The following is a 57,671-nucleotide window of genomic DNA, read 5'->3' as shown; positions in this document are numbered from 1 at the left end:
ATGACCAAAAACGACAGATGTGTATATTTAGATGCTTCGTAAGTGATAGAAATATATGAAGATATCTGTCGAGTGTGACTGCTCGAATCCCTCCCTCACCGCCATTTCTTATTTTGTAACTCTCTGATTTTCCTCAAGCTGATTCCTCTATTAAACATCTCTCGTCGTTTTTGTTGACAAAGAGTTGATGGCTGATCAATCCAACAGTCAGTCGTAAACTGGTATGGTCTGTATTCTTATCCCGCTTTTGAAAGTATTTTTACGTTTGATGATACAGGGGCATCTTGTTTATTTGTGTGCTGTAGTTCTTATATAAGAGCTATATATTAGAGGAAGGGCTATAGCCGCAGTGAGGGCTATTACTCCTGCGTTGTCATGTAGTTTAGAGAATAAACTAACTTGCAGAGGTATTGGCTCTACCTCATAGCCTTTTTCCCGTAGTAGATAAACCAGCCCATATTTACCATACAAATGCGCTGTACCGACAGCAAACAGAGTTTTTTTCTCCTTTGATTCAAGTAGCTTACCTATTTTAGGCAGCCAGTTTCTGCTGCGTACAGGCAGCATCTCGTTAGACCAAGCGTCATTATTATCATCAATCAGTATTTCATCGTCATTCAGATAAAACCGGGTTTGTGTCATCAAGTCACAGTCATCACCCATCAGATAGCAGGCTCGGGTATCCGAAAAATCTATATCTTCTTCGGATTCGATCACGTCAATCATAGATTTTCTCTGGGTTTCATGGCTCAAATTGTTAATAAGATCGTAGAATTCCTGAAATGGACTAAGTGCGTGTATCTGCTTATTGTTATTTTTTGCGTAATTAAACAGGTTATCATCCAGACTGAGCAGAAGGGCGGCATGTTTCTTAACACATTGGTTATGCTCCTGCCGATAAGGCTCAAGGTTAACTATATTAAGACCAATCTGGCTGCCCAGTAATAAGTATCTTTGTTTTATTAGCTCTAATTCTTTCTTTAGTGATTCTTCTACTGCCCTCTTACGTGAATTCCTTAGAGTGTAATACTCAAATTCATAATCAAATGGGTGCATGCATTCTATGTCACGAACCGATGCATCAGTTTGCAATGATTGTATTACATCGACTGCTTTGCGCAGTTCATGTTCGGTTAGAAGATGTTTGATACCTGTTTCGCAGTGCTTCTCAAAATCTGATACAGACTTTTTATGGGAGGGATTGATATCAGAATTGACAGCTCTTTCCTCCCATTCGAAGGCGATGTCTGTAACGTCGTTAAGAACACCACGGATAGCAGAAAATTTAAGTAACAAATCCTCTACGAGGATAGGGTAATGGATGGTTCCCATAAGATACCCCCTAACCTCGCCTTGTGAGGTGATTTTCCATAATCTGTGATTAAGGGGGATAGAGGGTTCTGCCGTGCTGGTTTCGATACTCATAAAGGTGATGACTAACACTAGAAAGAGGTGCTTCAACTGTTTCATAATTATGTATTTATATTTTTTAAATAAATGGGGTATCAGTGACAGGACAAAAGTTTGCGTCATACGTCTGAAAAAGTAGCAGAAGTCTGGTGAATATCCATTAAAAGCCAGAGGCTGGTTCCGAATCTGGCGCTTACAAACATGTAGGAAATGTATGAGTGAGGGGGAGTAATGAGTGATTTTCAGGCATAAAAAAACCGCTGACATTAATCAGCGGTTTTTATGTCCACGGATGGATTGTATCCCAGAATTGCAGGAGTAAATTCTGGGGCATGTCCAAGGATGGACGGTCTGGTGATAATGCAGAAGCAATCATCACCAGTAGAGCTAGACGCTCAGCATTAAAAAAGAATTACTTCTTCTTCTCAGCCTGACGAGCTTTCTCTTCTTCGATTACCTTGTCAGCTACGTTCTGTGGGCACTGAGCGTAGTGAGCAAATTCCATGGAGAACTGGCCACGACCGGAAGTCATGGTACGCAGGGATCCAATGTAACCGAACATTTCAGACAGAGGTACGTTAGCCTTGATGCGAACGCCGGAAGCACCAGCTTCCTGACCTTCGATCATGCCACGACGACGGTTCAGGTCACCGATAACGTCACCAACGTGATCGTCTGGAGTGAATACGTCAACCTTCATGATAGGCTCGAGCAGCTTAGGATCAGCCTTAGGAATGGAGCGACGGAACGCGCCACGTGCTGCCAGTTCGAACGCTACTGCAGAGGAGTCAACCGCGTGGAAACCACCGTCGAACAGCTCGATTTCAACGTCCAGAACAGGGAAGCCAGCGAGAACGCCGTTATCCATCATGCTCTTGAAGCCCTTCTCAATCGCCGGGAAGAATTCCTTAGGAACGTTACCGCCCACAACGGTTGATTTGAAGACCAGACCAGTGTTCTGCTCGCCTGGCTTGATGCGGTAGTCGATCTTACCAAACTGACCGGAACCACCGGACTGCTTCTTGTGTGTGTAAGAATCTTCGATTTCAGCCGTGATGGTCTCACGGTACGCAACCTGAGGCTCACCCACTTCCAGGTCAACGCCGTAGGTACGACGCAGGATGTCGACCTTGATGTCCAGGTGCAGTTCGCCCATACCACGCAGGATGGTCTGACCAGTTTCTTCGTCGGTGTGAACCAGGAAGGTAGGGTCTTCAGCAACCATCTTACCGATAGCGATACCCATTTTCTCGGAACCGCCTTTATCTTTAGGGGTAACGGAAATGGAGATTACTGGCTCTGGGAATACCATCGCTTCAAGAGTACATTCGTGCTTAGGATCACACAGGGTGTGACCGGTCTGAACGTTCTTCATGCCAACGATGGCCAGGATGTCACCTGCCTGAGCAGTGCTCAGTTCTTTACGGTCATCCGCTTCCATTTCACACATACGGCCGATACGCTCGGTCTTACCTGTGAAGGAGTTCAGGATTGTGTCGCCCTTGTTCAGGACACCTGAGTAGATACGGATAAAGGTCAGGGCGCCGAAACGGTCGTCCATGATCTTGAATGCCAGAGCACGGAAAGGCTCATCAACAGCTACTTTCGCAACTTCACCGGTAGGCTCACCGAGTTCGTCGGTCAGGTCCTGTGGGATAACTTCTGTTGGGGACGGCAGGTAATCAACAACAGCGTCCAGTACCAGCTGGATACCCTTGTTCTTGAATGCAGAACCACAGTAAGTCGGGAAGAAGGTCAGTTCGCGTGTACCCTTACGGATGCAGGACTTGATTTGGTCAATGGTAGGTTCTTCACCTTCCATGTAAGCCATCATGATGTCGTCATCAACTTCAACGGCTGTTTCGATCATCTGCTCGCGGTACATCTGCGCGTCGTCAACCATATCCGCAGGAATGTCCTGAACGGTGTAGTTTTCTGGCAGACCGGAGTCGTCCCAAACGTAAGCTTTCTGGGTCAGAATGTCGACCACACCCACGAAGTCATCTTCGGTGCCGATTGGCAGGGTCATGATCAGAGGGTTAGCGCCCAGTACGTTCTTAACCTGGTCAGTAACGCGGTAGAAGTCAGCACCCAGACGGTCCAGCTTGTTAACGAAGATGATACGGGATACACCGGATTCATCCGCATAACGCCAGTTGGTTTCGGACTGAGGCTCAACACCACCGGAACCACAGAATACGCCGATACCGCCATCCAGTACTTTCAGGGAACGATATACTTCAACGGTGAAGTCAACGTGTCCTGGAGTATCGATGATGTTCATGCGATGACCATCCCAGAAGGTGGTGATCGCAGCTGACTGGATAGTAATACCGCGCTCGGCTTCCTGTTCCATGAAGTCAGTGGTGGATTCACCATCGTGTACTTCACCGGTCTTGTGGATCTTACCGGTCAGCTTCAGGATACGTTCTGTAGTAGTGGTCTTACCGGCATCAACGTGTGCGAAGATACCAATATTTCTATATTTAGAGAGATCTGACATTAGATGCTCGATGTTTCAGGGGAAATTTTCGCCGCATAGTTTAATGGCTTTGAGCCGGATATAGAACCAAAAGTAAACAAAGAAATCCAGATTAGCCAAAAAAAATGTTGGGACTTATGGTTTGTTATCAAAGCAACCGCAATAGAACGGGGGTTCCAGCCATTTTGCGATGTAAAAACCACTAATGCCTTTTGGAAGATATATTGGTTGGTTTCTGAGCTTTCAGCTGATATCTCCCGAGTAAGTTATCGAATCCCTTTGCCATTATCAGCTATGGGTTCTTTATCGATGATATTTTATGTGATCACCCCATCGGTTTTATCTGCTGATGCCGTTCTGTTTTCTTACAGAATTTCCGCAAGTGCTTCTCAGTTTTCCTTGCCCTGCTTTAAATGCTCGATGAAAAGACGAAGTGGCACATAATCACGGTAAGCCCGAGGGAAATAAATGTTAATGCTGGGCATAGTCACCCGGTGTTCGCTCAACACTTCCTCAAGCTGACCTGTCTTCAAAGCTTCAGCGCAACAGGCATGGAATACATAGGTAATCCCTAGTCCTTGAGTTGCCATTTCAACGGTTACCGGCATGGAATTAGTGATAATACTGCCACTGGTCTGAACCGGATAAACACCACTCGGACCGTTGAACGTCCAGGGGGCCAGCTGGTTCGAGCTTGGGTAGCGGTATCTCAGACAGTTGTGGGCTAATAGGTCCGTGGGCTGCACAGGTCTGCCGTATTGTTTGAGATAACCAGGGGTAGCAACCACTGCCGTATTCAGTGCTCCGGTCAGACTGATTGCAACCATATCTTCTGAAACCAGTCCTCCCAGACGAAAACCTGCATGTAAGCCTTCCTGAAGAATGTCTGACAATGCATCGGTTAACGACAGCTCTATTTCGATCTCTGGATAACGTTCCTGAAAAGTGGATAGGTGCTGACGAAGCAGTAGGTGATAAGCAAGCTCGGGAAGTGCGAGTTTCAAGTTGCCACGTTCTGCATGACCTGCCGTTCGTGCGCTTGCCAGACCATCAGTCAGTTGTTCAAAGGCTGGCCCAGATGACCGAGCTAAAGCACGACCCGCTTCGGTTAAATTTATTGTGCGTGTTGTCCGTATGAATAGTGCTGTTCCCAGTTGATCTTCAAGAGCTTTCAGTTGATGACTCACCGTTGAACGCTTAATTCCTAACGCGTTAGCGGCAGCGCGCATACTGCCTTCTCGTACAATGGCATTGAACACTTCAAGGGTTGAGAGGGGTAATCGCATTGGTGTATCTCATGCACTATAGAGGTTGATCCAGGGGTGATTGTTGGAGTGAATGATCGAACATACACTGTTGTTAATGTCGAACACAACACAGCAGCTCTCCACTCATTAGGGTTTGGAATCTGCTTATTCATAGAGCAAAGGCGGAGGACTGACATATGTCACTGACCACTGAAGACAGAATGGACATTCAAAATCTAATGGGACGTTTTGCACTGGCCGCTGATGTCGATGAACCAGAAGCAATGCGTGATTTTTTTGTTGAGGAAGGGCGTTTTATCGTAGATGAAATGCAGATCAAACTGGAAGGCATTGATAACATCATCAGCTGGATAAAAAACAACGCCGATGCTTTTCCTCCAGGCCTTATTCACGTACAGAGTAATTTCGTTATTGATGGTGATGGCGATGAAGCACAGCTGAGCTGTGTGAGCCAGGCCATCCAGAGCTACAATGGCGAGATTAAACATTATGTGGTTGGTCGTTATTTTGAAAAACTGGTGAAAACCAGATCAGGCTGGCGCTTGAAAGAGCACAAACTTCAAATTAAAGCCTGAATTTTTCCAACGGCTCAAAGCATTCGTTTTAAACAGGGTTGTCAGTTTCAGGTATTGGCGAGAGTATGCGTGGTAACAGATTATTAATTTGCTGCGCATACTGAGGCTCAAGCATGAATGACGGGAAAGTATTAAAACGGTTTGTTACTTCTGGCGCGAACAGCGCCAAGGCGCTGGAAGCATTCTTTGCCTGCTGGCGTTTAGGCTGGGTTGAGCACGTCTCGCTGACTGAGCAAAATGTTTGCTCGGTACTGAGTGATCAGCAGCATCAGTTCATGCCACATATTTTTATTTGTGATGCTGATGTCGAATCCATTCATCTATTAAGAACTGCGTTAAGTAACAGGTCAGAAGGCTGCCAACCTATCATCATTCTCTTTGGTGAAAAGCCTGCATTAGAAATGGTGGATAACCAGATTGGTCAAATTGCGGGAATCCCATTAAACAAAATAACCACTGTTCAGGACGCTCAATCACTGGAAACAGTTGTTGAATGCTGTGCTCATATCTCTTGTGGCACATCGCTTGTCGATGTAGATTTTGCTGATATCAGTACATGGCTTGATGACGGTCGTGTGTTTGTATCCGCGGGTATGGATGATGTCAGTGAAGCGGAACTGCCTTATCGCCTGTATCAGCATTTGCCAATGCGACATACTATTGATGGCAAAGACTATGATACGAAAGCTGTCGTATTAGTCTTCACTGCTAACCCCGCTTTTACATTGAGTGTTTTTGATGCCTCGGTAAAAATGCTGCGGGGATGTTGCGGTGCAGAAATGCTGCAGATTGCTCATACCAACAACCATGAGTCTCAGCCAACGGGGTTCCGGTTATTTATGGCGTTGCAGGAATCCGAGGAGCAGACCAGTGCGATGTTTGGTGGCTTTTCGTCCATTGGTGAATATCTGGACTCGTTTTCGAAAGGCGCTAAGTCCAGGGATTGATTTTCCACCTCTACTGATCAAATCGCATTCTTAATTATATTTGCAGGAGCTATGCAGGACGCTTCACATCCAGCATGGTTCTTGTCTTTATCAATATTTCTTTTGTCCTAAAGAACATCTCTTCATTCCGGTAATTCTTATTTGCCGACTATTTGTTCAAACTGTGGTCTTTTGGATAGACGCTGCTGGATTATTAAAGCAGATCTTCAACTGTTTGGTGTCGTATTGGATGAATGTTAAATTATGGATACAGGCTGCACTGCTACTGTGTTTTTCATTAAACACAACAGCCTCGCAATCGAATCTAACGGAAGGGTTTACGGGCAGTCAGGCTTGTAAAAGCTGCCACGAAACTGAGTTTAAGCAATGGCAGTCCAGTCAGCATAAGACTTCATTGCAGAAAGCGACATCTGAAAGTGTGCTGGGTAACTTTAATAACAGCTCGTTTACCTATAATGGTGTCACCAGTCGTCTATTTCGTAAAAATAACCAATACATGGTCGAGACAGATGGCCCTGATGGCAAGCTGGCCACTTATAAAGTGAAGTACACCATTGGTGATTACCCGCTGCAGCAGTACTTTCTTGATGTTGGTAAAGGGCTTGATGTTGGTAAAGGGCGTTTGCAGTCTTTGGGCATCAGCTGGGATTCAAGGCCAGAGAGTGAAGGCGGACAACGCTGGTTCCATCAGCAGGAAGGCAATAAAGTCGATTTTACCAGCCCACTGCACTGGACCTCTGTGCAACAGAATGCCAATACCATGTGTATTGAGTGTCATACCACCGATTATAAAAAGAACTTTAACCCTGTTGATCTCGGTTATAACAGCCAGTGGCATGAAGCGGGTGTCGGCTGTGAGAGTTGCCATGGTGCCGGACAGAAACATATTCAATGGGCCAACATCGATGATGCAGGCAAAAATACTCTCAAGAGTGGTTTTGAAGCAGATATCGGTAACAAAAACTTCTGGGTATTCAAGGAAGGAAAGACAACGGCAACCGCTGTAAAAAAACATTATCAGCAACAGGTTGAAACCTGCAGCCGCTGTCATTCCCGCAGCCAGCAGATTCATGCAGAGACTGAACGAAACAAGCCGTTTACTGAAACCTATCAGCCGCAGCTGCTGGATGAAGCAATGTACTTTGATGATGGCCAGATCAAGGACGAAGTCTTTGTCTACGGTTCATTCAAGCAAAGTAAGATGAGTGAAGCCGGCGTTACCTGCAGCAATTGTCATAATGTTCATACCAATAAATTAAAGGCTGAGCCCAATCAAATATGTGCCCAGTGTCATCTGCCTTCTGAATTTGATACCGAGCAGCATACCCTTCATAAAACAGGCACGGCGGGTGCTCAGTGTGTTGACTGCCATATGCCCGAGCGTACGTATATGGGCGTTGACCCAAGGCGTGACCATGCGTTTAAAATTCCGCGCCCTGATCTGAGCCAGAAAACCAATGCGCCCAATGTCTGCACAGCCTGCCATACAGAAAAGAATGACCAGTGGGCCGCAGATACTCTGGATAAGAAACTGGGCACAGAGTGGAGAAGCAGGCCGGAGTTTGCCACGGCTTTTCATGCCGCCAGAATTCAATCTTCTGATGCCGTCTATCAGCTGACTCAGGTGATAGAAAATGACGACCTTGCGCCCATAGTGCGAGGGTCGGCTTTGAAGAAGCTGCAGCCTTATCTATCTGGCCAGACATTGCAGGTTATCGTCAAAGGGTTATCTGATTCGTCACCACTGGTGAAGCAGGGAGCATTGGAAGCCCTGACCAACCTGCCTGCGCAATATAAGGTGCAATTGTTACTGCCGTTGCTGGAAGATGATTCAAGGCTGGTGCGACAACTGACAGGTCGCCTGCTGGCTGATATCCCTTATGTTCAGATACCTGAAAATCTGAAACTGGCCAGTCAGTCAGCCATCAACGATTACATCAAAGCCCAGCGTTTAAGTCAGGATCGAGGCACTGCAAGAGTTAATCTTGGGCAGGTTTACACCATGATGAACCGTTATGCAGAAGCTGAACAGGAATATAAGGAAGCTATCAGGATCGAACCTTATCTGGCAACGGCCTATGTCAATCTGGCTGACCTGTATCGTCAACAGAACAGGAAGCAGGATGAACAGAGTATTCTGAGAAAAGGGCTGGATGAAGCGCTGGACAAGGCACTTCTGAATCATGTGCTGGGACTCTATTTTGTACGACAAAAAAAGTATGACGAAGCCCTGGTATTTCTTGCAGAGGCTGTTGAACTGGCACCAGACAATGCCCGTTATGTCTATGTTTATGCCATTGCCCTTAATTCCCGGGGGCATAAACAGCAGGCCGTTAATCTATTGAAGCAGGCGATCACTCGCTTTCCGGGAGACGCCAATATATCGAATGCTTTGAGGACTATGCAGTAGTTAGAAACAGAAAGTGTGCAGACACACGTAATCGAATATTAGATTGTCATTTCCCCGCCGTAGGCGGGGAAATGACATACAATTCAAATGTCCGAGTACTTAGCTATAAAGACACTCGCAATTGCGGGTGTCTAAATATTTCAAACATTTAAAAAAACAACCGATTTCCAGCAGATAATGTTGACTTAATCCTCTAAAATACAGCCGTTTGATAATGCCACCCAAGCATAGCTAACCAGCTACCCCCTTTACCATATAATGCGGTTACTGTATGGAAACGCCTTTAATACAAGCAGCCAAAAACATTTTTTCCTACTTCCAGGGTAAAGCGGATATCAACCAGGTTCGCCTGAGTATTGAATACCTTTATTTACTGGAAATGGCATCACATAAAAACTTAATCCTTCCAAAAGGAAAGTCACAACAAAAGCCCGTAAAATTTGATTTCGATGCTCTTTTTTCCTCCTTTAATGTCAGCAGTCTAATTCATAAATGGACACCTGTTTTCTCAAAACAGAACGATATTACTGGCAAAGAAGCTAATCAGTTTATAAGAGAACTGTTTAGTTCTATTGATCTGGATACGCCATTTTTCACCTATCAAAATATCATTCATTACACTTATCGCTACAAAGACCGCTGGACAGACTTTCATATAGTACGGCCAAAGCAAAAAGCAGGCTGGTGTCTGCATCTGACGGTTGATGGCTCTGGTCACTATAATTTTATCAGGAAGGATTTGAAGACCTCTCGCGGCGATATGGTTTTATTCAATCCTTCAGCCTATCTTGATGTTTGCCGCTCTGAAGACAGCGAAGACTGGACATACTATTCGCTCATGTTTCAGCCAACCGGTGACATGATGGAATTACTGTCCTGGCCAGAGGTTGCGGATGGAACCTATTATTTAAAAGAAAACAATGAAGACCAGTTATCAGTTTTATTATCAATACTGAAATCGGTTCATCAACAGGGCGCATCTCATCATCCAGTGGATATTTCAGCACGGGCAGCGGGTATCAAAATGTTTTTACTGTTGTGCAGTAAATCAGTGAATACCCGTCAGGCTTCCCTCATTGACTCAAGAGTTCAAAATGCCATCGCATTTATGGAGGAGAACCTTTTTAAACCACTAACGATTGAGCAAATCGCCGAAAAGGCATTTCTCTCTCCATCAGGTCTGGCTCAGCTGTTTAAAAAAAGTCAGGGGGTCAGTGTTATGCAGTGGCGGGAAGAAAAGCGATTGGCTGAAGCCTGCAAAAGACTGCTGACAACTTCAGACAGTATTGCTGTAATTTCAAATGATCTGGGCTATGTCAGTCAGGCGTACTTCTCACGCTGTTTCAATAAACATATGAAACGCTCACCCTCTGAATACAGAAAACTTTACTCCTTGTTTTAAAGCGAAGTCTTACGAAAAAGCCCCTTGGTTAAAAGGGGCTATGCATAGAAAGTGTTCAGAAAAATTTAGCGAACTTAGAAAGATTCACCTACACGGAAGTACAGTAGAGTACCTTCTTCTTCCTGATTACTCTGGGTCAGGTCAACACGCAGAGCCAGATTGGACTCCGGAACAAGCATGTATCTCAAGCCCAGTGTTCCGGCGTAGTACATACCGTCCTTATCACTGTCGTTGGCATCCAGTGCTTTCGCCAGTGACAGACCACCAACAACACCCCATTTGGAGTTAAACCAGTGGCGGTATTGGCCCTCAACAGCTACAGCTCCACGGCCCAGTACTTCCCGGGAAAAGCCCTGTGCAACACGAGAGAGGTTGGCTGCTGTATTGGGTGCTTCATCCGTGTTGTAAAGAACAGACAGTCGACTTGCGAACGTCGTCATTTCACTCAGCGGTTTATAATAACGGCCATCCAGCTTCACTGTTTCGTAACGGTATGTTTGATTAGGAGATTGAGCGGCTGGTAGAGGGAAACATGTGTCGGTATTAACACAGTATGAATCAGCACCACCCGTAGCCTCCCTTTTTACTTTCCAGAGGTTAGCTTCCAGGAACATGCCTTCCGTTGGCATCATCTTGTGGTTTCTGTCATCGTAATTCAGGTAAAAACCATAATTTGTTACGTCATTGTCAGGAAGGTTGTTAGCCAGTGCCTTGAAGTCGCCACCGCTTTTGCGCTGTATTTCGTTTTGGTTGATGTCCCAGGATACACCGGCATAAACATTGTCCAGAATCTGATAGGCAAAGCTACCGTTTGCAGACTTCATGACTGTGTCTACGTCCTGAAGGCCCTGCTTATAAAAATAGTCCTGTTCGGTAAAATTAATATCGGTGTAACCCAGGTAGTTTTTGAAATTAAACTTGTTTCCTCCGAAGTACCAGTCATTACCCAGGCCAATATTCTTGTTACCTGTTGAGCCATAAACCGCAGTAATTCGAGTCCAGGAGGTTGAAGAATCATCATCAAATTTGTTCAGGAGAGTCGGCAATGCAGTGATGGCAAAGTCAAAATCCGGGTCATACATTGGCCCTACAGGAAAAACTGTTTTTATTTCCCCTGCTGCCAGTTCTTTCTTTTCCTCGGCACTGACACCAGCGCACATTGTTGCGGAAACCGCAGCGGCCAAAGCCCCCATTACGAATGGACGAACAACCTTATGCATCCTACTGCTCCTATATTCAGGAATATAATTATTTGAAAATTGTTATGTGTATAAGTGTGTAGATACACGAAATAAAAAACATTTAAGTACCCAGACATACGAATTCATAAGCTGCTTGCCCGCCGCAGGCGGGCAAGCAGCCATTTAATATTCGATTACGTGTGTCTACACACTTAGTTGCTGTTTTCCCGCCTCAGGCGGGAAAACAGTTTATGAATTCGTATAACTGAGTATCTGGTTTGAAACTTCAGTGGAGTTTCATTTAATTAAGTTTGCTTAGAACGAAATCCATAAACTTCTCTGTATGAGAGAAATACATTTTGTAGGCGTCACACAGATAGTTTTTATTGCGCTGTCCATCGCTGGATATTAAAAAACGATGTTTGGGGCAGCCACCATTACAAATCGATAAAAACCGGCAATCATTACAATCAACAGAGCGATCTGATTTTTTATTCAACCCGAAGGTTTTCAGCTGTTGTGATTCAGCCAGTTCAGCCAGAGGCTCTGCCATTATGTTTCCCAGCTTGTGTTCCGGATAAACAAAATGATCGCAGCTGTAGACATCACCATTTGATTCCAGTGCTACTGCATTGCCACAGGTTTCAGCAGTGATACAGCTATTGCCTGGTAAACCGGCTTTCATGGTTAAAGTGGATTCAAAGTTATAAATAAAGATTTTGCCGAAATCTCTGGCTTTCCAGGCATCAAACAGGTCGCACAAAAACTGACCGTACTCTTTAGCACCCACAGACCATCTTGCTACATCAGCAGCAGCTGAATAGGCAGGGCTTACAAGAATCAAATTGTCGTCTGGAATCTCCCGTGCCTGTCGTTCTACCAGTGGGGTCAATTGAATGTGATGAATGCCATAGCTTTTCAAAGCGTTATAGACACCCAGTGGATCATGAACATTAGCCTGATGGACAACCACCATGGCATTGAATTCCACTTTATGCCTTTTCAACAGGTTGATTGCTTTCAGTACTCTCTCGTGAGTGCCTTTGCCTGTTCGTGTTTTACGATAAGTGTCGTGATGTTGCTGATTGCCATCAATGGACACCCCCACCAGAAACCGGTGTTTCGCCAGAAATTCAGCCCATTCAGTATTCAGCAAAATACCGTTGGTTTGCAGGGAGTTTACGCAGGGTGTTGAACCGGCAAGGTTTCGCTGCAGCTGCAATGCTTTTTTGAAGAAATCCAGCCCCAGTAGCGTTGGTTCTCCGCCCTGCCAGCTGAATTCGTAATGTTTCTTGCCTTTCTGCTGGCTGATGGTTTGACTGATATAGGCTTCCAGAACCTCATCAGACATACGAAAGTCACTGGCATCCGGATAGAGTTTTTCTTTTTCCAGATAAAAGCAGTACTCACAGTCTATGTTGCACTTTGAGGAAGATGGCTTGGCCATTACATGGATACTGGACATAGTGATTCTGCTTTTCTGGAATCTGCTTTCTGAAAAATGTCCCGCCTGAGCGGGACGGATTATTATGGCTGTATCAATTAATCATCAAAGTCGCACAGTGGCGCTGCTGGTGTGCCAATGGAAGCCAGATACTCTTCAGACAGCTTGACCATTTCTGCGTACTTTTCAGGTTCCTTCTCTGCCAGATTTACCTTTTCACCTTCGTCAGCAACCAGGTTATACATCTCCGGTTTGGTTCTCTTATTACCTGAACTAACAAGACCTACTCCGCCGAATACCAGTTTGTAGTCGCCTTTTCTGAAGCCGACCAGCTCACCACGCATGAACACCGGAACAAAATCACGTGGCGATTCTTCACCCTTGAGCAGGTTACCGGATTGGTCAAAGCCATCAGTAACAATAGAAGCAGGCATCTCTGCACCGGTCATGGAAGCCAGTGTTGGCATTAAATCCAGTGCGGAATACATGGCATTATTAGTACCCGGCTGGATCTTGCCGGACCAGCGAATAATGCCCGGAACCCGGCTGCCACCTTCATAAGGTGTAGACTTACCGGCACGATAAGGCAGAGCAGAACCTGCAGCACCACGGCTGGCGTAGCTCAACCAGGGGCCATTGTCAGAAGTGAAAACAACGATGGTGTTATCATCAATTCCGTTCTGCTTCAGTGCTCTCATGATTCGACCTACTGAATAGTCAGTCTCAACCATGACATCGCCGTAGGCTGTGTCAGTTACACCGTTGTACTCTGGTGACGTGAACATAGGTACATGGCTTTGTGGGTAAGCCACATACATAAAGAATGAGTCGTCTTTCTTGTTGTTAATATATTCCACTGCGCGAGAAGTCATATTGCGCATGAACGTATATTGATTCAGGAGGCCAATCTTGAAGTCTTTAAATTGACCTTCCTCTGTGGAAAACGAATGATAGAGAGGAACCAGAAAGTCGTCATTATCAGCGCGGCCATCTTCAGGTCGAGCCAGATTAAAGTCACGCTCACGTAACATGGCCATGGCTTCTTTGTTCTGGAAAATCGTTGGATCACGGAACATTTTACGGACAGGTTTCAGGCGAAACTCAGGATCGGATTCAAACATATCGTTTGAAGTGGGAATGCCATACCATTCCTGAAAACCATGGCGTGTAGGAATATGCTCTACACCGTCCTTACCCATGCCTAAATGCCATTTACCCAGCATATAAGTGTTGTAGCCTGAATCCCTGAACATTTCGGCCATGGTGTATTCAGACTTTGGCAGACCGTCTTTGTCGGTTTCATCAAATACAGCCATTTCACGGCCATATACGCCGGTTCTCAGGCTGACTCTGGATGTTAACAAGGCTGCTCGGGATGGGGTGCTGACAGGTGCTTCCATATAAAAGTCAGAAAAGTTCTGACCTTCTTCTGCCATCTTATCGATATGGGGTGTTGGGTACTTGCCTCCATTCACACCAATATCAGCATAACCGGCATCGTCCAGGAAAATGACCACCACATTAGGCTTTTGTTCCGGCGCACGATCTGCCCCGGTGCTCACCGTTGCAGCATTGACACTTGAGGAAGCAATCGCAGCTGATATGACACAGCTAAGAAGTGTTTTTCTCATTTTTCCGTCCTGAAAGCACAATAAAACCAACGTGGAATGAGCACCCGTATGATCGGCAATCATCAAATGTCGGCGTCAAAAGTTGACGTTATTTGATGTTATTTTTCAGAACATGGATATATTTGATACAGCTAGTCGGTTGTCTTATTCAGCAACAATGTAAACTGATTTGCACAATTTCACACATCAGCAGTACATCTTGATGCAAATCAATATTCCAGTTTGATAATTGTTGTTGGAATATGGTCAGGAAACATATATCAGAGAAGCTTCAACATTCGAAGATTTATCAGCCATTTAAAAAACGGGACAGTGTAGAGCCTTCGACTCCACACTGTCCCGATGGTTGCCAAGCCATGTAACTGAGACCTGGCAATTTTCTACTTTAATAAGCGCCTGTTAATTAACGCATTGGACGACGCTTAGGCTCAGGATGAGTTGCCAGAATCCTGGTCATCTCTGCAATGATGGCAGGGTTCTGATCAGCAACATTCACCTTTTCCAGTGGGTCATTTTCGTAGTCATAGAGCTCGGTGCCTACGGTCTTGCCATCAGCCGCTGTCCACTTCACAAAGCGGTATCTATCGGTACGAATCGCCTGACCCAGCTTATCCACCTGCAGCCATGCGTGGTAAGCATGGTCACGAATGCGGGTATCAGTGTCTTTCAGCACAGGCACAAGGCTGATGCCGTCAATCGGCTGAGCTGCATCCGGTTTGGCAATACCGGCCAGTTCAGACAGGGTTGGATACAGGTCAACAGTTTCAGTCAGCTGTTCAGTGCTGCCCGCAGCAACGCCCGGAGCAGAAATGATCAGAGGAATATTGGCTGCTTCTTCATAGTTGGAGTGCTTGGTCCAGGAACCGTGATCTCCCAGATGGAAGCCATTGTCGCCCCAAAGTACGACAACTGTATTCTTATCAAGACCGGTCTTTTTCAGCTCTTTCAGAACTTTGCCAACCTGAGCATCCATATAGCTGACACTGGCGTAGTAACCGTGAATCAGCTTACGGGATAATTCATCGTTTAGCAGACCATTGCTCTTTGCTGGAATATCTTTAAATGCCAGAATTTCACCACCGCGCTTAACAGCGTATTCCGGTGCGCCTTCAGGAGCCTCGGTGAACTCGGGCATTGGCAGCTGGGCCGGATCGTACATATCCCAGTACTTCTTTGGTGCAGAGAATGGCAGGTGAGGGCGGGCAAAGCCTACGGCCATAAAGAATGGCTGGTCCGGATTTTTTGCAGCATTACGCAAACGATAGATCGCCTGTTTTGCTACACGGCCATCGGCGTAAGCTTCATCCAGTACATCAGCACTTTCCCAGGCGGCACCACGAGGAAGGCTGAAAATTTTCATACCCAGTTCACGGTTGTAATACCAGGGAGTACCTTTTGGCAGCTTGCTGTTTTCAATAGCCGTCAACAGTTCGCCGTCGAGGTTGGTAAACAGACCTTCTTCACGGGTCATCTTGCCACCGGTGCTTTCCGGCAATATATAGTCGATGACTTTGTCTTTATAAGGAGGCAGGCTCCATGAAGCGGCATCGTCACTGTTACCATGCCCTACGTGAAAGACTTTACCGATACTCTCGGTGCGGTAGCCGGCTTCCATAAAGTGCTGTGGCAGGGTTTCTGCATCCAGATAGATATCCCTGAACTCAGAACCAAAGTTATACAGGCCAGTGGACGTAGAACGAGAACCCAGCAGCAGGTTGTAACGGGACGGCATGCAAACGGCCTGGTTAGCATAGGCCATATCGAAGCGAACGCCTTCATTGGCCAGCTGATCAATGCCCGGAGTAATAGCCGCACTATCACCATAAGTGCCAATGGTTGGTTTCAGGTCATCGACCATAATCAACAGCACGTTCTTTTTCGCAGAAGCTTCTGCGGTGCTTGAGGCGATAGCCTGACTGCTGGCGGTTATGGCCAGTGTACTCAGTGCAAGGGTTTTCAGTGCTGTCTGCACTTTATGAATCGGTTTTCTCATAGAGAACGGTTCCCGGTAGATTGCTGAGTTGGCAATGTGCCGAGTATAAGAAGATGTTCTTAATTGCTGATTATCCGATTCGTCATTCAGCATGTATTTTTCGGGAAACTTTGTTTTGATAGTTGTTAATAGAATGACAAAATAACGATCCATTTCAGTAAAGGTTCGGGCTGTGCTTTCAGATACTGGTGAAATAACATTGACGGATATTGCCAGAGATATCTTTTTTTATTTTGAAGGGAAAACCAGTAAGAAGCAGGTACAGCGAAGCTTAATAAAGCTGTTTACGGATGCGGGACAGCCGGAAAATGATCGACAGATAATAGGCACACCGCTGGATTCCGGTTTTGACCGATTACTGTCTGCCATGAACATCGAATCATTATTTGTTGAGTGGCGGCCTTTATTTCATTCAGCCAATGGTATCACTGGCCAGCAGGCTACCCGTTTTATACAACAACTGTTCAGTGCAGTGGAGTCGGATCAGCAGGTTTTTGATTACCTGAACGTGGCCACTTATGTCACTTTCAAAAGAAACAGCTGGTCGGATCACGTTACGCTTCGCCCCCATAAAAAAGCAGGCTGGACCTTACACCTGACTCTGGAAGGTAGCGGGCATTACAATTGTATTCGAACCCAGTTGAACACTCAGCCTGGCGATATCCTTTTGTTCAGCCCAACAGCGTACATCCATAAGCAACTTGCAGAGGACTGTGACGAGTGGAATTACAGTTTTGTGAAGTTTCAGGCCAATGATCGAATACTTGATTTACTGAACTGGCCGGAAATCGCTTCCGGTATTTTCCACATTAAAGCGGAAAGCAAGCAGGAGCTGGAGGCTGTTTCCTCAACCATTGGTTTCATTGCACAGCAGGGATGGTCCAGTGATGCGTCAGAGGTCAATATCAGAAGCAGGCTGGTGGAAGCCTTGTTGCTGCGTTGTAATCAGATTATTGAAAGTAATGGTTATCAGCGAACGGATTCCAGGTTATTGACAGCTGTCCGCTATATAGACGACCACTTTACTGAAGAGCTGACGGTAGAAAAGATTGCCAGAGCTGCCTGTCTGTCAGCTTCAGCCCTGAGCAAGCTGTTCAGGAAAAACTATGGAATCAGTGTTATGCAGTGGCGGGAGGAGAAACGGATTGCTGCTGCCTGTAACAAGCTGATTTACTCATCACTGCAGGTCAGCCAGATTGCTAGTCAGCTCGGGTATACCAACGCTATGTATTTTTCCCGATGTTTTCGTCGTCAGATGAAGATGTCACCTTCTGAATACAAAAGACTGCATCAACCAGGGAACGATTTTTAAGTTTCAACCTCAGGCTGCTTATGTGGCATTGACCTTTCGAATGATTAATCAATCAAAAGGTCAAAGTGCCAGGGGAAGCTAGGAATAGTTCCTTACAGCCAGCCGCGAGGGTTCTCTTCCATCTCTTTCTTTTTAGCTTCGAAGATCGCTTTCATTCGCTCGAACTCTTCAGGCTGATTCAGAGAGATGTCGTAGGACTCACTTTGATCAATACGGTAATCAAACAACCATGGCCCTTTCATCTGGTTGATTGAAAGCAGGTCACCCATGCCGTTTGAGAAAACACCTTTTTTGCCCATGTACTTATGGGTCGCATTGCGAACCGCATCAAGCTTCTTGCCCTGGAAGTAGGACATCAGACGATCATGGTTAGCTGCCTTGTCACCCTGCAGGGTTGCACTGATATCAATACCATCCAGCGTACGGTCGGTTGGTTTTGGAATATCCAGAATGGACATCAGGGTCGGCAGAATATCGACACCGTTAACCGCTGTTTCCATGGTTACGCCCTGAGGCACCTTGCCCGGCCAAACGGCAATAAAGGGAACACTTGATCCGCCATCCCAGGTCTGGAATTTACGGCCACGCTTACTGCCAGTATTGCCCTGGAACCAGGCATTGTTGTCACTGGTTAACAGAATCAGAGTGTTGTCCAGCTCACCTTTTTCGCGCAGCACCTTGATGATGTCACCGATACCACGGTCGACATCTTCCATTACATCGCCGTACAGACCCGCTTTGGATTTCCCGGATTGTTCATCGGTGGTGTAAAGAGGAACGTGTGGGAAGTTATGGGCAAAGTACAGGAAGAAGGGTTCGTTGGTTTCGGATTTTTTCTCGGTGGCACGATTGATAAAGTCAGTCGCTTCCTGAACATACAGATCGTTCAGTCTTGTTTGGTCAACCGGAGCGGGGACAGCAATCTCTTCATTTCTATAGAGATTAAAAGGCGTCATATCATTGCTGAAATGACTGCCGTAGTAATATTCAAAACCATAGTTATTTGGCAGGTTTGGGGCTACATCACCCAAATGCCATTTACCGATCATGGCGGTTTGGTAACCGGTAGCCTGCAGTACTTCCGGAATCATAATTTCATCACCCGGAATATGCTGGTTCAAACCAGCCAGCATACCAATCCAGTTAAGCTTGGAACCGTCCGGGTGTACCACGGCTTCAACACCGGCCCGTGGAGCATAACGCCCTGTCAGGAGTCCGGCTCGTGACGGTGTGCAGGTTGCGGAAGGAGCATAGTACTCGGTGAACTTCATGCCTTCTTCGGCCAGCTGATCAATGTTCGGGGTTTTAATCAGCTCATTACCGTAAGCACCCAGATCGCCGTAGCTCAGGTCATCCATTAACACCAGCAGGATATTTGGGCGGTCTTTGTCCTGATCGGCTTCCTGGGTATTCTTCAGCTTCTCAAGGTATTTGTTCTTTTCAGCAAGATGTTTTGGGTTATCTTCCTGAGAGTAAGTCGCAATCTTCAACACTGGAATCATCAGTGCGATCACTAATACGGCAAGCAGGGCTTTGCCCCAGTGCTTTAGCATTTTGAGCGGTCCTTTCTATTTAAAAAACGATAAATACAGCCCTGGACAAATAGGTCGCCCCGAGCAGATAAAAAGTAAAAATCCACCCTGATGTAAAAAGATTGTCATCGAATATGACAGATCAGAGTGGACTATTTTTTATAATCTAATCAGAAAGCCTCACCTACGCGGAAAAACAGCAGACTGTTTTCATCATCCTGATTGCTTTGTGTCACATCAATGCGCAAGGACAGGTTGGACTCAGGGATCAGTTTGTAGCGCAGACCCACCATGGCCACTTTGTAGATTCCGTCTTTCTTGGCTTCGTTAGTATCAAGGCCCTGGGCAACGGTCAATCCAGCAGACATACCCCATTTATCATTGAACCAGTGACGCACATTAATCTCACCGGTTACACCACCACGAGCCTGTACTTCACGGGTCAGACCATGAAAGTTACGTACAACATTCATAAGTGTTGTTGCTGTTTTAGGCGCATCGCTGGAGTTCATCAGCAGGCCACCGCGCAAGGCCAGAGTGGTCTGCTCTGCCAGAGGGTAGTAATAACGGGCATCCAGTTTCAGGGTATTGAAGTCAAAGTCACCGTTCTCAGTGGGGATAGCTGCTTTTTCTTTTTCAAGGCTGGTCTTTTGAAGATCCAGTTTCACGTAGCTGCCGGAAGTAGGGAAGAACTCACTGTTGCGGGTGTTGTAATTCAGGAACAGGCCGTAGGCGGTGGATGTTACATCCGGTCTGTACTTGGCCAGCATGGAGGATGGGTTGGTGCCGTCTCTGTCAAACTCGGTAATAGAGTAATTCCAGCTGACACCAGCATAAATATTATCAATCACTTCGTAGGACAGGTTACCCCAGTCGGATATCGTTGTTGTTGCCAGTTGCTGCAGCCCCATGCCAACAATATTCCGATTGAAGCTGGCATCGGTGTAACCAACGTAATTCAGAAAACGAACTTTATCGTTTATAAAAAAGTTGTCAGTTTCCAGCCCTACATTCCAGTTATCGTTAGAGCCATAAACCATAGTCAACTTAGTGAAAGAGTCGCGGGAGTTTTCGTCCAGCTTATAAGCTGCAGTCGGAATGGCCGCCAGAGCAAAGTCGAAATCCGGGTCATACATAGGGCCTGCTGGCAGCTTCCATTCAATGCCATCCATGCCTTTCTGCTCAGCTTTAACTGCATCATCAGCTAGAACACCCAGTGAAATGGCTGCAGCAAGAGCCCCCAGGGCAAAATTGCGAACACTACTACTCATCCGGACAACTCCGTCTAATTCTTAGACATTTATAATGCGACTACACGACAACTTGAATTGACCTGTTGCAGGGATCTCTCGGATACCGGTTCTGTCAATATCATGTAAGCTCGTGAAACGGGTTGCCAGTATATGTAATAACATGAGTAATCCGTTTGTCTTATTCGTCATTGGATTTGCAGTTCTGAGTACGCTTGTGAAGTTGAGCGAGATCAATGTTGTTTATTGGTTAAACAGGTGAAAATAAGGCGGCTACCTTAGCATTGTACTGTCATCCGCTTGAAGGAGATGCAGGGTAAAGACTTAGGCTAATGACTTTTTGAGGTAAACATTTGTCTGATACGTTACGAGAAGCACAGACGATCACTGCGGCTCAACATCTATTTTTATACTTTTCAGGAAAGCTCAGCAGCGAATCTCTGATCAGCAGTTTTACTCCTCTCTTTCAGGATGGTGGCAGTAAACAGCCCAGGCAGCACAAAAATGAGATGGATCTGTTCAACGGTGTTCTGTCAGCCATGCAGGCAGAGAGGCTGGTAAACGAATGGAGTCATGTTTTTTACTCTGCTGAGAAGGTCAGTGCTGAGCAGGCCAGCCAGTTTTTGAAGCAGTCTTTTGACAGTATAGAGTCGGATCGGGAGTTCCTAAGCTATCTGAATATTTCTGATCGAGCCATCTGCACCAAAGGTAGCTGGTCAGATTACACTGTACTGCGCCCCCATCAAAAAGCGGGCTGGACGTTGCATCTGACACTAGCAGGAAGCGGTCATTACAACTGTATACGAACAGAGCTGGAAACCGGTCCGGGAGATATCCTGCTGTTCAGTCCTACCGCTTATATCCATAAACACAGGGCAGAGCACTGTGATGAATGGTCATACAGTTACACCAAGTTTCAACCGTCAGAGCTGACTCTCGACTTACTGAACTGGCCTGAAATTGCCTCCGGAATTTATCTCATAAAGGCTGGTAATCGTCGGGAAATAGACAGTGTCGCGGGCATCATGGATTTAATAGCTGATCAGGGCTGGGCGCCTGGTGACGCTGAAGTAAAAGTACGAGCTTCTCTGGTTGAGGCTCTGTTGAATCGCTGCAATCAGATTATGGAATCCAACGGCTATCAGAAAACAGACTCACGAATAGTTGCCGCTGTTCGTTTTATTGAAGATAACCTATACAGTGACCTGAGCATCGATAAAATTGCTGAGGCAGCTTGTCTGTCGAGCTCAGCTCTGTCAAAACTGTTTAAAAAATACTACCAGGTCGGTGTAATGCAGTGGCGAGAAGAAAAACGTATTGCTGCAGCCTGCCATAAACTGACTAAAACCGATAAACAGGTCGCTCTGATTGCTGACAGACTTGGCTATAGCAACCAGATGTATTTTTCACGCTGTTTTAAAAAGCATATGAAATTATCACCTTCCGAATATAGAAAACGTTATTCAAATCAATAGTTGTCCACAGGATTGATGCATATCAATCCTGAACCGTTTTTTCGAAAGCTACCTACAGATTAAAGATATTTGCCTTAATAGACTGAGTGTCTTCCTTCAAAAAGCGGTTAGTAACAATGCGCCCTCCCTTTCACCTGATGGCTAAACCCACCAGCTACCAGTGCAATCTGGACTGTGATTACTGTTTTTACCTTGAGAAACAGCACTATTTTCAGAAAGGGCAGGAGCGACCGAAGAAAGACACCTTCAGCCATATGAGTGATGAAGTTCTGAAGGCCTATATCAAACAGTACATTCAGTCTCAGGATACGCCTGTAGTCGAGTTTGCCTGGCAGGGAGGTGAACCTACCACGGCAGGGCTGGATTTCTTCAAAAAAGCCATTCAATACCAGCGTCGTTTTGCTAACGGCAAGCAGATTAATAATTCACTGCAAACCAACGGTGTTCTGATCAACGACGACTGGTGCCGGTTTCTGAAACAGCACAACTTTCTGGTGGGCATTTCCATTGATGGCCCCAAAGAGTTTCACGACCACTACCGACTGTCACAGGGCGGCAAACCAACTTTCGATAAAGTAATGGCCGCTATTGAACGAATGAAGCAGCACAAGGTCGAGTTCAATACCTTGACCGTTCTTAACGACCTGAATATCGATCACCCACATAAGGTTTACCAGTTCCTGAAAGGAATCGGATCTACTTTCCTGCAATTTATTCCCATTGTTGAACAGCAGGAGATTAGAGCTGACAGCGACCGCGCCATGCTGATTTACCCTGAATCCACCACTGAGAAAAAGCTGATGCCTTTCTCGGCTGATGGCAAAAAATACGGTGACTTTATGGTGGCTGTGTTTGATGAATGGGTTCGCAAGGATGTAGGTAAGGTGTATGTGCAAATGTTCGACTGTGCACTCACTGCCTGGTATGGCCATGAGGCGCCTTTATGCATCTTCAGAAAAGAGTGCGGGAAGGGCATGGTGATTGAACGTAATGGCGACCTCTATAGCTGTGACCACTACGTTTATCCGGAATACTATCTGGGCAATATTCTTGAAGAGGATATGAGCCGACTGGCCAACCAGCCTGTGCAGAGTGCTTTTGGCAAAGCCAAGGCAGACGATCTGGGTATTGCCTGCAAATGCTGCGAATTCCGATTTGCCTGTAATGGCGGCTGCCCAAAACACCGAATACACGACAATGCAGATGGCTCAAGGCAAAACCATCTCTGTGCGGGTTACAAAAAATTCTTCAGGCATGTGAGTCCTTATATGGATTACATGGTTAAAGAACTACGCAGTAATCGTGCACCAGCCAGTATTATGTACGCAGCCGATAGAATTGCTCTGCAAGCTTCGGCATGATGGCTGACTCATAACTAAAATATGATTGAAAGCATGCAGCCCTCTATCAGACAAACTGCTGAACAGTTCTACAAGATTTTGACCGGTGAAATAGACTACAGCCCGGTTGTTATGCAGTTCTTTAAGTCTGCCGGTTCGGTTGCAGCTTATAAACATGATGACTCTGAACAAAAAAAGGTGCTTAACGCCATTCGGGCAATACCGGAAATACAAAAGCATTGTCAGCAATGGCTGACATTAACAGACCAGAAACACACTGATCCGGATCTGTTAGCTGAGCAGTTCATTGCCAATATTGTCAGTTCGGTCCAGGAAGATCGACTGATCAGTGAGTACAGAAACATCTGTGGTCAACACATCAGAACCGCCGGGCGCTGGAACGATTACCGCTTTTGTCGGCCCAACAAAAAAGTAGGCTGGACCCTGCAGATGACGGTCAAGGGTTCCGGTCGCTATAACTGCGTACGCAGTGTTATTGATACAGAACCGAGGGATATTCTGTTGTTTGCCCCTGACGCTTATCTCGATAATTACCGGCACCCTGATTGTGAGCAATGGCAAGTCACCTGGCTTTTATTCAGAGAAGACTACCGAGTTAATGATCTGCTGGACTGGCCAGAAGTGGCATCCGGTATTTACAGGCTGAAAGCAGGCACTGGTGACCAGCTATCTGCCCTGGAAAATATTGCCGCAGATCTGATGAAGGCAGATGTTGCTGATACCACCAAAGCCATTCGAATCCGTGCGACGATGGTTGAGCACTTTCTGCTTCGCTGCACAGACCTGATTCCGGAAACGTTCAGCAGTGAAAAGGATCACAGGGTGATCAAAGCTATGGCGTTTATGGAAGAAAATCTTAATTCCTCGTTCACTCTTGAACAGGTAGCTGCTGAAGCCTGTCTGTCGCCATCCCGTTTCAGTGCTTTGTTCAGGGAAAACTGCGGTACCGGCCCTATGCAGTGGCGGGAAGAAAAGCGGATTACCCGCGCCTGCCATAAACTGGCAAACAGTCACACCATGATTGCTGCCATAGCGGCTGAACTGGGCTATGCCGACCAGGTGACTTTTTCCCGAAACTTCAGGAAATATATGGAAATGACGCCCAGTCAGTACCGAAAGCGTTTCAACAAACGTTTCAACGAACAATAGGTTTAATCAAACATCACAGTATTTTTTGTCAAAAAATCACACACTTTTGCACTTACAATTCATTTACAATATGAATTAAGGCTGATGTCTGATTATGAAAAAAATACTGGCTTCTCTCTCTTTAACCTTATCGTTGAGTCCCTTCTCAGCGATTGCAGATAAGCTTCCAGACATGGTCGTCTTTATAACCGACGACCAAAGCTATATTGATACCCAGTTTCAGGGACACCCAGACGCTAATACGCCCAATATTGACCGACTGGCCGAAGGCGGTCTCTATTTCACCCAGGCCTATGTTGCATCTCCTAACTGTGCTCCCAGCCGTGCCGCTATGTTGACCGGTCTTATGCCGGCCCGTAACGGTTCTGAAGTGAACCAGACCAGCCCCCGGGAAGATGTAAAAAAATTACCCGCCTATTTTCAGGAAATTGGCTATGAAGTGGTTGCCTTCGGCAAGGTATCCCACGACGCCCCGGATGCTTATGGTTTTGATGAGCACGGCTCTGAAGGCCTGGTGTGGAAAGGTGGTATTAAGTACGCCGTTGATTACCTGAATGAACGTGAGTCAGAAAAACCTCTGTTGATGCTGGTCGGCACCAAAGACCCCCATAACCCCTGGCCTGAAAAAGAAGGTTACAACCCGGCTGACCTGACCATGCCTGAGAACATGGTCGATACGCCGGAAACCCGTGAGAATTTAGCTCGCTTCTTAACATCTGTTACCAGTGCTGACCGCCAATTGGGCACTCTGCATGCTCTCGCCAGAGAAAAACTGGATAACCCTCTGTTTATTTTTACCGCTGACCACGGCAGTAGCTGGCCTTTCTCCAAGTGGAACTTATACGACTACGGAATACATATTCCGTTCATCGCCAGCTGGCCTGGAAAAATCAAGCCAGGTCAGACCGATGCTATGATCAGCTGGATCGACATTATTCCTACCCTGATGGAAGTAGCTGGCAGTTCAGCACCAAAAGATATTGATGGCCAATCCTTTGCCAGGGTTCTGGATAACCCGGAGCTGGAACATCGTGAAAAAATCTACACCACCCATACCGGTGATGGCGGCAAAAACTTCAATGCCTACCCGATCCGTGCAGTTCAGGACAAACGCTGGAAGCTGATCTACAACCTGTACCCTGAACGCAGGCACACCACTCATATCAACCAGATAGAGAATGAAGCTTACTGGGATTCCTGGGAAGCAAAAGCGAAGACTGATCCTGACGCTAAAAAGCTGCTGGACCGCTATTTCACTCGCCCTGAAATCGAATTCTATGATCTGGAAAACGATCCTCACGAACAGAACAATCTGGCTGCCAATCCAGCTTATGCAGAAAAGATTGCCAGCATGAAAGCCGATCTTGAAAAGTGGATGGAAGATCAGGGCGACCAGCGTCTGTTGGCTCTCGAACCTATTGTATGGCCAATCAAGATTGCAAACTGGCTGCTGTTCTGATTGTGAGCAGTGTCTGGTTCATCTATTCCAGCAAAGAATTCTAATGATAAGCAGCCTCAATGCTCTGGTTAAATCAAGCCAGAGCTGAGGATTGTTCCGGTAATCGAAGTGTCTCAGGGAAATCTGGAGTCTGAATACCATGAAAACAACCAACATTTTTAAAAAGACCTTACTGGCTGGTGCACTGGCTACTCTTGCTGCGGGGTTTGTACAAGCCGAAGAACAGCCCGTTGAGCGAACAGAGCTGCAACCTGGCGATTATAAATTCTCCCTTCCAATCGGTCCTTTCTACGACCCTGATTTTGATGTTGCTCTGGCTGCAGTCCCCAACGCCGTCTACAAGTGGGATGAAAACTCCATCCAGTCTGATGCCCGTGTCAATCTGATATATGGTTCAAACAAAAACTGGAATATCTATCACGTAACCCGCAACTATTTTGCCAACAATAAGTGGTTCTTCGAAGGTCGAGCCTCTTATATGAACGGCAAAGATATGACTATGGCCAACTTCATCACCGGTAATGGTCTGGTCAGCCTTCAGAACATAAACTATATGGCCTGGGGCACACTGGGTTACAGCTTCTTCGATAACTCATATCTGGGACCTCTGGTCGAGTACATGCACAATGAGTTTGACCGTGACCCTATCAGCAAAAAACCGGGTCAGAGCTGGATGCAACCGGTTAACTATATAGCCGATACGGACAAAATGTCCTACGGACTGTCTTTTACCTTTAACACATTGGACGACCAGTCCTCTGCAACTGACGGTAGATTCATTCAGCTCAAAATGCTGAAAACCAACAAAGAGTCCGAAGCTCATCTGGCGCGTATTCCAGGCGGTGTAGAGTACAGCGATGGGACAGAAGTGACTTACAACAGTCTTGCTGTTGAATACATCGAGATGTTTCCTCTCTCTAAAAAAACCAGCCTGATGTGGAAAACCAAAGGCAGCTTTAATGGCAAGAAAGCAGGAAACCAGGCCGCTCCATTAGGGCGTCTGGGTGTCGGTTTCTCTCGGGAATCAACAGGCCGAAGCGCTCTGGCTACTACCTTTATGCTGCGCCACTGGCTGACAGACCGCTGGGGTGTTGCCGGAACCTTCTCCACTGGCCGACCGTTTGATGTGGCTGAAGGTAAGTCCGAACAGGTGATGTACGCCGCTGGTATAGGTTTGCGCTATCTGCTGGTACCAGAGCAGGGCGTTAATGTTCGCTTTGATATCACAGCCAGCAACCAGGATGACGAAGCAATTCTGGCTTACTTCAACCTGGGAGATATTTTCTAACAGCAATCACGGCTTAACCCTTTTGCTCCTTTTGCCAGAAGCACCTCGAATGCTTCTGGTATTTTTATATCTCTGGTAGAACCTCATAAGGGCACTTTTCAATAAGGGTAGTAAACAGCCGTTTACCTAGCTACACGACGAAGCTGCATTCATTAGTTATTCCCTTACAGGTGGCTGAGCATATCCTCCATAAAAGACACTCTTTTCAGTGATAGTATGCGCATAATAAGTCGATCGACTTACAGTGTGCTAAACGACAAGCTGAACAAAGAGATAATAATAATGCGCTTTGAAAATAAAGTTGTTCTGATCACAGGTGCAGGTGCAGGAATTGGCCGGGCAGCAGCCCTTAAATTTGCCAACGAAGGTGCCAGGGTAGCAGTCGCTGACCTGAATCTTGAAACAGCCCTTGAAACCGTAGAAATGATCAAGGTTGCCGGTGGCGAAGCCACTGCTATTGCCTGTGACGTTGCTGACCCTGCTGCTGTAGAAGCAATGGTTAAAACCACTGTCGACACCTATGGCACACTTCATCATGCCGTTAACAACGCATCAGGCCCAAGTGCACCGACGCCATTGAATGATACAACGACTGACGTCTTTGATTACGTTCTTTCCATCACCTTGCGTGGCGTATGGTTGAGCATGAAAGCGGAAATCCCGGTCATGCTGGAGCAGGGAGTTGGTACTATTGTAAACATTGCCTCTGTTGCTGCTTTAAGTGGTTCTCCACTTCTTGCTCCGTACGGAGCTGCCAAAGCCGGTGTTATTAACCTGACTGAAACTGCTGCAGCCGAGCTGGCTACTTCAGGTATTCGCGCTAACGTTATTGCACCGGGTGGTATTGCTACCGACGGCATCAAGCGTCTGTTTGAAATGCAGCCAGAGACAAAAAATACCATGAGTGCGATTCACGCCATGAACCGTATGGGGGAGCCGGAAGAAGTCGCGGATGCCATTCTGTATCTGAGCTCTGATGAATCCAGCTTTGTAACTGGTCACAATCTGGTCGTCGACGGTGGCTTGCTGGTTAAATCCGGTTTGATGTAACAACATTGATGTAACAACATTGATGTAACAACACGGTTTTATTTGTCATAAAAAAATCCCCCGGCCACAAACCGGGGGATTTTTTTATACAGCCGTCGTTCAGTTGATTAGCAGTTAGGCAACTTAATTCGGGACAATTCCTACTAATTAATTTCTACCAGATCACCTTTCGATTCCAACCAGGATTTTCTGTCAGATGCCCTTTTCTTAGCCAGCAGCATGTCCATTTCCTGAAGTGTTTCTTCAGAATCTTCCAGTGTCAGCTGAACCAAGCGACGAGTGTCAGACGACATAGTGGTTTCACGGAGTTGAAGCGGGTTCATTTCACCCAGACCCTTAAAGCGCTGAACGTTGACCTTGCCACGTTTCTTCTCGGCTTTTATACGTTCCAGAACGCCTTCTTTCTCGGCTTCATCCAGTGCGTAGAAAACTTCCTTGGCTACATCTATGCGATACAGTGGTGGCATGGCGACGTAGATATGTCCCTGTTCTACCAGAGGGCGGAAGTGCTGAACAAAGAGTGCGCAAAGCAGAGTAGCGATGTGCAGACCGTCGGAGTCGGCATCGGCGAGAATACAGATTTTTCCGTAACGCAGGCCTTCAATGTTTTCTGAACCCGGATCAACGCCCAGTGCTACAGAAATATCGTGAATTTCCCGGGAAGCCAGAACTTCACTGGAATCCACTTCCCAGGTGTTCAGGATCTTGCCTCGCAGCGGCAGAATCGCCTGATACTCACGGTCACGCGCTTGCTTGGCAGAACCGCCCGCAGAGTCACCCTCTACCAGAAACAGCTCGGTGTATTTCAAGTCCTGACTGGAGCAATCCGCCAGTTTGCCCGGCAAAGCAGGCCCCTGAGTAACCTTTTTACGGGCTACTTTTTTGGATTTGCGCATCCGTTTCTGAGCATTGTTGATGCACAGTTCGGCTAACTGTTCGGCCTCTGCCGTGTGCTGGTTCAGCCAGAGGCTGAAAGCATCTTTAGCTACACCGGAAACAAAGGCGGCACATTCTCTGGAAGAAAGTCTTTCCTTGGTCTGACCGGAGAACTGCGGGTCAGCCAGTTTGGCAGAAAGAACGTAGGCACAGTTTTCCCAGATGTCGTCAGGGCCAAGCTTGATACCACGCGGCATCAGATTGCGGAATTCACAGAATTCACGAATGGCTTCCAGAAGACCGGTTCTTAAACCATTGACGTGTGTTCCGCCAAGAGGTGTAGGGATCAGGTTGACATAGCTTTCGGTCAGCAGTTCGCCACCTTCCGGCAACCACTGAACTGCCCAGTCTACTGCTTCCTTGTCACCTTTCAGTGAACCGGTGAACGGTTGTGGTGGCAGGGTTTCATAACCGTGAGTGGTACCTTTCAGGTAATCTTTCAAGCCATCTTCGTAATACCACTCAGTGGTATCACCAGTATGATCATCCACAAACTCGACTTTCAAGCCGGGACACAATACGGCTTTCGCACGCAGTACGTGCATGAGGCGAGTAACGGAGAATTTGGCAGAATCAAAGTAGCTGGCATCAGGCCAGAAACGAACCGTTGTACCGGTATTACGTTTGCCGCAGGTGTCTACCTGGTGCAGATCCTGATCCTTGTAGCCATCACCAAAGGTAATCAGGGACACTTTTGCATCACGGCGAACGGTCACTTCCAGTTTTGTAGACAGGGCGTTTACAACAGAAATACCGACGCCGTGCAAGCCACCGGAAAACTGGTAGTTCTTGTTGGAAAACTTACCACCGGCATGAAGGCGGGTAAGAATCAGTTCAATACCGGTAATGCCATGCTCGGGATGGATATCCGTAGGCATACCTCGACCATCGTCGACCACTTCCAGAGAGTTATCCTTATACAGGATCACTTTGATTTTGCTGGCAAACCCGGCCAGCGCTTCATCGACACTGTTGTCGATAATTTCCTGAGCCAAGTGGTTGGGGCGGGTGGTATCAGTGTACATGCCCGGACGTTTGCGAACCGGGTCAAGGCCACTGAGAACCTCAATGGCCTCCGCTGTATAGTCGTTACCCATGGAATCCTTGCTGATCTGTAAGCGCTAACGGGATAGTTTAACAATGCAACAGCGGCTCGGGTAGGGGGAAACTTGCGCATCTACTGCGAATGGCTGATGCTGATAGTGACAGCCTTGTTAGCAAGCCTCCATCCCTCCGGAAGGTCTGAATTGTTACTATGAGTCTAACCATTATTCTGGCAGTGTATGCAATCCTTTTAATCCCCGTCACTCTGCTGGCAAGGAAACGAGGGCGATCCGTTCCTGTTTGGTTGTCACTCTCACTTCTGCTGTCGCCATTATTGTCTCTCTTTGTTCTGCTGATGTTGCCCAAAACTGAAAAAAAACAGTTGAAGGATATTCGAAAGGCACAGCATCAGGATAAATAGCTTTAAAAACCCAGCGCAGGTACATTGCCCGTTCTCATTTTAAAGGGCAGTTTGATGAGCAAAAAAGTACTGAGCTGGGGCTTTCTCGGCACCAGCTTTATTTCTGATGTCATGGCTAATGCGGTTAAAGCAGAAGGCAGAAGCCTTCTCAAAGCGGTAGCGGGTAGAAATGAAGAACGGCTCGTGCAGTTTGCAGATAAGCACAGTGTTGAGAGTCGCTATACCGATTACCAGCAGCTCATTAATGATCCGAGTATAGATATTATTTATATTGCTTTGCCTAATCATCTGCATCATGACTATGTGGTGATGGCGGCTGAAGCAGGTAAAGCTATTCTCTGCGAGAAGTCACTCAGTATTGATCTGGAGAAAACCAGGCTCATTGTTGATGCTGTGAACAGGCATGATGTCTTTTTTGCAGAAGGCTTGATGTATCTGAACCATCCTCTGGTCAATCAGCTGATTCAATTACTGCAAAGCAATGCAACAGGTGAACTTAAGCAGATACAGTCCAGTTACTCTGCTGCCATCAGTCAGTTTGTAAACCCTGACAGTATGGGCGCCATTTTTAACCTGGGTTGTTATCCGGCTTCTCTGGCTTATCGAGTCATCAGTTCAATGCTGCCTGATACAGATTTGAGCAACGTACCTTGTATGGCGACAGGTCGACGTGGTGCGGATGGCAATATTTGTGATACTTCTGTCCAGTTCAAGGTTGATGACAATGTTCAGATTCAGCTGCATTGTGCTGAAGACTACGGACTGAAACATTACTTCAGAATTCTTGGTTCTAAAGGCTTTATCGAGTTAGACAGTAATCCATGGCTTCCGGAACAAAAGAACCTTATTCGATATGGTCACTATGAGCAGGAGATAAAATCTCTTGAAGTAAAAGCAGAAGGTGACGCTTTCCTGTATCAGGTGCGGCATGTTCTCGACGCGATTGAGTCCAGGCAGCAGCAACTGCCGTATCCAGCCGCCAGCCTGAATGATTCCGAACAGATAATGTCATGGCTTTCGTTGTGGCACGGTGCTGCAGCTTCCAGTGTCAGATAATATTGAAAGGCAGGCTGACGGAAAAACTCTCGTCTACTGACTATACTTTTCAGCCACTTTCCATGAGAGGGGCTGAAATGCCGTTTCTTTCGCAGCTGGTAGGGCATCCTGCTGACAGGGTTGCCATTATTGACTCAGAAGGTGAGCACACATATCAGGCTCTACTGGAACATTCCAGAAAACTGGCCGGTAGAATAAGGGAACAGGGAGAGCAATATCCGTTCATCGCCTTTTTGACGGGCAGAGACGCGTCTTTTATTGAGGTTCTGTTGGCTATCTGGCTGGAAGAGTCTGCTGCCGTGCCTCTCGATCCGCTTATGTCTCAGCCTGAGTGGGAACGTCGCCTTCTGGATATCGACGTCCGCTGTCTTGTTTATTCACCAGAAAAGAAGGCAGAAGCTTTGCTGCTGGGTCAGAGGCTGGGTATTCAGCTTATCTGTTCCAGCGAATTGTCGGAGAAACCTTCTCCTCTCATTAAGATTAACCCGTCGCTTAATGCGCTGGTGTTGTTTACCAGTGGTACCAGTCGATGCGCAAGAGGTGTTATTCACACCTTCAGTTCCCTGCAGGCGCAAGTGAAAAGTATCTGTGAAGCATGGGACTGGCATTCTCATGACAGAATGCTGCATATCCTGCCAATGTCTCATATCCATGGACTGGTGTGTGGTCTGCTGGCACCACTGGCAGCCGGTGCTTGTTGTGAAATCCTGCCCGGGTTTAAAACCAGTGATGTCTGGGAGCACCTTGCGAAAGGGCAGAATACGTTACTGACAGCGGTTCCTGCTATTTACCATTACCTTGTGGAAACCTGGGAGAAAGCCTCGCCTGAACAGCAGACTCAATGGGCTGAAGGCGCTGCGTCGTTAAGAATTGCCATGGTAGGTTCTTCACAGCTGATGCCTACGGCCTATAACGGCTGGTTGAAAATTACCGGAAAGGCATTAGTAACCCGTTATGGTCTGACAGAAGCGGGTATGGTTTTATCACAAAACCTGGATGGCAGCTCAGGTGCTGACACTGTCGGTAAACCGCTTTATGGTGTCAGCGTCAGACTGGTGGATGACCATGGCAATGAAATGGATGGGCAGGGCGAGCTGGAAATTAGAAGCCCGCAGCTGTTTAAAGGTTATTATGGTAAAGAAGATCTGAACCAACAGGCGTTTCGTCACGGTTGGTTCCGTACCGGTGATATGGCGATGCGTGTTGGCGATGAATATCGATTACTGGGACGCCGATCTATCGACATCATCACCAGTGGCGGCTATCGGATTTCTGCACTGGAGCTGGAATCCATTCTCGATGAACATCCTGAGATTCGTGAGAGTGCGGTACTGGGAACGCCCTGTGACAATCTTGGTGAAGCTATCTATGCCTGTATTGTTCCGGACGCTCAGAGTGGCCATATAGATATCAGGGATATTAATAACTGGCTGTTTCATCAGGTGGCGACTTACAAGTTACCGACTCATATGCAAGTGGTGGAGCAGTTACCGAAAACCCCTGTAGGCAAGATTGATAAACTCCGCTTGAAAGAAAGCCTGGTCAATAGCACAAGACAGGCAGTGTGAACTTACACTGCCTGCGTATTCCCCTGGCTACTCAAATACGTTTAGTACTCACATACTAGTAGCTGCGAAGCCTTCGCTCTTGAATGCTGGATATGGGGATTGCAGCTGTCTCTGTTTCCTGACATACCGTAGCGGTAGGGTTGGGGTTACGGTTCTCCCAGAGCCACAATAGCAGCAGTAACAATAAAGCCAGCAAACAGGCGCCGCTGAGCAACTGGAAGCAGGCATCCCAGCCATAAAGGTCCATCACTTTACCCAGCACCAGGTTGGATGAAGTGGCTCCGAATATATAGCCAAACAAGCCAATAAAGCCTGCCGATGTTGCTGCATATTTCAGGGGGACCAAGTCAATAATATGCACATGCACCAGCATAACCGGGCCGTAGATAAGAAAGCCGGTAAAGATCAGAGCTAATACTGCGGACGTCGTATTACCAGGAGGGGATTGCCAGTAGGCAATCAGAGAGATAAGAACAAGCGACATAAATAGTGCATTTACTGGAGCACGTTTGCCTTTGAAGTGCTTGTCGCTCAGGTATCCGCAGATCAATGTGCCAGGCAACGCAGCATACTCAAAAGCAAAGAAGGCCCAGCTGGATGCGTTAAAGCTGAAACCTTTGGTTTCCGTCAGATAAACAGGTGCCCAGTCGATCACGCCATAGCGAATAAAGTAAGTACAGGCATTAACAACGGCCAGTATCCATAATGGTGGTAGCTTCAGACAATGCTGGGCAAAGAGCTGCATTGACCTGAGCATGGACGGCTTTTGCTCACTGCTTTCAATGGCCAGCTCAGGTGAAGGCGCTGGAAGTCCTGCCTGCTCGGGGCTGTCTCTTAATAAGTGGTAACAATACAGAGCAATGCAGAGGGCAATGATTGCAGGCAGATAGAGTTTGCATTGCCAGCCAGAGAATACAATCACTGCCAGAATAGCCAGAGGTCCCAACAGGCCGCAGCCAATGTTATGGGAAAGGTTCCAGATGCTCATGGCCGTGCCTCTTTCCTCACGCACAAACCAGTGCGCAATCAGCTTGGCACTGCATGGCCATCCAGCGCCCTGCAGGCAACCGTTAACTGCCAGCATAAGAATCATGGCATACAACGGGAACTGCATAATGGGCATAAAACCCATCGCCAGAGAGAGCAGTGCCGAAAGCAGCAGGCAGGTAGGCATCAGCTTTCGCACATCAACCCGATCAGCAACATAACCCATGGCAAAATTACTGAAGCCGTAACATAAAGCCAGTGCTGACAGAGCCATACCCAGCTCGGTCTTGCTGTATCCGGCTGCAATCAGGTCAGGCATAACCATGACAAAATTCTTTCGAACCAGATAGTAGGCTGAGTAACAGAGAAATATACCGGCCAGTACCTGCAGCCTGAGCCTTGAGTATTGGTCATGCTGAGTCTTGGTGTATCCGTCAGGAACAACTGAGCATTTGAAAAATGAGTGCATGAAACTAATCCATCTACAGCGCTTACTGGCTCAGTGTGCATCCACTGAAATTTCCGCTGAACCAGTAACATCAGCTATGAATTGGTGTGTAAGAAATAAATAGATAGGACATCTATCCTGACTTACAGCAATAACCGTATTAACTCGAGTTAGCGGATAATACGTATGCTGTTTTCAGGTGAGGTAAATGTAGCAGTCAAATGGAGGAGGAACAGTTTGATGAAATTATTTACTGAAAAAAACAGGAGGTAGTTTTAATTGGAATAAATTTATACGTAATAGTTTTAATCAAAATTTAAATAAACGATTTCTCATATAAGACTATGACCCGCTAAAAACTCAAAAATATAAGGCAGTGTTTTTTCATAATCTTCGAATTGATGATTTCCCCCCTGTTGAACAACAGAATCAGCACCAGCGTATTTTGCTACGGCTTTGCGATAGTCGAGTACTTCATCGCCTGTTTGTACCAGCAGAAGTGTCTGATTATGCAGACTTAATACAGGTACTTCCATGTTTTTAAACTGTTGAATATGTTCGTGAGTAAGCAACCACTTCTCTCCGGTATGGTAATTAGTCTGCCAGCCCAGGTAAGCTTCAAAAAATTCGTAAGGGCGAACAGCAGGGTTGATTAATACCAGCCGAACAGGCCAGGATGGGTACACCTCGTGAATCAGCTCACTCAGCCAAGTGCCAATAAAGCCACCGAGGGAGCTGCCAATGATATGCACAGGTCTTTTGGATGTTTCCAGCCGAAGACGATCAAGTAATAGTTCTTGAATAGATAAAGGTTCGTTAGGTAACTGAGGCACCCAGGTGTCTATATCCAGACGTTGCTGGTCAACAAACTGGCAGGTTATTTGCGCCTTATGTGAATCGGGCGAACTATTAAAACCATGAAGGTATATGAGCAGGGGCTGTTTGGTCATACCTCAGGGTCTCGTTCAATTATAATTGGCCATCTGATCCAGAAGGGCTGAAGGCTTGCTTTCCATTATCATACTGGCTGCGCCAGCAGGGTGAACAAAGCCTTATTGATCAGCATGATTTAAAAACTGCAGCAGCAACTCATAGTAATTGAGAGTATTGAGCAAGGCAATGGGCTTATTCTGGCTGCCAACCTGATTCAGCGCCAGTACCTCAAACAGTTCATCAAGGGTACCGACCCCACCGGGTAGAGCGATAAAACCATCCGATAAATCCGTCATTACTGACTTTCTGGCCGACATATCCTTGACCCAGTGAGTATCCGTTAGTTCAGGATGAGCGAAATTTTTCTCGGCAAGAACATCCGGAATCACTCCAATGACTTTCCCGCCCTCAGCTAAAGCGTGACTGGCAATATCACCCATCAATCCAATGCTGCTGCCACCGTAGATAAGAGTGATATCCCGGCGCACCAGCTCTTCAGCCAGCGTCAGTGCTGATTCACGATATTGAGGTACACTGCCGCTGCGGGCACCACAGAATATACAGACTGATTGCATTGAAGCTCCTGCTGTTATTGTTAACTCGTCGCTGGATGAGCTTCTATAGAGTAACTGTTTAATCTGCTTCCTGAATAGCCAACTCTTTTGAAAGCCCTTCAGGAATTTTTACAGGGGAAATAATTCTGACGCGCTTCTCTCTGGAGAGTTCACCACTTTCAATGACTACTTTGCTTTTAGACACTCCGAAAGCTTTGGCCATAAACTTGGTGAGATAAGCATTAGCTTTACCATCAACCGGCGGTGCCTTGATGCGAACTTTCAGGCTTTCACCATGAAGGCCGCAGAAGTCATCGGTTTTGGCTTTGGGTTGCAGGTGAAGTTGCAGGATGAGGTCATCGTTCTGCCAGCGGTAGTAGCTCATAGGGTGCGTTTAATAAGAAAAGAGAGATGATAAATGAAGCAGCTATTCTGCAGATATAAAAACGGAGCCACAATCGGCTCCGTTTTCATCGTTACAGAATAGCTGTAAACAGGTAGGCAGTGATTAGCCAACCATTGCAGGAATACCTGGCAGCATACCCACAGCGGCCATAGCCAGAGTACTGATTACAAAAGCCAGTCCTGGAATGACGATACGGTCAGCAAAGCCCAGCAGCTTGGAACGTTCCTTGTCACCGATCAGACTGTTGTTGTCCAGTAGCATGGTCAGAGCCCAACCGAATACCGGGTTAACAACGGCAGAAGCAAAGATGGTGATACCGGCAGACTGAGTGTCCTTGGTGTCTTTAACCATTTCCATGCCAGCTTCCAGCAGCGGCAGGAATACACCTACCAGCAGAGCGATGCTCATTACCGGACGCCATACGGTGATGTCCATCGGGTAACCGGCAACAGCAACGATCACACACAGAACACCCAGCAGAATACCGCCAGCAGGAATAGGGCGCTTGGCGATAGCCGCCGGAATCATGTAGGTACCCCAGGAAGAGGTTACGTTACCACCACCGAACAGGGTGCCGACCATCTGACGGAAAGAACAACCTGTCATGGTGTCGTCTACATCCATCAGCACATCTTTGGCCTTTGTTGGGTAGTTCATTTCCTGGAAGATACGGTGACCCAGGAAGTCAGGAGACCACATGGCAACCGCCAGAATAGCGAATGGCAGAGAAGCCAGGAACTCAGGCACACCAGGCAGACCCAGTTTCCAGCCTGTGTCTTCGCCCCACCAGTAAGCAGGGTTCAGGTTTGGCAGACCAGGTTCAGTTGTGAATTCAAACGGTGCACCCAGAGCCAGCGCAATCACTACCGCCAGTACGGAGCACAGTGGAATTGCCAGCCAGCGTTTACCTATACGTGCCAGCCAGGCATAGGCAATGATGTTGGCAGCCAGAACAGCAAGAGCGACATAGCCCACACCCTGAGCGTCAGCCCAGACTTTAAGAGAGCTGATCTGACCAATACTGCCCATGGCACCCAGATAAACAAGGAGACCACCGGCAACACCCTGACTGGTGAGTTTTACCAGCCGCGATCCGCCTTTGGTCACACTTAATATAAGACCAAACACACCTAACAGTATGGCCAGAGCCAGAGGGTGAGCACCGGACACGGCAATAACAGGAATCAGCGGAATCATTGGCCCGTGGTTACCGGCCAGGTTAGCGCGCGGGTTCATAAAACCGGAAACGAGGATGCAGAACAGGATGGCGGACACCAGCATTTCTACACGAACGTTTTCGATGATGAAGTTCGCGTCCAGACCAAAACCATTAGCCCAGGAAGTCATTACCGCAGAGTACATTACGGTGATACCGATAGTACCGGCGATAGCTGGAACCAGGTCTTCCCATTCAAAACGGAAGTCGCGACCCGGCAAGTTCAGTTTCCAGCGACGCGGCTTCATGATGGTCAGCTCATGGTCGAGATAATCCGACCTTGAGGCAAACTCACTGCTGGGGCGGTGGAGCTCTGAATAGCTCTGCCCTTCTGTTTGACCCATGAAAGAACACCTTTCGAAGTAGTTGAAAAATGATGTGCCGGAGGGTGGCTTTATTGTTTGAAGAAACCCAAAAAACGTAACCTGACCAGCATAAAAAAGTTGTTATCAAGTTTATCAATCAGGGCGGGTTTGTATCAGAGTGGTTAATTCAACAGGTATTACGATAAGTAGCTATAGACTAGTTGATTATTGCCGGATTTCCGGCGACTATGGGACAAGGTGTGTTTACTGTTGTTTCTTTCTTTTGCTTTTTGATGGAATGTGACGGTCAGCATTATCCGCGGAGTTGTTGAGCATTTAGCGTTATCCTTGCTTTTGCCAAGCGTCATTCGTAAGAACCCGCCATGGAGGGTTTGATGTGATGATCGGAAGTCCGCAGTCGAGTTTTAGTGTGTTCAGTTCTTGTTTGTTGAGTTTAGCCAGCTTGAAGAGTCAGACCTCTTCTCTGCTTTTTATACTGGCGGCGGGCTATACAGTCTCTGCACAGGCCAGTGATCAGGCTTTGCTGGGTAACAGCCATCTTGCTGTTCTGCCCGCTACAGCCAAAGTATCTGAATATGTGATCATTACCGGTTTTACTCCAAGGCCGGAGCAGTTCTCCCTTCATACTATTCCTGAAAAAGAATCCCCTTCCGCCATGCGGATAGACTTCCATCCTTTTGAAAACAACTTCAATATGACAGCCAGTCTTGCCCAGACACCTGGTGAAGAAGAGATTCAAACCGGCCAGCCGCAGGACACAACTTATCTGGGTATTGGCTGGCAGCGGTTGTCTGAAGACAGTGACCTGGATCTGAGAATGGATTTGGGTGCAGTGTATAAAGCAGAAGCTAACGGTTTACCGGGAACAGCAAAGCCGATACGGGAAACCCTGTCTGGCTCTGGTCCGACAGAAGATGACTGGCGACCTGTAGTGAGTATTGGGGTTTCTTACCGATTCTAAAAAATGGTTTTTAGTGTGACGGTTGGATACAAAAATGCCGCAACTGATTGTCAGTCGCGGCATTTTTTATAACGCTTGTTTTAAAGGAGCTTATTCGTCTGTTTTTGCAGTGACTGTTTCAGCTTTGCTGCTGCTGGCTTTTTCGCGAATGGCACCAATATGAAGACCTTTAAGAACGTTCAAAGCCTGACTAAGTTGGTAATCACTTTCAGCCAATGACTCTTCAGCCTTTTCCTTCTTGTCTTGTTTAACTTTGGAAACCTGCTTTTTCTTGCCGTCCTTGCCATTGCCGTTATCAAGGTGTCCCTGAAGATCTGCTTCCTTGAAAGAAGAACTGCTCTCTATCGGGGTAACCTTGGCGCGTGGCACAAAGATGTCCGGCTTGATGCCTTCAGCCTGGATAGAGCGGCCATTCGGTGTGTAATAAAGTGCAGTGGTCAGCTTCAGGCCTTTCTCATTATCAATGCTGAGAGGCAGTACGGTTTGCACTGAACCTTTACCGAATGATTGAGTACCCAGAAGTACTGCCCTGTGGTGATCCTGCAAGGCACCGGCAACAATTTCAGATGCAGAAGCCGAGCCGCCATTGATCAGAACAACCAGTGGCATACCTTCAGAAGGGTCATCTTCTTCCGCACTGAAGCTAAGGTGTGCGTTGGCAATACGGCCTTCGGTATAAACAATCAAGCCTTCCTTGATAAAGGCATCAACGACACCTACTGCAGCCTGAAGAACACCACCCGGGTTGTTTCTCAGATCGAGAACCAGACCATCCAGTGGTTTTTTGTTTTTCTTTTTCAGCTTGCCAATATGTTCAACCACTTCTTTATCAGAGTCTGCCTGAAACTGGCTCAGACGAATGTAACCATAGTTGTCTTCCAGCATTCTGGATTTAACGCTCTGAACCTTGATGATGGCTCGCTTAACAACAATATCCAGAGGTTTGGCCGCACCTTCACGGACAATAGTCAGTGTAATCGGCTCACCCGCTTTACCGCGCATTCTGTCTACTGAGTCACCCAGTGACATGCCTTTTACCGATGTGCCATCAAGCTTGATGATCAGGTCGCCTGGCTGGATGCCTGCTTTCTGGGCAGGCGTATCATCAATCGGGGAGATAACTTTTATAAAGCCGTCTTCAGTGCCGACTTCGATACCCAGGCCACCGAACTGACCTGAAGTGCTGATCTCCAGGTCTTTAAAATCATCGGGCTTCAAATACGCTGAGTGAGGGTCAAGACCGGTGAGCATACCTTTTATGGCATTTTCCAGCAGTGTCTTGTCATCAACGTCTTCAACGTAAGCGTTTTTGATACGCTGCATGACTTCAGTAAAGGTGCGGAGCTCGTCCAGTGGCAACTTGCCCTGAGGAGACTCTTCTTTTTGTTCAGTGCTTTTTTCAGCAACTACTTCAGGCTTCTTTGCTGGAGCAGCTTTCTCTTCCTGACCAACAGGGGCTGACCAGCCCTGCACTGCGTAACCGGCAATCAGTCCAAAAATGCCAGCCCTCAACCAGTGCGCAAGGTGCAGTCGGGATGAGGAAAAAAGTAATGTCATAGATGCTCCTGCACTCTTTTTTGAAGAGTTGAAGTATAGGTGGCAATGCTTTCAATAGGCTTGCATATTTCTTTGCAGACTATCAACGCTTTTCCTGCGACCAGAGAAGGGGCGCTTGTAAGTGCGCCCACACACGTACCAGAAAAGTTATCGGTTGGTGGGGATTATTCTGCAGAAATCAGGGCTTTTTCTTGAGCCAGCCAGTGGGGTTCTGGTTCTTACCACTGCGGCGAATTTCAAGATAAACACCGGGCTGGCTTTGGCCGCCAGTCTGGCCACTTAATGCTACGGGTTCTCCGGCAAGAATAGATTCACCTTCCTGCTTCAGAAGCCACTGGTTATGACCATAAAGGGACAGGTAATTATTGCCGTGATCAATGATGATCAGCTGACCAAAGTCACCGAGCCAGTCAGAGAAGACAACGGTGCCATCGTGAATGGCTTTTACCTGACTGCCCGGTTCAGCGGCAATCATAACGCCCTGCCAGCGAATAGGAGAGTCGGGACGCAGCTGTTTGTAGCGATACAGCACCTTGCCTTTCACTGGCCAGGGCAGTTTGCCCTTCAATTTATTGAGTGGTAGTCCTGAATAAGGGCGGCTGGCCAGTTGCGCCAGAATTTCTTCAACTTTCTTCCGTTCGGCAGTCAGCGTTTTTAATCGTTTGCCGCTGTTGGCATAACGCAGTTTGATTTTGGACAGTAGCTTTTGTCGGTCTTTACGGGCTGACTTAAGCCTGGCCTGCTGCTTCTTTAGTGAGCTTCTTTCACTGGCCAGCTGGTCATTAACCTTAATCTGTTGTTGACGATTTTCTTCCAGCTCAGCAATAGACTGCTCAAAACTCTCAATAGCGTCCAACTGAGCTTTCTGAAGGTATTTCAGGTACGTCAGCTGTCGTGCTGCTTCTGAAGGATCCTGCTGATTCAGCAGCAGCTTCAGCTTATTATCCCGACTGGCGAGGTAAGCTGAACGAACGCTGCTGGCAATACGGTCTTTCTGGTCGTTGATTTGCGCCGTCAGATCATTCTGACGGCTTTGCAGCTTTTTTAGAGAAGCTTGACCTTTCTTGAGGCGTTTCTCTAAATCACGAACCTGATTCTGTAGCTCGCTGATGCCACCTTCCGCTTCAGTCAGGTCTTTTTCAGCAGAACCTCGTTCTTTATTGAGGCGGTCCAGCAGTTTTTTCATGTGCTTGATATCGGTTTGAATCGATTCAAGCTGGGATTGAGTGGCAGCTTTATCTGAGTTCGCTGCAAAAACAGAGGTGCTCAATAGCGCAGCTAACACCAGAACAGGTGCTGTGATTTTCATAGTCTGAGGCATATATATTTTATCTGGGACGTTAGTATGCACTTTTTGATCGAAAGATAACAAACGTGCATTTCAGCCGTAGGTGAAATTGTGAATTTGGTTAGGGTTAAAAGTGTTATTCTAATTAGACTACGACAACAGGCAGGTAGTTTTCGAGCGTATGAGGCTGACATTTTTAGGTACTTCCGCAGGCACACCCACTCCCGAACGTAACGTTACCGCACTGGCACTGGCGCTGGACGACAGCAAAAGCTGGTATCTGGTTGACTGTGGCGAAGGCACGCAACATCGTCTGCTGAAAAGTCGCTATACCTTGTCTGACCTGAAAGCTGTCTTTATTACCCATGTCCATGGGGACCACATGTTTGGTCTGCCGGGGCTGATCTCTACGGCCAGTATGCAGGGTAGAAAAGAGCCTCTGTTGATTGCTGCCCCTGAAGGTGTTGAGAGTTTCGTCAGGCACTCACTGAAATGCGCTGCGATTACTCAACTGCCTTTTGAACTGAGCTTTGTTAGTAGCGATGTCAGTAGCGATGCCAGCAGTGACAGTCCTGGATTTTATTATAAAGACGATGCCTTTGAAGTGACGGCGCATGAATTATCGCACCGGGTTCCCAGTTATGCTTATCGTTTTGAGGAAGCACCAAGAACGGGTCGTTTAAATCAACAGAAACTCGAAACATTGGGCGTTCCCAAAGGGCCGCTATGGGGTGAACTGCAGGCAGGCAATACTGTTGTGCTGGATGATGGTCGTGAAGTGTCACCAGAAAATGCACGACTGCCTGATGAGAAAGGCCGTGTTGCCATTATTGGTGGTGATAATGATAAGCCTGAATTACTGCTTGAAGCCATGAAAGGGGCTGACGTACTGGTGCATGAAGCTACCTTTACTGATCCGGTTTTTCAGAAAGTGGGACCACAATATATGCACAGCACCGCTAAAATGGTGGGCGAAGCAGCTGAACAGGCCGGCATTGCCAGTGTAATACTGACGCATTTCAGTGGTCGTTTCAGAAGAGACAGTAAGAAACCCGAATTCACTCTTGCTGCATTAAGAGCTGAAGCAGGGGCTGCTTATAAAGGTCAGGTTGAGCTGGCTGAAGATTTCTCCTGCTGGGAATTAAACAGTAAGCGGGAGTTGCACAGACTCTGAGTTCTAGGGCTCGAAATTTCATGATAGACTTGCGCGCTTTCTTACCTTCCAAGTAGAAGATTTAATGTCTGAATACAAAACAATTGAAGAGCGCGTAAGCTACGGTATCGGTCGTCAAATGGGTGACCAGCTGTCCAGCAACCCTATTCCGGGTATGTCCATCGATGCAGTTCTCGCGGGTCTGGCTGACTCCCTGAACGGCACTGAAAGCGCTGTTGCTCACGCTGACCTGCAGGAAGCTTTCCAGGAAATGCACACACGTCTGCAGGCTCAGGAAGCTGAACAGGCTAAAGAACTGTCTGCTGAAGGCGAGAAGTTCCTGGCTGAAAACGCCAAGCGTGACGAAGTAACCGTAACTGAATCCGGCCTGCAGTACGAAGTACTGACTGCTGGTGAAGAAGGCGACAAGCCTGCAGCTTCCTCCACCGTTAAGGTTCACTACCACGGCACTCTGCTGGACGGTAACGTATTTGACAGCTCCGTTGCACGTGGCGAGCCAATCGAATTCCCGGTTAACGGCGTAATTGCTGGCTGGACTGAAGCTCTGCAGCTGATGACCGTTGGCTCCAAGTTCAAGCTGTTTATTCCTCAGAACCTGGCTTACGGTGCTCAAGGCGCTGGTGGTGCTATTGGCCCATTCGCTACCCTGATCTTTGAAGTTGAGCTGCTGGCTTTCTCCTGAGCCTGACTGCTTAATGGTTGCTGTTGGCCGATACTAATCGGGTCAACAGCAACCTGATCAACGATACCAATGGATGGCAACAATCCCTGGTTCCCAGTATATAATCCTGCCGCTGCTTTTTACCCGCCGCAACAACCAGTGTTTCACTCCGACTCTCGGTATGGTGCTTCTAATTCTTCCGGGTATCGGTTAACTCATAATCCTACGTTCAACACTTACTCTGTAGCTAGTCTAAGTAACCCGCAGTCATCAAACTGGTCTGGATTATCTGGAGATAGTATTTCTCCATTTTACGGAGTGGTTCAAAATTCTGGCACCTTGAAAAGACGCAGTGCAGCACCACACCCGAGTGCACAGAAAACACTAAAAATCTCGGAAGACAAAACAACCAGATTTGAGGAACTCTACAAAGAGCTGAGTGATTATAATTTAAGGCCTGACAAAAGAGAGCTTTGGGACTCCCTTCATTACGGTATGGCCACAGCTATGGATATGGCTAAGTTTAAGGATGATTATGACAAGCTACGAGACCATGTAAGACCAGGTGTTCAAGATGTTATGAAAAGGCTTAAGAGTCTCTATAAGAGTGCAGGCATCTCTGAAGAGACTCTTGATTTCTCCAAGCTTGCTTGCTCGCAAGTATCATCAGATTCGGCTACCTCTGTTGTTACTCCGGCAGTTACGTCTGGCGTTTCGTCTAACCCTAAACCGCTGTTGAGCAGATTTAATGTCTTTGATCCATTTGGCTGGAATAACCGCTTAAATAAACCTGCTCTCTCGGGTGAAACTATCCTCACTGCCCCCCCTGTTAAGATCCAGATACTGAATACCTCAATAGCGACGCCGGGTTTAATCTCAGAGCAGGAACCAGTATTTGAGAAAGTCATCCAGCCGAAAGTATCGATTGAAGCAGTGCCGGTAAAAAAAGAAGGTGATCAGAAAACTATTGATTCAACTCTGGAATCGAGTCTGCACGATCTTATGGAGACTTCTATTAAACAAGAGATTGTTGTTGAAGAAGTTGTTGTTGAAGAGGCTGTTGTTAAAGAAGTTGCTGTTAAAGAAGTCGTTGTTGAGGAAATGCTTGTTGAGCAGGAGATAACTATTCAGTCCTCCGACAGTCCTTTTCAAATCAGAGAGCCAGTGCAGAAAGAGAAGAGTCAAAGCCTTGCAGAATCTACACCAGAGCTAATGGAAGTCGAACCAGAAAGTCTGGAAGTCAGCTTACCCAGAAAGGTATTTGATCAGATGCTTGATGCGCGAATTCCAACATTCAGATCCACAGTGTCCCCGTATACGTGTGTTGGTCTGGAAAACCCTTACGGCAAACAGTGCTATATCAATAGCGGAATCCAGCTTTTAAGAGTGATCTTGACCGAAGAACAAAAGACACAGCTTGCAAAGCAGTGGTTAGGTAATAAGGCTGAGCAAAATAGTAAAGAGCCATCCAGTGTTGTGGACGCATTCGCTCAGCTGTTAATAACAATGGAGTCTTCGCCTGATAAGAAGAAACTCATCGCAGAACATCGAAATTATCTGGTTGAATTGTGTTTCTTTGATGAGCATTTCAAAGGAGTTATGCAGCAGAAGGGTGGTACTTCACGCGCGTTGGAGCGACCTACTTTCTCCCCGGAACGCCTGGTTCAGAATGACTCATCTGAATTTTTCTGGAAGTTACAGGAAGTCATAGGGAAGAGGGTTTCTGTTAAAAATGACCTTGAAGAAATGGTAACACTGACAACCGAGGTAAAAGGTGATGTTATTTCCCGGGCGGGAGAGATAGTGAAGCAGGGAGTGCTGGTATTAGCCTTGCCTGAGAGCGGAAATGTGCAGCAAGCTATTACTCACTATTTAAGGCCGGAAAAACTTGAAGAAAAGGCTGTGTGGCCAGAAGGAACTTACCTGTCTGATAGTGATGAAGCTACTGTGCTTGAAAAAGAAGAAAGCTTGAAAACCGAGAAAAATAAACAGTTTCGTATAAAAGAAGACGTTCAGTGCTTTCAGGTTGCTCTGACTTCTGAATTCGAGCGGATGCAAACATTAAGAAGTAAGTCAGATTGGCAAAAGGGCCTGTTTGAATCTATAAAGCTGCCTGTTCATGATTCAAACACTGAAGAGGCGGGCGATTTAATCGGGACGCCAGAAGCAATGATCGTCTACTACGGCTCATCCCTAAGTGGGCACTATGTTTGTTTGAATAAGAGCTTTGATGGCTGGCTGGTTCAGGAAGATTCAAAAAAAGGGTTTATCGAATCAAATCCTGCAAGATTTCTTATCCGAAAAAAAATGGTGCCATGCCTGATCCACTACCGCGTGGATAAAAAGTAGTGAGATAAAGAGTGGAATAAATCGTGGGATAAAGAGCAGAACAAAAACGGAGGCTCATTGGCCTCCGTTCATACAAGGTTATCTGTGACTTAAGAAGCCAGAGACTTACCTGTCATTTCTGCAGGTTGTTCAATTTCCATCAGGTCCAACAGGGTTGGAGCCAGATCAGACAGAATACCGTCGTTCAGTTTGATGGCTTTAGGACCGAAGTAAACCAGTGGCACCAGTTCACAAGTATGAGCCGTGTGGATAACACCCGTCGCAGGGTTCACCATCTGTTCTGCGTTGCCGTGGTCGGCAGTAATCAGACACTGGCCGCCTGTTTCTTCCAGCGCAGCAATCACCTTGCCTACAGATTCATCAACCGCTTCTACTGCTTTAACCGCTGCATCGTAAACGCCAGTGTGGCCTACCATATCGCAGTTGGCGTAGTTGCAGATCACCAGGTCGTGCTTGCCGCTTTTGATTTCAGCAATCAGCTTCTCGGTCACTTCCGGTGCACTCATTTCTGGTTGCAGGTCGTAGGTAGCCACCTTTGGAGAATTAACCAGTACACGGGTTTCGCCTTCATAAGGCTCTTCACGACCGCCACTGAAGAAGAAAGTTACGTGTGCGTACTTCTCGGTTTCAGCGATGCGAAGCTGAGTTTTGCCCAGCTTTTCCATGTATGCGCCAAGCGTGTTTGGCAGGTCGGCTGGTGGATAGGCAGAAATAGTATCGATAGAGGCTGCATACTGGGTCAGCATAACGAAACCAGCCAGAGCCGGTTCTTTCTCACGCTTGAAACCGTCGAAATCGGTATCAACAAATGCGCGGGTAATTTCACGGGCACGGTCGGCACGGAAATTCATAAACAACATGGCGTCGCCGTCGTTTACGGTCGCCGCTTCATCACCGATGACTGTCGCTTTAACAAACTCGTCGTTTTCGTCACGCTCGTAGGCAGCAATCAAACCTTCAACCGCAGTCTTGGCGGTGTACTCGGACTTACCCTGAGTCATCAGTTCGTAAGATTCCTGAACACGGTCCCAACGGTTGTCGCGGTCCATGGCGAAGTAACGGCCAATCAGAGTTGCTATACGACCAACGCCTTTTTCTTTCAGCAGAGCGTCGGTTTTAGCCAGTGTGTTTTCAGCGCTGCGTGGTGGCGTATCACGGCCATCGAGGAATGCGTGAACATAGACTTCTTTGGCACCACGCTGGCAGGCCAGTTCGATCATGGCATTGATATGATCTTCGTGGCTGTGTACGCCACCAGGAGACATCAGACCCATGATATGAACCGCTTTACCGGCCGCTACTGCTTTATCAATAGTGGTAGTGAAGGCTTTGTTCTCAAAGAAATCACCGTCCTTAATAGACTTGGTGATGCGGGTGAAGTCTTGATAAACCACTCGGCCTGCACCAAGGTTCATGTGACCTACTTCACTGTTACCCATCTGGCCGTCAGGCAGGCCTACGTCCATACCGGAACCGGAAACAAAGCTGAAAGGGTGGTCTTTCTGCAGCTTGTCCATAACCGGGGTATTGGCCGCATGGATAGCGTTGGAGTCGGTCTCTTTGCGATAGCCGTAACCATCCAGAATGATCAGGGCGGTAGTTTTGCGCTTGTCAGTCATGAATTGAACCTTGGCTCACTGTGCTCAGGAGGGGAGAAGGGCATTGATTTTACTCGCTTTGCCGCCTGTTTCCAGTCACCAGAGCGGATAAAATGGCTGATTACATAATAGAACAGGAGTTAGTAAATAATACTGATGGCAGTTGTTTCAGGCTGTGCGCTGCTGTGAGTTTTGTTTCTTCTTGAAATAGATACAGGAAAGCTACGAAGCTCTGTTCGGCTTCTTTTACTGTTCACAGATCATGGCTGGCTTGTATACTTGCGAACTTTAACATTCAGATATTAGTGTGTAGTTACACTCAATCGAATATCGAATTAATCATTTGCCTGCCTTAGGCGGGTAAATGATCTTTGAATTCGTATGTCTGGAGACTTACTTGTAAATAGAGACTCTTGTTCAGCATGGAACAGTTAATAGTATTTATTGGAAATCACCCTCTGCTGGTGGGCTCACTGGTTGCTCTGGTTGCCATTCTGATGGTGACCGAACTGCGTAAGGGCGGGAAGACTATTTCTTCTCAGGAAGTGACCATTCTGATCAACCAGCAAAACGGTGTTGTGCTGGACGTTCGTGACCCGGCTGATTTCAGCAAGGGCCACATTGTTGATGCCATCAGCATGCCGCACGGTAAGGTTACCGAGCGCATGGGTGAGCTGAACAAGCACAAAGACAAGCCCATCATCATTGTTGATGCCATGGGCCAGCACGCTGGTACTGTTGGCAAGCAATTGCTTGAAGCGGGCTTTACTCAGGCTGTTCGTCTGCAGGGTGGTATTTCCACCTGGTCCAACGACGGTCTGCCGCTGGTTAAGAAGTAATGAGCGTTTCTCAGTGGGTGGGCGGCTTGCTTGGCAAGCTGTTCAACCCTACTGCCCAAAAAGTACAAAAACTGAAAACGGAACAAATGGCTCCTGTCACTATATACCTCTCTGCCTACTGCCCTTTCTGCCACCGTGCCGTGGCACTGCTTGAGCAGAAAGGTGCCAGCTATGAATCCATCAGTGTCGATGGCAAGCCTGATCTGCGTCAGTTCATGACTGAAAAAGCGGGTTCTCATACGGTTCCACAAATCTGGGTAGGTGATACCCATGTTGGCGGTTGTGATGACCTGTTTGCTCTGGAACGCGCAGGCAAGTTAGAGCCATTGCTGGCCGGTGATAAGTAAGGATAAATGGTTGTCTCTGGCATTTTTTGAAAATAAATGTCGGAGCCACTTGATATTCTTTCTGCAATCCCCATAAATAGAACCAGCTTCTTAATCTGATTTTTAATACGGGCAGCTTTTCGACTAGATTCTTTGTTGCGCAAACAAAACGAAAAGTGAACCGGACTATTTAAGGAACATGACATGGCTGAAGAAAACCAGCAAGAACAGGCTCAGTTCGCTCTGCAGCGCATCTACGTTAAAGATCTGTCTTTTGAATCTCCAAAATCTCCGGAGATGTTTCAGGCTCAATGGCAGCCAGAAGTTAAGCTGGACCTGAACACCAGCAACCGTCTGCTGCAGGACGACATGTTTGAAGTGGTTCTGTCCCTGACCATCACCGTTCAGAACGGCGCTGACGACAACAAGGAAACAGCTTTCCTGGCTGAAGTTCAGCAAGCGGGTGTTTTCCTGGTGAAAGGTCTGGCTGATGAAGAGCTGCACCGTACTCTGGGTGCTTTCTGCCCGAACATCCTGTTCCCATACGCTCGTGAAGCTATTGACAGCCTGGTACTGCGTGGCAGTTTCCCTCCGCTGATGCTGGCTCCTGTAAACTTCGACGCCCTGTACATGCAGGCGCTGGAGCAACAACAGCAGCAGGAAGGCGGCACTGTAAACTAAGTGTGCCTTTATGGTCAGGGTGTTGAGCCCTGACCAGCTTCACCTTTCAGTCATATCTTTTTCGCTTATTTCCCGCTGACAAAACCATTCTGCCGCCAGGCTTCATACACCATTACCGCGACTGTATTCGACAGATTCAGGCTTCGACTGCCTTCGAGCATCGGTAATCTCAATACCTGGTCTTTTGGCAGGCTTTCGAGAATTTCCTTAGGTAAACCACGGGTCTCAGGGCCAAACATCAACGCATCACCTTCCTGAAAACTGTGCTCGGAATAGTTATGGCTACCTTTGGTGCTAAGCGCTAATACTCTGACTGGCTTCACTGTTTCGAGGAAATCTTCATAGGATTCATGAAGTTGCAGGTTGGCGTATTCGTGGTAATCCAGTCCGGCACGTTTCAGGCGCTGGTCATCCAGTTCAAAACCAAGCGGTTTGATCAGATGCAGGCGGAAGCCGGTATTGGCGCATAGACGGATGATGTTGCCGGTGTTGGGTGGGATTTCCGGCTGGTAGAGAACAATATCGAACATGGCATCTCAGCAATAGAAAGTAGCTAAATAGATGAAAGCAGAAAGTATATAGAATTATCCACTGCTTTCACTAAAGCCAGAGACTGCTGAGCAATATCTTCTGATCAGTTCCTTCTTAAAAGGACCTTATCAGGAGGCAGCCAGGCCGGTAATCATCAGAATGGTGAAGGCCAGAGCAATAAGGTTACAGGTTCCACCTATTTTGCATTGGGTTTGGTCGCAGCGGGCTTGATTGTAGGGAGATAAGTTCATAGATGCCTCGTATTCCTTGAGGTGAGTTCAAATTTCAACCTCAATACTTCCTCAAGACGAACACGCTTTCAGGGAGGCTACTGTTTACAGATTAGCCAAAGGTTTCAGGCGTGAACGAATTTTTACAATGTTACACATATGCGTAACAGTACCATGCTCTGCTGACAGTTTCTTGACCTGGTTCAAGAAAACCTAACTCTTTTGTATTTCACGCCAAAGAATTGATGTTTGTTCAGTTTTAATTATTTTTGATTAAGTCCTTTCACTGAACAATATTCTGGTGATATTGCATATAAGCGACATATGTTGCTTGAAATAACTGTGATATCAGTCACTTAATCGGAATGAAATTTCAGAAAACAAGCATAAGCATGTGGCTGCTTTTTGTTTTGTGACTTGCGTCACTTGACTTGCCCAAAAAATACTCGCATTTCCGACTTTTTCTGACTATTTCACTGTGATATTCTTACTTCCAGAGAAAAACGAAAGTACTAATACTTAATAGTTAACGAATAAACAGTGGTCAGAAAGCAGACAGGGTTTGTTTATTATTTTTCTGGTTGTTTTTTGTTCAGCTATTGCGGGTGACAGATGTTGGGGGAACCAAAGGCATTTGTCGTTCGGTTTATGGACGTATAGGAGATAAGAATGAAATTTAAGCAAATGGCTTTGGCTGCGGTGATTGCTGGCGGGTTTGTTGGTTTGGGGCAGGCTGCGACGGATGGCTCGGTGGGAGATTCATCAAATGGTAATTTCGATATTAATCTAAATATCCCAGGAAATGTTGGGATATGGGGGTTAAGAGATTTAGGCTTCACAACAACTAGTGCACAGTCTCAAACAGTTAAAGCCTGCGTATTTAGTAGCACAGAAAATGTGCAGTTTCAGGTTGTTAACAACACAGATTTCGAATTACGGGATGGTGGAACCAAGGGGGCTGATTTTACAGTTACTATAACTGAAAATGGTGCTTCTGGTGGTTCGATTTGGGGAGATAGCGGCTTGAGTACTGGTGACACATCACCTAAGAATTATAATGTCACAGATGCTTCTCTGCCAGCAGATATTTCCACTGCTGTTTGTACTGGAAATGACCAAACAATAGATATCGTTGTAGGGATTACTCCTGTTGCAAGTCCTGCGAATGGTACATATACAAGTAATGTAGAGCTTGTTGTGAGTGCAATATAATCTGCTAGCTAATGATTTCATTCCGATGCTTAGTATCGTAGGTTGGGTTAGGGCAAAGCCCGTAACCCAACAATCAGTTCATATGAATTGATTGCATATATCGCACCTGAATATGTTGGGTTACGAGCTCCGCTCTAACCCAACCTACAAAACCAAACCAACCCAAAGTTGCAAAGGAACCGCAGCTTGTCCTATTCGGCTTTAACCAAAGGAAGTAACCCATTGCATGAACTTGTGGAAGCACATACGTCGTCCGTCCGGCACTTTGTTCATGATGTTGATTCCCGCATCCATGGGATCAATAGGGGCTGAATTAAAAGCCGCTGATGCGAATAACTCTGATTTAAATTCAAACAAGGTTGTAGAAGCTGAACCCGGTCAGGGACTTCTGCTGGCCAGTCTTTCTTCATCTGTTCAATCTGTATTTGAAACTGAGTCTGATCCTGTAATTCAACAGATCAAAGCTGCACCTGCCAGTCAGGCGGGCTTTACAATAAAGCCGGTCAGTCTGATTGTGCAGGAAGTGAAAACAGTTGATGTTACTTCACCCGTATCTGTTCCTGCTGAAGCTAAGTCTGTCTCGACTGAAGCCCATTCGAGTACTCAGGAAAAGCAGCCACTGTTTATTGCCAGTAATGAGGTGCCTGCCGGTTTTGAAAACTTTGATACTCCGCAGCAATCACTGATTGATATCTATTACGGCAACCGTTATCTGACGTCTCAGCTGGCCACCTTTCAGGGCGACAATGTGACCTTTGCCAATCCGGCAGAGGTGGTTCGCCTTATCGGCTCGATCAGTGACCCCGAGTTTATGAAGAGTGCCCTGACCGGCGAACTGAATTCTAACGCTGAAGCTATTTGTCAGGAAGGGCAAACCGAGGGTTGTGGTGTCATCAATCCTCCGGTAGCGGGCGTTATTTTTGATGAAAACACGTTCCGGGCGGATGTGTTTATCAACCCTCGTTTTCTGCTGACCCGAGCTGCGGACGTAAGAAAGTATCTGCCGCCTTCTGATGCCGGTTTTGCTCTGCTGCAAAATGCGTCTGCTGTTGTGTCTGGTTCCACTCAGGAAGACTCCAAGAATGATTACACTCTGAACGGTCTGACGCTTCTCTCCTATAAAGAAAACAGCCTTTACTGGAGTTGGGATTATTCAAAGTCTCAGCACTTCTCGGTCAATCAGCTCTATGCTCAGAGAGAGTTTGAAGGTATTGAGTACAATGCCGGTTTGCTGTCCAGCCGCTCCTTTGGTCTGAATTTCACCTCGGACCAGACATTGCTGGGCGCACGTCTGGAAACCTCTGATAACACTCGAAACGACACCGACTTCAGTCGTGGTATGCCGGTGGAAGTGTTTATGCCGTTGCGTGGTCGGATTGAAGTACATAAAGATGGTCGTTTGATTGCTTCCTTTTTTCATGAAGCCGGTTTGCAAGAACTGGACACCAGTGGTTTCCCTTCAGGCGCTTATGACATTGAAATCCGTATTCTGGATGAGCAGGGCAATGAGCAGTCGCGGACGGAACAGTTCTTCGCTAAACAGTATCAACTGCCACCAATAGGTGAGTGGCGTTACTTCGCTGAAGCGGGTCAGATTCTTAACCGAACCTCTGAAAACGCTTTTGCTGAAAAGACAGATCAATGGTTGGCGAGAGCCGGTGTCAGTCGCAGGTTGTCTGATACCACGGCGGGTACTCTGGCGGTTGCGGCCAATAAGGATTCCAGCCTTGCTGAGTTGGGTATCTACAATCTTGGTTATCGCTATGAGCTGTCACCATCACTGATGCTAGCCGACGATGGCCAATACGGTATGCAGGTTAATGCCCGTACCTGGGTCGGCGATATTTCCCTGAATGGCAACTACCGTCGTTTATGGGAGAAAGAAGTTCAGGACGTGGTTGAGAATCGTCCTGCCTTGTTAGGCGGTGCTTTTGAGCAGGCAGGTTTTTCTGTTGCCACGCCTTTTATGGATGGCAGCCTTAACTACCGTTTCAGCAGCAGCCGAACCGGCGACAGTGATCCAACTAAATCCCACAGCATTAACTATCGTCGTAATCTGTTCAGAACCACCAAGTCCAACACCAGTCTGCAAATCAGCCTGAGTGAATCTGAAGGCAACAAGGTTGCTCTGTTCAGTGTTGAATGGAGCATGAGAAACGATCGCTGGAATTTCAGAGCCTCTCCTCAGGTAGAGCTTCAGAATAACAATGGTGTTCGCAACTCCCGTGAGTCAGCTCGTTTGAATGCTTCCTGGGAAGATGGTGAGCTTTATGCAGGTCGTCTGAGAGGCAGTCTGGGCGCAAGCTTCTCCGAGGGGCAGCGAAACCTGTCCAGCAGTGCTCAGTACGCCAACCACCTTGGTCGTGCCAGCCTGAATGTTAATCACAACAGCAGTGACTCCGGTAACAATGTCACCAGTTACAGTGGCAGTTTCAGCACCAGTTTTTTGACCGATGGCGATGTGGTGGCAGTGGGTGGTGAGCAGAGTGCTGAAAGTGCTGTGGTTGTGAATGTTGATGGCCGTGACGGTGATGTATTCGATGTCAAAATCAATGGCAGTCGCCGTGGTTATGCCGTAGCAGGGCAGGCATCCGTTATTCCTTTGAGCCCGTTCGAGCAGTACACAATTACTCTTACGCCGTCTGGTAATAGTTTCTATAGCTTTGATGAGAGTCAGCGCAATTTTACCCTCTATCCGGGTAATGTAGTGACACTGGATTATGAAGCCATTGCCCTGCAATTGCTGTTTGGTCGCCTGCTGTTTAATGGTGAGCCGCTGGACGGTGCACGTATTACCGGTGGTCTGTATTCAGCCAGCACCGACGATATTGGTCTGTTCCAGTTGGAAGCGCGTACTGATGTGGATACGCTGCAGGTTGAATTGAATAATGGCTGGTTATGCTCGCTGGATATTCCGGAGGCCAGTGAAAAGAATGTATTAAGAATGGGGTCCATTGAATTGGCTGATGCCAGTTGTGCGCCTCAGTTGGAAGGCCAGTTGGCTATCTCGAAAAGGAAATAAGTTTGGTTGTCAGTATTTTCTATAGATTCGGATTCTGGTTGTCAGCTCTGTTGTGCCTGTCTTCCGGTGCTTTTGCAGCGCAACTGATTTCCGGTGATCCTGGTTGTAATACCTATGCTGTCTGTGAATTTGAATACCATTCAGCAAACTCTACCCGACGAAATATTATCAAACTTAAACGGCTGGACAGGCTGAATATTTCAGCTTCAGGCTGGTCCGGCAGTACTGATTTAACAGGTGAAACTCCGCAGTTAAATACAGGTAACTCCGGGTTGGAGTTTTGTATTCTGGCCTATGAGGATCCGCCAGGAGGAGGTCGAGATGTGCATAACTACAGAATTACTGTTGAGGGAAGTGATTTACTGCTCAGGCATACCAGTGTTCCAGGCTCAAGCCTGCCAGTAGAACTCAGGATAGGAAGGGATGGTGGTAGTGACAGTGTTTCGTTTTTAAAAGATCAGGATAACAGCCTGACTATTAACAGTGAGGATGTAGGTGGCACAAGCTGCCTGAACAGGGAGTTCAGCATTTATGCCACTGTCAGGTTGCAGGATTTGCTGGCAGTGAGCAGCGTTGGCCCTTTTGAGGGTACCTTCTCTATTACTGTGGAAAGTATTCCAACCACCGGGGCTGTCGTCAGGGTGAGAAAGTCGTTCTCTGTGAGATTATTCAGTGGCGAGAACGGACCACTTCCTGTCCTTTATCGTGTATCAGGCTTAAAGGATATGGAATTGAGCTCGGCTGATGCTGGCGATAGCTGGTTATTTAAGGACATGAGCTTTTGTGTATTCGCATTGGGTCAGTCCAATTACGCCTTGAGTCTTGATACCGATAACCATGAAGGTGGCAGTTTTGGCCTGGTGAATGGCGACAATAACATTCCCTATCGAGTCAGTTTCAGGCCATCAAATACTTCACAATGGTCTTCCATTGAAACGGAGGGACGGATTGGCACAGGCAGGGGGAGTTCGTCTCTGAACTGTGATTCCTCGGTTAATGCAATGTTGAGAGTAGAAGTAGCTGTCCCGGACCTGGAGGCTGCGCCTGCTGGTGTTTATACCGATGTGATGGAAGTGACAGTTAGTGCAATATAAATGGTCGCGTAAGAAAAATTCATAAATAACTTAAAGAGTTACTCTTCCAGTAATTGTATTATACGATAGTTGTTGTCTACATTTGAATCGCAAAGCTTCCGGGCAGGTGACTTTTATGATTAAGCCGGGAGCATAAGATGTTGCTCAGAAACCTCACCCTTTTATTCCTCTTCGCTCTGCAGGCTTCCCATGCATATGGCAGGCTAGATACTCAGTGTATTAATGATGCTGGCGTATTCGCAGACTGTGACAGCCAGACTATTGATGTCGATCCGGGGCCTGTGATCGAAAACCGCGACTTCGATATCAAACTCAAGCGTGTCTATGACCTGGAGTTTGGTCAGTGGGCAGATGATGGCCAGACTGCAGTTCGCTGGCGAACCAGTAGAGGTCCACTTTGCCTGCTGTCATTCAATGAACGCTCGCTTCCATCCAGGCCTCAGGTTGACAGGGTTCTGGAAGCTTCGGTAGTCAGTTTGGGGTCTGCTGACGGGGTGTTCCTTGTGCCTGCAGATGAGGGCAGCACAGGACCTGCTATCCCTGTATCTATCACTATGGAAAGAACTACCACTGACGAAGTGATCGATTTTTCAAATAGGGAAAGTGATGTTTTGCCCGGTAGGGGCACTACATGTGCGGGCAGCAGCTTTTATATTTACGCCTCGCTGTTGCGATCAGATATTCTCAGGTTAGCCAAAGCTGAAAACTACAGAGGAACATTTACCCTGCGTGGACAGAGAAGAGAAGCTCCGCACCTCGCTGTTGAAGTGCCTTTTGTTGTCTCGATCAGTTTTCAGCCCAGAATTCAGATTTCAGGTCTGGAGGATGTAACTCTTGAGGTGCAGGCTGGCCAGAATGTCAAAAGTGATCAGAACTTTTGTGTGTATACGATCGGAGCAGACCGTTTTGGAATTAAGGCGAACAGTGCTAATGGCGATGGAGAGTTTCTGCTTGGTTCTTCCGGTACTACTATTCCCTATCAGGTGTCTGTGGGTAGAGCCGGAAATGGTCAGGGGCAGGGCAATAGGCGGAGTCTGACTGAAGGGGCTGATTCTGTCAGCCAAAACTCCTGGCGTGTATCGGACTCACAGCTCTGTGCATCTGGTCAGGAAAATATGAATATTGATATCTCCGTTCTCGCTGAGGACATTGCAGGAAAGGCTGCGGGTTCTTATCAGGATGTTCTTGAACTGATTGTTGAACCAAGTTAATCAAGTGCCCGCACTTGAGGTGTGGGCACCAGACTTGAAGATATCGACAACTGTTTCGTTATGATTGAACTTAAAAAACTTTCCGCTCTTCGTTTTCACCGTTAAACAGTCCGTACTCAATTTTCACATCATTAGATGGCAGCTTCAGGCTCCAGCTCTGGCCAGCATACAAACGAGTTCCGTCTTTTATTTCGTCGCACTGTTTATTGTCACCCTTGCCCTTACAGAACTTACCATTTCGAAGAACGACATTCATATTGCCGCTGTTGGTAAAGGTAACAGAGTCCTTTTCTCTCTTTGCTGTGACTTTATAAGCCGCATTTTCAGGACGAATAAAAACCAGCGCCTGATAAGCAATCAGTAGTTTAATCGCATTTTGAGTGGCCTTGATATCACCGACAACAGGTTTAAAGGTTACCCGGT

46 protein-coding genes (1 of these 46 only partly in view) are annotated in these 57,671 nt (G+C 47.0%); 24 read left to right on the top strand and 22 right to left on the bottom strand.

Translation table 11 applies throughout. From position 1 onward, the window contains the following. Positions 1-288: 288 nt before the first annotated feature. From EOPP23_RS06310 to EOPP23_RS06300, 3 genes are all read right to left on the bottom strand, one after another. Positions 289-1,425 (bottom strand): TraB/GumN family protein, encoded by a 1,137-nt coding sequence (locus EOPP23_RS06310; RefSeq protein ID WP_194842522.1) that lies wholly within the window; start codon positions 1,423-1,425, stop codon positions 289-291. A 397-nt stretch (positions 1,426-1,822) separates the two neighbouring features. Beyond that, positions 1,823-3,913 (bottom strand): elongation factor G, encoded by a 2,091-nt coding sequence (gene fusA / locus EOPP23_RS06305; RefSeq protein ID WP_153765130.1) that lies wholly within the window; start codon positions 3,911-3,913, stop codon positions 1,823-1,825. Between the two features lie 368 nt (positions 3,914-4,281). After that, positions 4,282-5,178 (bottom strand): LysR family transcriptional regulator, encoded by an 897-nt coding sequence (locus EOPP23_RS06300; protein WP_153765129.1) that lies wholly within the window; start codon positions 5,176-5,178, stop codon positions 4,282-4,284. 158 nt (positions 5,179-5,336) lie between these two features. Here EOPP23_RS06300 and EOPP23_RS06295 point away from each other — a divergent pair, with 158 nt between their 5' ends. From EOPP23_RS06295 to EOPP23_RS06280, 4 genes are all read left to right on the top strand, one after another. Continuing rightward, positions 5,337-5,735, top strand: a complete 399-nt coding sequence (locus EOPP23_RS06295) for a nuclear transport factor 2 family protein (protein ID WP_153765128.1) — start codon at positions 5,337-5,339, stop codon at positions 5,733-5,735. A 113-nt stretch (positions 5,736-5,848) separates the two neighbouring features. Next, the gene (locus EOPP23_RS06290; RefSeq protein WP_153765127.1) at positions 5,849-6,682 is read left to right on the top strand and encodes a hypothetical protein; all 834 of its coding nucleotides are present in this window, start codon (positions 5,849-5,851) and stop codon (positions 6,680-6,682) included. A 229-nt stretch (positions 6,683-6,911) separates the two neighbouring features. Continuing rightward, the gene (locus EOPP23_RS06285) at positions 6,912-9,092 is read left to right on the top strand and encodes a multiheme c-type cytochrome (RefSeq protein ID WP_153765126.1); all 2,181 of its coding nucleotides are present in this window, start codon (positions 6,912-6,914) and stop codon (positions 9,090-9,092) included. A 271-nt stretch (positions 9,093-9,363) separates the two neighbouring features. Further along, entirely contained in the window at positions 9,364-10,494 is a 1,131-nt protein-coding gene (locus EOPP23_RS06280; protein WP_153765125.1) for a helix-turn-helix domain-containing protein, read from the top strand. A gap of 74 nt (positions 10,495-10,568) precedes the next feature. Here EOPP23_RS06280 and EOPP23_RS06275 read toward each other — a convergent pair whose 3' ends face one another. From EOPP23_RS06275 to EOPP23_RS06260, 4 genes are all read right to left on the bottom strand, one after another. Beyond that, positions 10,569-11,714 (bottom strand): BamA/TamA family outer membrane protein, encoded by a 1,146-nt coding sequence (locus EOPP23_RS06275; protein ID WP_153765124.1) that lies wholly within the window; start codon positions 11,712-11,714, stop codon positions 10,569-10,571. 262 nt (positions 11,715-11,976) lie between these two features. Continuing rightward, complete coding sequence (locus tag EOPP23_RS06270) at positions 11,977-13,140, bottom strand: anaerobic sulfatase maturase (RefSeq protein ID WP_153765123.1); 1,164 nt, start codon at positions 13,138-13,140, stop codon at positions 11,977-11,979. Positions 13,141-13,217: 77 nt separating this feature from the next. After that, a complete protein-coding gene (locus EOPP23_RS06265) occupies positions 13,218-14,750 on the bottom strand; it encodes a sulfatase-like hydrolase/transferase (protein ID WP_194842521.1) in 1,533 nt (510 codons plus the stop codon). A gap of 403 nt (positions 14,751-15,153) precedes the next feature. Continuing rightward, positions 15,154-16,743, bottom strand: coding sequence for a sulfatase (locus tag EOPP23_RS06260; RefSeq protein WP_153765890.1), 1,590 nt, complete (start codon positions 16,741-16,743; stop codon positions 15,154-15,156). A gap of 172 nt (positions 16,744-16,915) precedes the next feature. On the opposite strand from EOPP23_RS06260, the gene EOPP23_RS06255 reads away from it, so the two are divergent. Next, positions 16,916-18,055, top strand: a complete 1,140-nt coding sequence (locus tag EOPP23_RS06255) for an AraC family transcriptional regulator (protein ID WP_153765121.1) — start codon at positions 16,916-16,918, stop codon at positions 18,053-18,055. Positions 18,056-18,147: 92 nt separating this feature from the next. Here the strand turns inward: EOPP23_RS06255 and EOPP23_RS06250 are convergent, their stop codons facing one another. Both EOPP23_RS06250 and EOPP23_RS06245 read right to left on the bottom strand, forming a co-directional pair. Continuing rightward, positions 18,148-19,608: a sulfatase-like hydrolase/transferase gene (locus EOPP23_RS06250; protein WP_153765120.1), complete on the bottom strand. Its 1,461-nt coding sequence runs from the start codon at positions 19,606-19,608 to the stop codon at positions 18,148-18,150. A 149-nt stretch (positions 19,609-19,757) separates the two neighbouring features. Beyond that, on the bottom strand, positions 19,758-20,858 hold the full coding sequence (locus EOPP23_RS06245; protein WP_153765119.1) for a BamA/TamA family outer membrane protein: 1,101 nt from the start codon (positions 20,856-20,858) through the stop codon (positions 19,758-19,760). Between the two features lie 332 nt (positions 20,859-21,190). Between EOPP23_RS06245 and EOPP23_RS06240 the strand changes: the two genes are divergently transcribed. From EOPP23_RS06240 to EOPP23_RS06215, 6 genes are all read left to right on the top strand, one after another. Continuing rightward, positions 21,191-22,312, top strand: a complete 1,122-nt coding sequence (locus EOPP23_RS06240) for a helix-turn-helix domain-containing protein (protein WP_153765118.1) — start codon at positions 21,191-21,193, stop codon at positions 22,310-22,312. Positions 22,313-22,428: 116 nt separating this feature from the next. Continuing rightward, complete coding sequence (locus EOPP23_RS06235; RefSeq protein ID WP_153765117.1) at positions 22,429-23,673, top strand: anaerobic sulfatase maturase; 1,245 nt, start codon at positions 22,429-22,431, stop codon at positions 23,671-23,673. Between the two features lie 33 nt (positions 23,674-23,706). Continuing rightward, a complete protein-coding gene (locus tag EOPP23_RS06230) occupies positions 23,707-24,822 on the top strand; it encodes a helix-turn-helix domain-containing protein (RefSeq protein ID WP_194842520.1) in 1,116 nt (371 codons plus the stop codon). 94 nt (positions 24,823-24,916) lie between these two features. Next, positions 24,917-26,281 carry a sulfatase gene (locus EOPP23_RS06225; protein ID WP_153765115.1) on the top strand — a complete coding sequence of 455 codons (1,365 nt, stop codon included), beginning with the start codon at positions 24,917-24,919 and terminating at the stop codon, positions 26,279-26,281. A gap of 139 nt (positions 26,282-26,420) precedes the next feature. Beyond that, on the top strand, positions 26,421-27,569 hold the full coding sequence (locus EOPP23_RS06220; protein ID WP_153765114.1) for a hypothetical protein: 1,149 nt from the start codon (positions 26,421-26,423) through the stop codon (positions 27,567-27,569). Between the two features lie 282 nt (positions 27,570-27,851). Beyond that, on the top strand, positions 27,852-28,619 hold the full coding sequence (locus tag EOPP23_RS06215) for an SDR family NAD(P)-dependent oxidoreductase (RefSeq protein ID WP_194842519.1): 768 nt from the start codon (positions 27,852-27,854) through the stop codon (positions 28,617-28,619). Between the two features lie 143 nt (positions 28,620-28,762). On the opposite strand, the gene parE is transcribed toward EOPP23_RS06215, so the two are convergent. Next, positions 28,763-30,652 carry a DNA topoisomerase IV subunit B gene (gene parE / locus EOPP23_RS06210; protein WP_153765112.1) on the bottom strand — a complete coding sequence of 630 codons (1,890 nt, stop codon included), beginning with the start codon at positions 30,650-30,652 and terminating at the stop codon, positions 28,763-28,765. A gap of 207 nt (positions 30,653-30,859) precedes the next feature. After that, entirely contained in the window at positions 30,860-31,045 is a 186-nt protein-coding gene (locus EOPP23_RS21330; protein ID WP_194842518.1) for a hypothetical protein, read from the bottom strand. Positions 31,046-31,074: 29 nt separating this feature from the next. Between EOPP23_RS21330 and EOPP23_RS06200 the strand changes: the two genes are divergently transcribed. Further along, on the top strand, positions 31,075-32,076 hold the full coding sequence (locus tag EOPP23_RS06200; RefSeq protein WP_228550624.1) for a Gfo/Idh/MocA family protein: 1,002 nt from the start codon (positions 31,075-31,077) through the stop codon (positions 32,074-32,076). 77 nt (positions 32,077-32,153) lie between these two features. Continuing rightward, the gene (locus EOPP23_RS06195; protein ID WP_194842517.1) at positions 32,154-33,644 is read left to right on the top strand and encodes an AMP-binding protein; all 1,491 of its coding nucleotides are present in this window, start codon (positions 32,154-32,156) and stop codon (positions 33,642-33,644) included. Between the two features lie 55 nt (positions 33,645-33,699). On the opposite strand, the gene EOPP23_RS06190 is transcribed toward EOPP23_RS06195, so the two are convergent. From EOPP23_RS06190 to EOPP23_RS06170, 5 genes are all read right to left on the bottom strand, one after another. Further along, positions 33,700-35,100 (bottom strand): MFS transporter, encoded by a 1,401-nt coding sequence (locus EOPP23_RS06190; RefSeq protein WP_153765109.1) that lies wholly within the window; start codon positions 35,098-35,100, stop codon positions 33,700-33,702. A 311-nt stretch (positions 35,101-35,411) separates the two neighbouring features. Then, positions 35,412-36,029: a YqiA/YcfP family alpha/beta fold hydrolase gene (locus EOPP23_RS06185; protein WP_153765108.1), complete on the bottom strand. Its 618-nt coding sequence runs from the start codon at positions 36,027-36,029 to the stop codon at positions 35,412-35,414. A gap of 102 nt (positions 36,030-36,131) precedes the next feature. Beyond that, positions 36,132-36,587, bottom strand: a complete 456-nt coding sequence (locus EOPP23_RS06180; protein ID WP_153765107.1) for a TIGR00730 family Rossman fold protein — start codon at positions 36,585-36,587, stop codon at positions 36,132-36,134. A gap of 58 nt (positions 36,588-36,645) precedes the next feature. Next, positions 36,646-36,951 carry a DUF167 domain-containing protein gene (locus tag EOPP23_RS06175; RefSeq protein WP_153765106.1) on the bottom strand — a complete coding sequence of 102 codons (306 nt, stop codon included), beginning with the start codon at positions 36,949-36,951 and terminating at the stop codon, positions 36,646-36,648. Positions 36,952-37,074: 123 nt separating this feature from the next. Next, positions 37,075-38,532, bottom strand: a complete 1,458-nt coding sequence (locus tag EOPP23_RS06170) for a DUF3360 family protein (protein ID WP_153765105.1) — start codon at positions 38,530-38,532, stop codon at positions 37,075-37,077. Between the two features lie 424 nt (positions 38,533-38,956). Here EOPP23_RS06170 and EOPP23_RS06165 point away from each other — a divergent pair, with 424 nt between their 5' ends. Further along, entirely contained in the window at positions 38,957-39,475 is a 519-nt protein-coding gene (locus EOPP23_RS06165; protein WP_194842516.1) for a hypothetical protein, read from the top strand. Positions 39,476-39,565: 90 nt separating this feature from the next. Here EOPP23_RS06165 and EOPP23_RS06160 read toward each other — a convergent pair whose 3' ends face one another. Further along, positions 39,566-41,032 (bottom strand): S41 family peptidase, encoded by a 1,467-nt coding sequence (locus EOPP23_RS06160; RefSeq protein ID WP_153765103.1) that lies wholly within the window; start codon positions 41,030-41,032, stop codon positions 39,566-39,568. Positions 41,033-41,210: 178 nt separating this feature from the next. Then, positions 41,211-42,353 (bottom strand): murein hydrolase activator EnvC, encoded by a 1,143-nt coding sequence (locus tag EOPP23_RS06155; protein WP_153765102.1) that lies wholly within the window; start codon positions 42,351-42,353, stop codon positions 41,211-41,213. 148 nt (positions 42,354-42,501) lie between these two features. On the opposite strand from EOPP23_RS06155, the gene EOPP23_RS06150 reads away from it, so the two are divergent. From EOPP23_RS06150 to EOPP23_RS06140, 3 genes are all read left to right on the top strand, one after another. Next, positions 42,502-43,494, top strand: coding sequence for a ribonuclease Z (locus EOPP23_RS06150; protein WP_153765101.1), 993 nt, complete (start codon positions 42,502-42,504; stop codon positions 43,492-43,494). A gap of 64 nt (positions 43,495-43,558) precedes the next feature. Continuing rightward, positions 43,559-44,176, top strand: coding sequence for an FKBP-type peptidyl-prolyl cis-trans isomerase (locus EOPP23_RS06145; protein WP_153765100.1), 618 nt, complete (start codon positions 43,559-43,561; stop codon positions 44,174-44,176). 318 nt (positions 44,177-44,494) lie between these two features. Then, on the top strand, positions 44,495-46,504 hold the full coding sequence (locus EOPP23_RS06140) for a hypothetical protein (RefSeq protein WP_194842515.1): 2,010 nt from the start codon (positions 44,495-44,497) through the stop codon (positions 46,502-46,504). Between the two features lie 89 nt (positions 46,505-46,593). Here the strand turns inward: EOPP23_RS06140 and gpmI are convergent, their stop codons facing one another. Next, on the bottom strand, positions 46,594-48,123 hold the full coding sequence (gene gpmI, locus EOPP23_RS06135; RefSeq protein WP_153765098.1) for a 2,3-bisphosphoglycerate-independent phosphoglycerate mutase: 1,530 nt from the start codon (positions 48,121-48,123) through the stop codon (positions 46,594-46,596). A gap of 401 nt (positions 48,124-48,524) precedes the next feature. On the opposite strand from gpmI, the gene EOPP23_RS06130 reads away from it, so the two are divergent. From EOPP23_RS06130 to secB, 3 genes are all read left to right on the top strand, one after another. Next, positions 48,525-48,941, top strand: a complete 417-nt coding sequence (locus EOPP23_RS06130; protein ID WP_153765097.1) for a rhodanese-like domain-containing protein — start codon at positions 48,525-48,527, stop codon at positions 48,939-48,941. 86 nt (positions 48,942-49,027) lie between these two features. Further along, positions 49,028-49,288, top strand: coding sequence for a glutaredoxin 3 (gene grxC / locus EOPP23_RS06125; RefSeq protein ID WP_153765888.1), 261 nt, complete (start codon positions 49,028-49,030; stop codon positions 49,286-49,288). Positions 49,289-49,471: 183 nt separating this feature from the next. Next, positions 49,472-49,948 (top strand): protein-export chaperone SecB, encoded by a 477-nt coding sequence (gene secB / locus EOPP23_RS06120; protein ID WP_153765096.1) that lies wholly within the window; start codon positions 49,472-49,474, stop codon positions 49,946-49,948. Between the two features lie 65 nt (positions 49,949-50,013). On the opposite strand, the gene trmL is transcribed toward secB, so the two are convergent. Then, positions 50,014-50,478, bottom strand: a complete 465-nt coding sequence (gene trmL / locus EOPP23_RS06115) for a tRNA (uridine(34)/cytosine(34)/5-carboxymethylaminomethyluridine(34)-2'-O)-methyltransferase TrmL (protein ID WP_153765095.1) — start codon at positions 50,476-50,478, stop codon at positions 50,014-50,016. 129 nt (positions 50,479-50,607) lie between these two features. After that, positions 50,608-50,730 carry a hypothetical protein gene (locus EOPP23_RS21610; protein ID WP_255471651.1) on the bottom strand — a complete coding sequence of 41 codons (123 nt, stop codon included), beginning with the start codon at positions 50,728-50,730 and terminating at the stop codon, positions 50,608-50,610. A 648-nt stretch (positions 50,731-51,378) separates the two neighbouring features. On the opposite strand from EOPP23_RS21610, the gene EOPP23_RS06110 reads away from it, so the two are divergent. The 4 genes from EOPP23_RS06110 to EOPP23_RS06095 all read left to right on the top strand — a co-directional run bounded on the left by EOPP23_RS06110 (position 51,379) and on the right by EOPP23_RS06095 (position 57,248). Next, positions 51,379-51,921, top strand: a complete 543-nt coding sequence (locus EOPP23_RS06110; RefSeq protein WP_153765094.1) for a hypothetical protein — start codon at positions 51,379-51,381, stop codon at positions 51,919-51,921. Between the two features lie 226 nt (positions 51,922-52,147). Beyond that, complete coding sequence (locus EOPP23_RS06105) at positions 52,148-54,943, top strand: TcfC E-set like domain-containing protein (RefSeq protein WP_153765093.1); 2,796 nt, start codon at positions 52,148-52,150, stop codon at positions 54,941-54,943. 2 nt (positions 54,944-54,945) lie between these two features. After that, positions 54,946-56,037: a hypothetical protein gene (locus EOPP23_RS06100; protein WP_153765092.1), complete on the top strand. Its 1,092-nt coding sequence runs from the start codon at positions 54,946-54,948 to the stop codon at positions 56,035-56,037. A gap of 137 nt (positions 56,038-56,174) precedes the next feature. After that, the gene (locus EOPP23_RS06095; protein WP_153765091.1) at positions 56,175-57,248 is read left to right on the top strand and encodes a hypothetical protein; all 1,074 of its coding nucleotides are present in this window, start codon (positions 56,175-56,177) and stop codon (positions 57,246-57,248) included. 70 nt (positions 57,249-57,318) lie between these two features. Here EOPP23_RS06095 and EOPP23_RS06090 read toward each other — a convergent pair whose 3' ends face one another. Next, a protein-coding gene (locus EOPP23_RS06090; RefSeq protein WP_153765090.1) for a molecular chaperone crosses the window boundary here: on the bottom strand, positions 57,319-57,671 show its 3' portion. The gene runs 343 nt beyond the window's last position; only the last 353 of its 696 coding nucleotides appear in the window; the start codon falls outside the window, past its right edge; its stop codon occupies positions 57,319-57,321.

The organism is Endozoicomonas sp. OPT23, assembly GCF_009653635.1.
GTDB lineage: Bacteria > Pseudomonadota > Gammaproteobacteria > Pseudomonadales > Endozoicomonadaceae > Endozoicomonas_A.
The sequence above is the reverse complement of the archived record's forward strand: the minus strand, read 5'-3'. Positions and strand labels throughout refer to the sequence as shown.

Coding starts and splice junctions, on each gene's coding strand:
- EOPP23_RS21330 (WP_194842518.1), bottom strand. CDS start 31,045: ATGTACCTGCGCTGGGTTTTTAAAGCTATTTATCCTGATGCTGTGCCT.
- EOPP23_RS06260 (WP_153765890.1), bottom strand. CDS start 16,743: ATGAGAAAACCGATTCATAAAGTGCAGACAGCACTGAAAACCCTTGCA.
- EOPP23_RS06230 (WP_194842520.1), top strand. CDS start 23,707: ATGCAGCCCTCTATCAGACAAACTGCTGAACAGTTCTACAAGATTTTG.
- gpmI (WP_153765098.1), bottom strand. CDS start 48,123: ATGACTGACAAGCGCAAAACTACCGCCCTGATCATTCTGGATGGTTAC.
- EOPP23_RS06265 (WP_194842521.1), bottom strand. CDS start 14,750: ATGAGAAAAACACTTCTTAGCTGTGTCATATCAGCTGCGATTGCTTCC.
- secB (WP_153765096.1), top strand. CDS start 49,472: ATGGCTGAAGAAAACCAGCAAGAACAGGCTCAGTTCGCTCTGCAGCGC.
- EOPP23_RS21610 (WP_255471651.1), bottom strand. CDS start 50,730: ATGAACTTATCTCCCTACAATCAAGCCCGCTGCGACCAAACCCAATGC.
- EOPP23_RS06225 (WP_153765115.1), top strand. CDS start 24,917: ATGAAAAAAATACTGGCTTCTCTCTCTTTAACCTTATCGTTGAGTCCC.
- EOPP23_RS06300 (WP_153765129.1), bottom strand. CDS start 5,178: ATGCGATTACCCCTCTCAACCCTTGAAGTGTTCAATGCCATTGTACGA.
- EOPP23_RS06280 (WP_153765125.1), top strand. CDS start 9,364: ATGGAAACGCCTTTAATACAAGCAGCCAAAAACATTTTTTCCTACTTC.
- EOPP23_RS06150 (WP_153765101.1), top strand. CDS start 42,502: ATGAGGCTGACATTTTTAGGTACTTCCGCAGGCACACCCACTCCCGAA.
- EOPP23_RS06130 (WP_153765097.1), top strand. CDS start 48,525: ATGGAACAGTTAATAGTATTTATTGGAAATCACCCTCTGCTGGTGGGC.
- EOPP23_RS06285 (WP_153765126.1), top strand. CDS start 6,912: ATGAATGTTAAATTATGGATACAGGCTGCACTGCTACTGTGTTTTTCA.
- parE (WP_153765112.1), bottom strand. CDS start 30,652: ATGGGTAACGACTATACAGCGGAGGCCATTGAGGTTCTCAGTGGCCTT.
- EOPP23_RS06200 (WP_228550624.1), top strand. CDS start 31,075: ATGAGCAAAAAAGTACTGAGCTGGGGCTTTCTCGGCACCAGCTTTATT.
- EOPP23_RS06195 (WP_194842517.1), top strand. CDS start 32,154: ATGCCGTTTCTTTCGCAGCTGGTAGGGCATCCTGCTGACAGGGTTGCC.
- EOPP23_RS06105 (WP_153765093.1), top strand. CDS start 52,148: ATGAACTTGTGGAAGCACATACGTCGTCCGTCCGGCACTTTGTTCATG.
- EOPP23_RS06110 (WP_153765094.1), top strand. CDS start 51,379: ATGAAATTTAAGCAAATGGCTTTGGCTGCGGTGATTGCTGGCGGGTTT.
- EOPP23_RS06245 (WP_153765119.1), bottom strand. CDS start 20,858: ATGAGTAGTAGTGTTCGCAATTTTGCCCTGGGGGCTCTTGCTGCAGCC.
- EOPP23_RS06275 (WP_153765124.1), bottom strand. CDS start 11,714: ATGCATAAGGTTGTTCGTCCATTCGTAATGGGGGCTTTGGCCGCTGCG.
- EOPP23_RS06160 (WP_153765103.1), bottom strand. CDS start 41,032: ATGACATTACTTTTTTCCTCATCCCGACTGCACCTTGCGCACTGGTTG.
- EOPP23_RS06295 (WP_153765128.1), top strand. CDS start 5,337: ATGTCACTGACCACTGAAGACAGAATGGACATTCAAAATCTAATGGGA.
- EOPP23_RS06250 (WP_153765120.1), bottom strand. CDS start 19,608: ATGCTAAAGCACTGGGGCAAAGCCCTGCTTGCCGTATTAGTGATCGCA.
- EOPP23_RS06155 (WP_153765102.1), bottom strand. CDS start 42,353: ATGCCTCAGACTATGAAAATCACAGCACCTGTTCTGGTGTTAGCTGCG.
- fusA (WP_153765130.1), bottom strand. CDS start 3,913: ATGTCAGATCTCTCTAAATATAGAAATATTGGTATCTTCGCACACGTT.
- trmL (WP_153765095.1), bottom strand. CDS start 50,478: ATGTTCGATATTGTTCTCTACCAGCCGGAAATCCCACCCAACACCGGC.
- grxC (WP_153765888.1), top strand. CDS start 49,028: ATGGCTCCTGTCACTATATACCTCTCTGCCTACTGCCCTTTCTGCCAC.
- EOPP23_RS06235 (WP_153765117.1), top strand. CDS start 22,429: ATGCGCCCTCCCTTTCACCTGATGGCTAAACCCACCAGCTACCAGTGC.
- EOPP23_RS06180 (WP_153765107.1), bottom strand. CDS start 36,587: ATGCAATCAGTCTGTATATTCTGTGGTGCCCGCAGCGGCAGTGTACCT.
- EOPP23_RS06170 (WP_153765105.1), bottom strand. CDS start 38,532: ATGGGTCAAACAGAAGGGCAGAGCTATTCAGAGCTCCACCGCCCCAGC.
- EOPP23_RS06220 (WP_153765114.1), top strand. CDS start 26,421: ATGAAAACAACCAACATTTTTAAAAAGACCTTACTGGCTGGTGCACTG.
- EOPP23_RS06145 (WP_153765100.1), top strand. CDS start 43,559: ATGTCTGAATACAAAACAATTGAAGAGCGCGTAAGCTACGGTATCGGT.
- EOPP23_RS06290 (WP_153765127.1), top strand. CDS start 5,849: ATGAATGACGGGAAAGTATTAAAACGGTTTGTTACTTCTGGCGCGAAC.
- EOPP23_RS06310 (WP_194842522.1), bottom strand. CDS start 1,425: ATGAGTATCGAAACCAGCACGGCAGAACCCTCTATCCCCCTTAATCAC.
- EOPP23_RS06095 (WP_153765091.1), top strand. CDS start 56,175: ATGTTGCTCAGAAACCTCACCCTTTTATTCCTCTTCGCTCTGCAGGCT.
- EOPP23_RS06175 (WP_153765106.1), bottom strand. CDS start 36,951: ATGAGCTACTACCGCTGGCAGAACGATGACCTCATCCTGCAACTTCAC.
- EOPP23_RS06185 (WP_153765108.1), bottom strand. CDS start 36,029: ATGACCAAACAGCCCCTGCTCATATACCTTCATGGTTTTAATAGTTCG.
- EOPP23_RS06215 (WP_194842519.1), top strand. CDS start 27,852: ATGCGCTTTGAAAATAAAGTTGTTCTGATCACAGGTGCAGGTGCAGGA.
- EOPP23_RS06190 (WP_153765109.1), bottom strand. CDS start 35,100: ATGCACTCATTTTTCAAATGCTCAGTTGTTCCTGACGGATACACCAAG.
- EOPP23_RS06270 (WP_153765123.1), bottom strand. CDS start 13,140: ATGTCCAGTATCCATGTAATGGCCAAGCCATCTTCCTCAAAGTGCAAC.